This is a genomic window from Acetobacter sp. DmW_043 (genome assembly GCF_002153485.1).
Lineage (GTDB): Bacteria > Pseudomonadota > Alphaproteobacteria > Acetobacterales > Acetobacteraceae > Acetobacter > Acetobacter thailandicus.
The window spans coordinates 57,672-115,342 of sequence record NZ_JOMN01000007.1 but is presented as its reverse complement, the minus strand read 5'-3'; the positions used below and the strand labels follow the sequence as shown (position 1 = coordinate 115,342).

Below are 57,671 nucleotides of genomic sequence, written 5' to 3'. Positions count from 1 at the left end.
GGCACGAAAATGAAACACCGCTGGAAATTGATATGCGCATCCAGCACTGGCAGTGGAAGGTGACCAGTATCAACTTTCCCGCGCCACGGCCACGCACGATGACTGCATCAGCTGCACCGGGCAACGCCTGAGCGCTTAGTGCCTGCCTGAAGACTGGTTATTTTACTGTTTAACCAGCCTTCAGACAGATGCTTTAATCAGCTGGCAGCAGGAAGATCTTCTTCAAGCAGAATCAGATTAACTGCATAAGAAATTTCCCCCTCTTCATCATCACGATGAATAGTGCCTATAACCTCGCCGTGAACAGCCAGCTCAACTGACATACCAGCACGTGGCGGCGGGTTAACTGTCAGACCGGGTGACCCCAGAAGACGGCGCAATGCAACCTGCAGGCGGGTAATTTCGGAAGGAGAAGGACTGTTACTCATGATCATGATCCTCAGAAAAAAGTTACGGGCCAGAGCCAGTCTGCTCACCAGAGCATAATGTGACGTTCAGGCCTGATACCGCAACATAACCCACACGATCAACAGCTCTCCCGCTGCCTCCTCTTTTAACCGTTGCCTTTAAGACACGCCTTTTTCTGCCGCAACCTTACCTTTCTCGTGCCTTTCTGAAGCCATTTTGTAACGGCTTCATAGGCAGCAATAACAAACACTAACAGAAGGACTACGCTGCTTTACATGCTGTTAACCACCTGATCATTCCGCAGATGATGACCTTAACACTCTCAAAAACAAAATTTAAAAAATATACTTCGGAAAAGAGGCGCAGAATGAAACCGGGCCGCACGCTTGCTCTGACACTCCTTATTGGCTGTACCCTTGGGCTTATCGTTTTAACAAGCCGGGAAAAGCCCGCTGATATACCAGCGCCAGCGAAGACGGTAACCTCATCAGAACATCTTATGAATATGATCAAAGAGAGTGGTGTAAGGCAGACAGCCAGAGAACTTGATAAAGCACATGACTGGTCGCAGGTCAGAAAGGTTATCACCACCGGGCAGGATAATACCCGCGAAGTTGTTGCCGCATTGCTACCCCTGGCAGACCAGGCAACAAACCGCTCACTGTTGCAGACAGCCCGCTACAACCTGCCCAGGCACCCCGTACAGATTCTGAGTGCATCAGAATACACCGATGCCACACCAGGCGGCGCGTTCAGATTAGAAGGGCTGTGCAATGCAGCCGGCATGTCTCACGCATGGCAAAGCCGGACCCGCGAAGCATTAAGCAACCTGCATGACGTAAGGCTGGCCTCTCGTGTGAACGACTGTCTTAATGCGCTCAGACAAAGCAACCATAACAGCTTCTGAAAACAAAAAATTCTTAACACACGTAAATGAGATATGACATCAATACATATCTCATATACGTTGAACGCAGAAAAAAAATAATAAGCATAGCCGGATACAATACCTAACTATGCTACCAGGAAGAGTTTGAAATTATGTTCACTGACCAGCACATGCGAACAGTCCGTTTTCTTGCCCGAAGACACTATCAGGTCACCACACAGTAATATACAACCGGCCTTCTACACACTAAAGATTTGTGTAATTATGTGTCGTTACTACCTGAAATAAGAAAATTTTTATTTCCTACCCTCGTGACATATTTCATCCGGGCATATTATGGAAAAAAAACACCTTTCTATGCTTAAAGCAGGTTTCGGGCCCTGTTTACTGCCCTGTTCCTTCATACTGCTGACAACAGTGATAAGCGCTTCTGCTCACGCAAAAGACGCAACCACACCACTGATAAACCCACACTCCTCTGCGTCAACGCTCGTACGCCATCACACTCACGGTCAGATTGCCACAATCAGCAGTGTAACCGCACCACATAATCAAAGCCGATCTCCTGCACAGAAGCCTGCAAAAGAAAGTAGCTTCTGGGATGCTGAAATGCTGCCTCCCCTCAGCAGCCGTTCAGAGGCTTATGGCTACCCGCAAATGCTCGAGCTGAACGCGGTCCCTCCCAGCCTGCTGCACCAGGGGCCATGGGGCGTATTCAATACCAACTCAGGAGCGGCGGCAGGCTGGGGCACTGTGGCTTACTACTCGAATGTACGATGGGCTGAAGACTGGTCTCGTCTGCGCAATGACAAAAACCGGAATAAATCGCTCGAGACTCTGAAATTCATTCCTTTTAATAAGGATGAAACTGTTTACATGACCCTCAGCGCTAATTTTGAAAATCGTAATTTTTATGACCAGAAAGCCGGTCTGGGTACAGTACGAAAATCCCCGGCATATCGTAATACACTGCGCTGGAGCGCAGGTGCAGACTTACATCTTGGGAAGCACGTACGCCTGTATGGAGAGCTTCTTAGTGGTCAGGCCGGGGGCGTTAACTACTACGGATATGCAGGCGGACGCTGGCGCAGTAAAATTGACGCACAACAGGCTTTTATCGAAGTTAAAGGGCATATGCTCGGTGCAACTATGGGCGCCATGGCCGGACGCATGGTCTTTCTTGATGCACCTGCCTACATCACGGCAGGGTCAGTCTACCCGACCGTACCCTATTCATGGAACGGTTTACGCGGGTATGCTTTCTGGAAAAATTTCAGGGTCGATATTTTTGATCTTATGCTGACAGATACCAGTAACCCTGTTGCATTTCGCAATAAAGTCGGATGGAAAACTCGATTATTTGGTGCCTATACATCTTACGCCTTACCAAAATTCCAGTTAATGGGGCAAAAAAGCCAGATTTTTATTGATGCTTTCTACATGGGCTATCTGCTGGCTAACAGCTCCATACCAGGGGCAACCAGCAACATTGCGGGTTCAACCCACCGCGATACACCTGGTGTAAAAATATGGGGCAACGCTGGTCACGTTGAATTTTCAACTGGTGCTATGTGGCAGGGCGGTAATTTTCAGGCAGCAAACAATGGACCAAAACGCTCAGTTTCAGCCTATTTTCTGAATGCGACAGTCGCCTGGCGTTTTAGCAAATGGTGGAGCAGACCAGCAATTGGTATACAGGCGGATGATATCTCAGGCGGCAACATGCACAAAAGTGCCACCAGCAAATGGGGGGGCTTTCTCAGCCCGTTTGTTCCCTCTGCCTTTTATCTTGACCAGAGCGTTGCATTCGGCCTGTCAAACGTCATTGACGTAGGGCCGGTTATCACCCTGGCGCCCACACAGAACACAAGCCTGCTCCTGAAAGTGCCGGTAGTATGGAGACATACTACGAATGATGCTGTGTATAACAACGCCAGCACTGCCTATAATTTTCGCCCTCACGGTGGCTACAGCGCTACCCTGCCGCAAGCTAACTTTACGTGGCGGGCTACCAGAAACCTGACCTACAGCATTGGCGCTGAGTATGTTTTTGCTTCAAAAGCACTGGTACAATCGGGGGCGTCTTCAGGAGCGTTTGTTCTGGGCACTGCTGACGTAACATTCTGATCATGCCGGGCCAGGATTCCCTTTCATTACGACTTCATTTCATTTTCAGGCAGACAGACAGGTGATATCTCTTTAGTAAAGCTCATCCGCCTGCCTGTATAACGAGATCAGAGAAATGTCGTCACCTGCCAGAACCACCAGAGAACTCACACTGCGCGCGCTTATTCTTGGCGCACTTATTACTGTTGTTTTTACAGCATCAAATATTTATCTGGGTTTGCGTATTGGCCTGACCTTTGCCTCTTCTATTCCGGCGGCTGTTATTTCAATGGCTGTTCTGCGTGCTCTGGGGCGCAGCTCTGTTCTTGAAAATAACATTGTTCAAAGTCAGGCCTCAGCTGCCGGCACGCTGTCGTGCGTTTTCGCCACCTTTCCCGGTCTCATCATGACAGGAATATGGAGCCATTTCCCATTCTGGCAGACTGCAGGCATCTCTCTCGCAGGGGGGATTGCAGGGGTTTTATTCACTGTTCCGCTCCGTCGCGCACTGGTGGCAGACAGCGCTTTGCCTTACCCTGAAGGCGTAGCAGCAGCAGAAATTTTGCGTGCCGGCAATTCAGGCGAAAACAAAAAAGGACTTAATGCGCTGATCAAAGGCAGCACAGCCGCTGCCCTGTTTACATTAGGCAGCAATGGCCTGCGCCTGTTGTCAGACAGTGTATCAGTTACAGCCAGCGCAGGCGCTGCCGTGTTTCAGATAACCGGCGGCCTCTCTCTGGCACTACTGGGTGCTGGCTACCTGGTCGGGCTAACCGGTGGACTGGCCATGCTTTTCGGCTGTGTTCTGGCATGGGGCGGTGGCGTGCCATGGCTTACAGCCCATACACCTAACCCTGAACATCTTGTCCCCGCTGCATTCGCACAGTCTGTCTGGTTGCATAAAGTGCGTTTTGTCGGCGCCGGCGCTATCGCTATGGCCTCTGTCTGGACACTGGTTGAGCTGGCAAAGCCAGTAGCCCGCGGGCTGCAAAGTATTGTGCGTACACGCCATCAGACCTCTGCCGGCCCGGAGGAAGATAAAGACCTCTCTTTCCGCAGCCTGCTTGCTCTGCTCGGACTGACGACAGTAATGCTGGGCAGCCTGTTTACTTTTTTTCTTACCCCGTCATCTGACCCGATCTGGCCAGTCGTCATTGCATCTGTTTTATTCTGCATTATCTTCGGTTTTATCATGGCGGCTACATGCGGCTATATGGCAGGAATTGTCGGCTCATCTTCCTCACCAATATCAGGCATTATTATTATCGCAGCGATGCTCTCTGCCCTGATGCTGCTGGCCCTGGAAGCCTTCCGGCTTATGCCTGCCCATATGATGCTCGACCAGCAAAAGCTTGCAACAGGCTTCACCATTCTCATTCTGTCTGCCATTACCGCAACGGCAGCCATTTCAAACGATAACCTGCAAGATCTTAAAACAGGTCAACTTGTTGGTGCCTCCCCCTGGAAACAGCAAATTGCCCTGATTGCCGGCTGCGTTGTTGGTGCGGCAGTTATCCCCCCGGTGCTGAATATTCTCTACCAGGCATATGGTTTTGCAGGTTATATGCCCCGCCCCGGGATGGACCCCTCACACGCGCTCTCTGCCCCGCAGCCCGCATTAATTACACTCATTACAAAAGGCATTTTTACGCATTCGCTTGACTGGTCCATGCTGTCACTGGGCATGGGGCTTGGCTGTATTCTGATTATTATTGACCTGCTGTTACGCAAACGTGCCCTGGCACTGCCCCCGCTGGGGGTTGCGATCGGCATTTATCTGCCTCCCTCTGTCAGCGTTACCCTGGCAGCCGGTGCAGTGCTGGGCTGGGCCATTAAACGTCACCTGCACACAAAAAACAGACAGGATGACAGCACAACACTGCCTCAGAGCGTGCCTGAACACGATGCAGGGACCGGCACCATGCTGGCCTCGGGCTTTATTGTGGGTGAGAGCCTGACCGGCGTTGTGCTGGCTTTTATCTCATGCACGCTTGGCAAAGATGACGCCCTCTCACTCGCCGCATGGGTACCGGCTCCCGTGGCCTCAGCAATGGGATTACTGGTGTTTTGCCTGCTGGCGTTATGGTTTTACCGAACGATCGTAAAAGACGCGCATTAATGCTGTAAAAAAACAGGCAGAACTGAGTTGTGCAGCACATAGCCCGTCGTGCTGCTCACCAGCCGGTTATGCAAAGCCGCATGTTTATACCCCCCCATAACAATCAGGTCAGCCTGCCAGCGGCGGGCTTCGCCTAAAATCGTTGCTCCTGCTGCTGTGGGTGAGCTTAACCGAACGACACGTACATCCGTCACATTAACCTCTGGCATGATGTCATAAGGCCAGGGGTCCTCCCCATTCACCAGAACATGCACAGCAGCACCGGCAAGTAACGGGCGCGAAGCTTCAAAAGCACGGCGGGCACAGTCAGACTGCTTCCATGACAACATAATATTATCGCAGCAGCTCCCTCTCCAGCCATCTGGCACAAGCAAAAGTGGTCTGCCTGTTTCAAAAACAGCACTTCTGAGAATCTGCTTCTGATGTTCTGTATCTCTCTCCTGGGGCAGGTTGAGTATCAGCAGGTCAGCATCTCTTCCAAAAACCGGAATAATCACATCAGCCTTAGCCTCAGGTGCCAGCCAGTTAATTTCAGGAAAAATACCATCTGTAACAGCCTGATACAAATTCTGACGCCACAAATTCACTCTGGCATGCCAGGCCTCAGCCCAGTCTGCCTGGTCCTCTCTGAGTAAAACAGTGCTGCTTTCTGTAAGCAGGCTTAATCCGTCCCCTGGTGGTTCACGCAGTGCCATGAAATCAATACAATCAGGCTGCAGACGTGCGGCTATCCCACTAACGAAATTCAGCATTTCTTCTGCATTTTCAGGCCGGCCCACAATAACCAGACAGCGCCTCATCTTCTTTACTCCATCAAGATGGTAAGGCGCATAGATTTTTTATTTGCCGTCAGACGCCTCTGAGACTGCATTAGAAACAATTCTCTCAAAGACACCAAGAAAAAACTAACAATCAAAGTGTGCTCGCTATGAGGTGATGAGAAAAATTTTATTCAGCTCTCGCCACAAACGCATCTATGGGCCACATTTCGCCTGCTTTACGAGCAGGCCCGACCTGCTCAGTCCTGAAACTGAAAAGGCCCGACCTATCGTGCTTCTCAATGTCATCGAGCGTAACCCCGATACGCTGCCCGCCTCTGACACACCACTTCCGACTATTGTGCTCATACATGGTCTGTTCGGGCAGGCGCGTAATCTTGGTTTTGCGCAGCGTCACCTGGCTGCAACCCACCGCACTCTGGCTATTGATCTGCGCAATCATGGCAAAAGTCCCCATGGCCCCATGACCTACCAGATCATGGCAGAGGATGTGCGCGAAACGATACGACATTTCACGACTGAACCTGTTATCCTGCTCGGCCACTCTATGGGGGGCAAAACCGCCATGACCCTGGCGTTAACACACCCCGAGATGGTTCATAGCCTGATTGTTGGTGATATTGCCCCGGGCGCCGGCGGCTTTGCAAACATGGATCTCTCATCCGGGCTGGAACATGTTAATTTTCCTGCCAGGCTCGACCGCAAAGAAGCAGATGCTCTGCTGCGTCCGCTTATTCCCAATGATTCTGTACGCCAGCTTATGATGCAAAACCTCACGCTGGGTGAAACACCAGGCTGGTCCATCGGTCTGCATGATATATTTCAGAGCCTTCCCGCAGTTATGGGCTGGCCTGACTTCCCTCCTGACACACACTATGAAGGGCCGGCCTTATTCATCAAAGGGGAGCTGTCACCTTATATTCAACCGCACAACTTCCCTGTGATGCGTCAGCTTTTCCCGCACTATACGCTGGAGACAATCGAAAAGGCCGGACACTGGATTCACGCCGATGCCCCGGCCCGCTTTATCGAGCTGGTTGATGCCTTTATAAAAGCTCATTAACCGGGTTGTTCTTATCGCAGGGCGACACCTTCAGCGCGGCGCCCTGTGATAGCCAGTGCTACAGCCTCAGCAATACGGATACCATCAATCCCGGCGGAGAGAATACCACCGGCATACCCGGCCCCCTCACCTGCGGGGAACAGACCCGGCGTGTTGAGAGACTGACAATCCTCCCCGCGCGGAATACGCAAAGGAGACGATGTGCGGGTTTCGACACCGGTCATCACCGCATCCTCCATCGCAAAACCTTTGAGCTTACGATCGAACAGCGGCAGAGCTTCACGCAGGGCCTCAACGGCAAAAGCCGGCAAACATTCTGACAGATCCGTCGGTGTTACACCCGGTTTGTAAGAAGGCACGACAGTTCCCAGGCTGACAGAAGGCCGACCAGCCAGAAAGTCACCCACTCTCTGAGCAGGGGCTTTATAATCTCCGCCACCAGCCAGAAAAGCCTGCCGCTCCCAGTGACGCTGAAAAGCAATGCCAGCCAGCGGGTCATCAGGATAATCCTCCCCAGGGCGTAAATCGACAACCATGCCAGAATTCGCATTACGCTCAGCACGGCTGTACTGGCTCATGCCATTTGTAACCACATGCCCTTCCTCAGAGGCCGCGGCGACAACTGTTCCCCCTGGGCACATACAGAAAGAATAAACACCACGACCATTGCTGGCATGGTGCACCAGCCGATATTCTGCCGCACCCAGCAGCTCATGCCCGGCACTGCTGCCAAACCTGGCAGTATCAATAACCGACTGCGGATGCTCAATGCGTACCCCCATGGAGAACGACTTGGCCTTCATCTCCACACCACTTTCTGCCAGCATAGCAAAAGTATCACGTGCGCTGTGCCCGACAGCCAGCACGACATGATCGGACTCAATAATTTCGCCACTGGCCAGCGTCACGCCACGGATCGCTCTGGTAGCCGGATCAAGATCGAGCGCATCAACAAGGCAGCCAAAACGATACTCCCCTCCGGCTGCCTCTATTTCTGCGCGAATATGCTCAACCATTGACACCAGACGAAAGGTACCAATGTGCGGATGAGCAAGATATAAAATCTCTTCAGGCGCGCCGGCCTTCACAAATTCACGCAAAACCTGACGGCCGAGAAAACGCGGGTCACGCACCTGACTATATAATTTACCGTCAGAAAAAGTGCCTGCACCTCCCTCACCAAACTGCACATTGCTTTCAGGCGTCAGCACTGAACGGCGCCACAGGGCGAAGGTATCAACCGTACGTTCGCGCACAATTTTACCGCGCTCAAGCAATAATGGCCGCAGGCCCATACGGGCCAGCATCAGCGCGGCCATAAAACCACAGGGCCCGGCACCAATCACTATCGGGCGGCGATAACCTGGTTTTGAGGCACAGACCGCACCGTCACTTACCGGCGGGGTCCAGCTCATATCCGGGCTGACTGCGACATGCGTGTCACGCGGGTGGGCTGCTTTATAGCGGGCCAGTACACCGGCTTCATCCTTCACGGTGCAGTCAATGGTGTACACCAGCCGCACAGCATTACGCCTGCGGGCATCATGCCCGCGCCGAAACACACTGAACTCCTCCAGTTCGTCCGAAGAAACTGAAAGTTTCTGACAGATAGCCTCCTCCAGTTCTTCCGGTGAGTGATCAAGCGGAAGCTGCAATTCTGTCAGTCGAAGCATGGCGCGGCCCTTATCAGATGTGGTAAACAAAAAACACCGGCATAACACCGGCTTCCCGTGGCTGATGGCTTACAGATGCAATCAGCGATCGAAAAGCCACTCTGCCAAGGAGAGAAACATTTTATGGTCAAAGTGCCCTCTTCGCATCAGCATACAGATGCCGTTGACAGCCATGAAGCTGATACCCACGCACACTGCACGCACAGCCACAATGATCATGAACACAATCATGATCACCACCACGGCGAGCATCACGACCATGATCATAGTCACGGCTGGTTCAGCGCACACTCACATGCGCCGGCATCATTTGGCATGGCGTTTGCCATCGGTATCCTGGTTAATACCATTTATACCGGAGCAGAGGTAGTCTGGGGCCTGCTTTCACACTCGCTGGCGCTGCTGTCTGATGCCGGGCATAATTTATCAGACATTCTGGCACTGGGAGCCGCCTGGCTGGCAGACACGCTCTCTAAGCGTTCTCCTGATACACAATTTACCTATGGCTTACGCCGCTCATCTGTACTGGCTGCTCTGAGCAATGCCGTGGTGCTGCTGCTTGTTACCGGCGGTGTCGCATGGGAAGCTATTCTTCGCCTTTCTGACCCCACACCTGTAGCTGGCAAAACCGTGATGATTGTCGCCGCCCTTGGTATTCTTATCAACGGAGGCTCAGCCCTGCTTTTTGCAGCAGGGCAAAAACATGACCTCAATATCCGCGCAGCTTTTCTGCACCTGATGTCAGATGCCGTCATTTCTCTGGCTGTGGTGGTTGCCGGCTGGTTTATGCTGCTGACCGGCAAAGCCTGGATTGACCCTGTTGTCAGCATTATCATTTCAGCCCTTATCGCCCTGACCACGTGGAATCTGTTACGTGATGCCATGCGCATGGCTATGGATGCCGTACCGGCCTCGGTTGATTACACCGCAGTAAAAGAGTTTCTGCTCTCCTCCCCCGGTGTTGAGGACCTGCATGACCTGCACATCTGGCCACTCAGCACCACCGAAACAGCCCTGACAGTACACCTGGTGCGCTCCTCCGTTACATCTGATACACCGGCTGAAACGTCAGACAATATGCTCACAGGTATTCATGAAACACTGCTCAGCCGTTTTCGTATCGCACATGCGACGATACAAATAGAAAGTGCCGGGTACGTTCCTTCATGCCGTCTGACAGACCCTGATTCAGTCTGAGACCTGGACTGTCTCTTCCATCTCCCTCTCTGAAAGAAAGCTGTTACCCTTGGGTCTCTCTCTGCCTGAAAGCAACAAAAGCATTGCCATATACAGCCTTCTGGTCAGCCTTGTCGCCCTGAGTCTGAAATATGCTGCATGGGCTGTCAGTGGCAGTATCGCACTGTATTCTGATGCGATTGAAACCATCATCAACGTTGTTTCTGCCGTGGGAGGGCTGTGGGCTCTGAGCATTGCTGCCCGCCCGGCAGACCACAACCACACTTATGGCCATTATAAAGCAGAATATCTCTCAGCCGTGGCTGAAGGTACGCTGGTTCTGCTCACAGCCTTCATCATTGCACGGGAAGCGTGGCTGGGCTGGCAACACCCGCACCCGCCGACTGCCCCTTATGAAGGGATTGCGCTCAATGGTGCGGCAACACTGGTAAACCTTATATGGGGCATGGTGATGCTGCGTGCGGGCAGAAAGCGCCGCTCACCTGCTCTGATTGCCGGTGGGCAGCATGTTCTCTCTGATGTCTGGACAGGTGCAGGTCTGATTGCGGGTATCACACTTATTCCCCTCACAGGCTGGGAGCGGCTCGATTCCATTCTCGCCGGCCTGATTGCCCTTAACGTACTGCGTGTGGGCTGGGGTGTTATGCGCGACTCTATCGCCGGCCTGATGGATCAGGCTCCTGCCCCTGAAACTATTGAGCAGATCTGCGATATTATTGCCTTAAAAGGCAAAGGGGCGATTGAGGCACATGACATCCGCACACGCGTCATCGGAGCCATGACGTTTCTTGACTTTCACCTGATTGTACCGGGCAATATGACCGTGACAGAAGCCCATGATATCTGCGACCTCATTGAGCAGGAACTCAGCAGGCAGATGGGCAACACCCTGGTACATATTCACGTCGAGCCTGACAACATGGCCAAGCATGAAGGTATTGTTTTCTGGCCACGTCCGGCAACAAATTAAACTATTATCGGCTGCCAGGGTGCACTTTCCCTTATAATCAGGCCGGTAAGGCACAGAGATATCTTTCTTTATAAAGGGAACGTGCTAAGAGCACCCGCATCTTTTACTAAGCCTCAGGATTTCCCATGCCGTCCAGCATGACAGCCGCCTCCGCACAGCTCCGTCATATTCGTGAGCAGGCAAAAGCCGGAACAGCAAGCTGGCGCCGTAAGCTGATTTACTGGTCAGGTGCTGTGATGGTGGGGATTGTAGCGGTTGGTTTTGCTGCCATAGCTGATAAAGCGGCGCATCTGCGCAGTCATATCATTGCTATCAGCCCTCTGCTTATGCTGCTGGTCACGCCCTGTGGCATGGCTCTCTCCTCATGGCTGACAGTCAAATGGTTTCGCGGTGCACAGGGCAGTGGTATCCCTCAGGCGATTGCGTGCCTGCATCTGCACGACTTCAAAACCATTGATAAGGTTTTGTCCCTTCGTATTGCTTTTGCCAAAATTCTCCTCACGACACTGGGGCTGCTTTCGGGGGCTTCTATCGGGCGTGAAGGACCGACTGTTCAGGTGGGTGCATCTATCATGCACACTGTCGGCCGGTTTATGAAAATCAATGACCCCATGCGCCAGCATGCTCTGATCAAAGCCGGTGGTGCCGCCGGGGTTGCGGCAGCCTTTAATACACCGCTCGCTGGTATTGTTTTTGGGATTGAAGAGCTTGCTCACTCTTATGAGCAGCGTACCAGTGGCACCATGCTGACCTGCGTCGTGCTGGCCGGGGTGACGGCTATCGCTATGGTCGGCAATTACACATATTTCGGGCATACTGACTCTGTCGTGCCGGTGGGGGCCAGCTGGCTGGCTGTTCTGGTCTGCGGCATTGTCGGCGGGGTTACAGGCGGGCTGTTCTCTGCTCTCCTTGTGCGTATTTCACGGGGCATTCCCGGTTATGCCGGCCGCTTTATCATGCAACACCCGATTATTTTTGCTGCACTATGCGGTTTGGTTCTGGCTGTTATTGGTGTTCTCTCTGGCGGCATGACATACGGCACAGGTTATTTTCAGGCCCGGGAAAGTATTATGGGCACCCAGCACTATCCCATGTCCTATTTTATTCTCAAATATATCGCGACCATTGTTTCCTACTGCTCTGGTGTACCAGGCGGGCTCTTTGCGCCTTCACTCTCTGTCGGTGCGGGCCTTGGCGGATGGATCGCACAGTTTTTGCCACACTCCACTCCGGGCGCTGTCGTGCTGCTGGGCACTGTCGCTTACTTCGCCGGGGTGACGCAGTCCCCCCTGACAGCAACTGTCATTGTTATGGAAATGTGTGACAACCAGCAGGTTACACTCGCTCTGCTGGCCAGCGCATTCCTGGCTTTTGGCGTTTCACGCGCTATCTGCAGCCATGCTCTTTACGGTGCTCTGGCCGTCAAATTCCTGCGCTCTGCCACACCACGTCGTGCACAACATACACAGCCCGCCAAAGTGATGCGCGACCATGCTTCCTCCTGAGGCATAACTGAGCCTGCCAGAGAACTCTGCTCTTCTTCTCTGGTATCAGGTCAGAATGCACCCTATATGAGAACGACTTCATGCCGTTAACGGAGACCCTGTTTGATGTCTGACTCTCCCACTTCTGATGCTCTGGTGCCCGTCACAGTCCTCACGGGCTTTCTTGGTGCCGGAAAAACAACAATGCTCAACCATATTCTGACGGCTCAGCACGGCCGTAAATATGCGGTTGTCGTCAATGAATACGGCGAGCTTGGTATTGATAACGATCTGGTTGTCGATACGGATGAAGAAGTGTTTGAAATGAACAACGGCTGCATCTGCTGCACAGTCCGTGGTGATCTTATCCGTATTCTGACCAGCCTGATGAAACGCCGTGGCAAATTTGACGGCATTATTATTGAAACAACCGGCCTGGCTGACCCTGCCCCTGTTGCTCAGACTTTCTTTGCTGACGAAGATGTCAGAAGCAAAACCCGCCTTGATGCCGTCGTTACCGTCATTGATGCTATGAACATTGAGCAAACCCTTAAAGAAAGCCCTGAAGCGCACCAGCAGGTAGCTTTTGCTGATGTTCTGATTCTCAACAAAACCGACCTGGCAGACGAAGCACAGCTCGAAGCTGTGGAGAAAACTCTTAAATCAATTAACAGCATTGCTCCCGTTCACCGGACAAAAAAGGGCAACGTCAAACTGACTGATGTGCTCGACCAGGGTGGTTTTGACCTTGAGCGTGTTCTTAAAAATATGCCTGAGTTTCTCGAACACCCTGAGCATAAACATGAAGCTGATATCAGCAGCGTCTCTCTCAGCCTTAAAACTCCGCTGGATGCCAATAAATTCCAGCTCTGGATCAGCGCCCTGCTCCAGGAAAAAGGAGCTGACATGCTGCGCACCAAAGGTATTCTGAATTTTGAAGGGCAGCCTGACCGCTTTGCTTTTCAGGCCGTGCACATGATGGCTGATGGTGATTCTATTGGCCCATGGAAAGAGAATGAACCGCGCGAATCACGCCTGGTCTTTATTGGTCGTAACCTTAACCGTCCTCAGCTGCGGCGTGGATTTGAAAGCTGCGCAATCGCATGAGCACTCCCATCATCCACGGGCTGATTGATAAACGCGGTGCTTCACGCGTTGTAAACGGCCATATTATTGCCTGCACAGCATCACGCGATAGCCAGCGTTTTGCTTTCACCACCGGTGAAGGCGATGTCATAGTTATTCATCGTGCTGACCTGACAGAAACCTCTGCCTGGGTCACCCACGCTGTGCATGACGGCTCGGCATTGTGCATTGCCCCCGACACGGACCCACACAGTTTTCTGACTGGCGGAGACGATGGCCGTCTGTGCCGCATTGATATGCATGGCGAGATTGAAGAGCTGAGTAAAAGCCGCCGCTGGGTTGACCATGTTGCCACCCATGTCGATGCCAAAACCGGCTGCATTGCTCTTGCCACAGGTAAACAGGTTGAGCTGCGCGATGCAACAGGCCGCAAACTTGTCAAAACACTCGAGCACCCCTCAGCTGTGTCAGGGATTGTTTTTGATGCCAAAGGCAAGCGTATAGCGGCCTCTCACTATAACGGAGCATCAGTCTGGTTCACTCAGCCTAAAAGCGAATCTGCCCGCGTTCTGGAATGGAAAGGCAGCCATATCGGCATTGCCATACATCCTAAAGGGGATGCTCTGATTACCGCTATGCAGGATAACGACCTGCATGGCTGGCGTCTGTCTGACGGTCATAATATTCGTATGAGCGGTTATCCTTCCAAAGTGCGCTCACTCTCCTTTTCCTCAAACGGAAAATGGCTGGCCACCAGTGGAGCAGACTGCGTTATTATGTGGCCATTTTTTGGTGGTGGCCCAATGGGTAAAGCCCCCAAAGAACTTCCCGGTGCCGGTGGTGCCCTGTGCACCTGTGTTGCATTCCACCCTCAGCAGGATGTCGTTGCCGCTGGTTTTTCTGACGGCACAGTGCTGCTGATTGAGACTGAAAGCCAGCGCGTTCTGCCCGTTACCACAACGGGCAAACATGGTGCTGTCACTACCCTGGCATATAGCGCTGATGGCTGCCTGCTGGGCTTTGGTACAGAAGGCGGACAGATTGGTATTGTAAACCTTTCTGCTTCCTGAGTGCGTATTTCAGAGTGTCGGGCTCAAAGCCCGGCCTCTGCTTCAGCCCGCATTAAAAAAGAACGTATCAGCGCATTTACCTCTGCTGCCTTTTCAAGCTGCGGCATATGCCCTGCCCCCTCCAGAAAATGCACTGTGACACGTGATGGCAGACCCTGCCCATGAGATGCAGGTAAAATAGCATCCTCAACACCCCAGATCACCTGAGCGGGGATATCAGTCGTCGTAAAAACGGAGCGTAGAATCTGACGCTGCCTGCTTCCGTCAAAACAGGCATTCACAATATGATGCAGGGCCTCTCTGACACCCGCGACGTTATGATTACTCAAAACATCTTCGACCGCTTTACGGCCAATAAGAATTTTTGCAGCGACCAGCTTTTCCAGCACCAGACGCATAGCAGCCGGATCATCTGCTTCAATAAAATTGTAAAGAAACTCAGCATTCACTTCAGCCCCAAGGGCTGCTGGTGCAATCAGGCTGAGAGACGCTGCCTGGTCAGGCCTGAGCTGCGCGAGGCTAAGAGCTATCCCTCCTCCAAGCGAGTGCCCCATAAGATGCACCCGTGGCAGCTCCATCTCTGTCAGCATATGCGAAACAATACTGGCAAATGCCCGTAATGTACCCTCCCCTACATGCAGGCACGAAGAGCCGTGACCAGGAAGGTCAAAAGCAATGACACGCCGGCCAGCGGCAAGGGCATTCTGCGTCAGAAACCAGCTGTTAATGCTGCCCCCAAAGCCGTGAATCAGAACCAGAGGAAGCCCTTCGCCCGCACCTGCATCGCGGATAGCCAGGTCATAGTCACCAACCTGCCTGAAATATATTTCAGGGTGTCCCGCTACGTCAGGCATGACCCTCTGGTCCGCCTTTACTCCCGATTACCACGAGTTATCCTTCATCAGGCAAAAAATCGAGAACAATCCCGTTAATGCAGTAACGGTCTCCGGTAGGAGGCGGACCATCAGGAAAAACATGGCCAAGGTGCCCCTTACATACTGAACAAACAACCTCGGTACGCACCAGACCATTACTAATATCAACCATACTTTCTACCGCACCAGAAACCGGGGCGTAAAAAGATGGCCAGCCACTACCGCTTTCATATTTTGTCCCGGACACAAATAAAGTACTGCCGCAGCCAATGCATGAATATGTACCGCTACGCTTTTCAGAATTAAGTTTGCTTGAATTTGGTGGTTCTGTACCGCGCTCACGCAGAACAGATTCCTGCTGTGATGTCAGCCTATGCACACCACAGGCCTCATTAACAGCCTTATAAGTCATAGAGTTACTTTCTATATTTTTTTGCATTTAAATACTACTCGCACTACTTTGTTATCGCAGCGATAAAAGACATAAAGATTCATAGGATATTTTTGGTTACTATACATAACTTCATATATAATTAAAATTGTATTAATTATATTTTAATAAAATAAATAAAAAGTGACCACACTGGCAGGTATTGTCAGCATGTCATCTTTCGTCAAAATAGTATTTATGAACATTGTATCATCCCCCTCACAACCGGCTCTTGTCCTGCTTCGGGACGATTTTCGTATTACTGACAACCCGGCCCTTCATGCCGCAATCAATAGCGGAAAACCGCTTATCTGCCTGTATGTTCACGACGCTGCCACAACAACGCAGGGAGTCGTCAAATGGTGGCTTAGCAAGGCACGTGCGACATTTGCCGCAACTCTACAGCAGATGGGCGGTGATCTGGCTGAAATAAGTGGACCGGCAACGCAGATTATCCCGGAACTTGCAGAGAAATTACATATTGATTCTGTCTTCTGGAATCGCCGCTATGATTTGTCAGGACGTGAGCAGGATACGCACCTCAAAAGCACCCTGCAGGACGCCAGATGCACTGTACATTCGCTGCCCGGGCGCCTGTTACATGAACCATGGGTTTTACGCACTGGCAGCGATCAGCCTTATAAAGTGTTTACTCCCTGGTGGCGTGCACTGCAAAAACTAGGGGCACCAGGCCGCAGCCTGCCAGCACCAGAGAAGGTTACCTTCTTCCCCTGGCCAGATGATCTGAAAAATCTCATCTCTAAAGAATCAGAAATCAGCCTGCCGGAAGGCGCATGTGATGCAGAAAAAGAATGGCTCTGCTCAGAGGAAACCGCGCATGAGTTGCTGGAAACATTTCTCGAAACAGGGCTGACACACTACAGCACGGACAGAGACCGGCCTGATAAAGACGGCACGTCGTCTCTCTCCCCTTATCTTCGGGCCGGCCTCCTGTCAGCCCGACAGGTGTGGCACGCAACCGAAGCTGTTATGCGGCAGAAACCACACCTGGCAGATCAGGGATGGACATTTTTGTCAGAGCTGGGATGGCGCGATTTCGCCTGGACGCAGTATTTCTATTATCCTGATATGGCGACAAAGAATCTTCGCTCTGAATTTGATCATATGCCATGGGGCGATGATGAAACCCTGTTTAATGCATGGAAAATGGGCCGCACAGGTTATCCGCTGGTTGATGCCGGCATGCGCCAGCTTTATGCAACCGGGTGGATGCATAACCGGGTCAGAATGGTAACAGCCTCTTTTCTGACAAAACATCTGCTCACAGACTGGCGTAAAGGCGAAAAATGGTTTCGGGAAAGACTGGCTGATGCTGACCCGGCTCAAAACGCAATGAACTGGCAATGGTGCGCCGGCACGGGCATTGATGCCTCCCCCTGGTTTCGCATTTTCAACCCGGTTGGCCAGTCCGAAAAATTTGATCCATCAGGCGAATATATTCGTCAGTGGGTGCCTGAGTTGCGCGCTCTGCCTGATAAATTAATACATACACCATGGAAAGCAGGCGGAGATTTGCTCAGGCATACAGCTGTAACATCAGGCAAGCGCTATCCCGCCCCGATTGTAGACCTGAAAACAGCCCGGACACACGCCCTCGAGCTTTATAAAAACCTGCCTCAGAACTGATCTGAGGCAGGCTGCTGCATCCGCTTAGCCTGCTAATATATAACGAAAAACCTCTATCAGACCAGGTTGCACGGCATAGCGGATCAGAAGAAGTACAACCATAGGACTAAAATCAACACCGCCAAGATCGGGCAAAATTCTCCTGACAGGAGCCAGAACAGGCTCTGTTACGGCCTCAAGGAAATATCCTGCTCTCTGAACGAAGCTTTTACGGGCATCAAGCACCCCAAAAATACACAAATTGATAAAAATACATGAAGCAAGCAGAACCCAGCAATAAATGTTCAAAAGACGCATGAGTAAAATGAATATCATGAACAACAAGTAATTATTCCTTACTTAATTCTAATACAGACCCCAAACGAAGGCACAGGCCCCTCTCCGCGAGTATGCTAACAAACAGGATTATAACCATTTTGGGGGATAAAAACTAACCTGTAAACGATCAGAAACTGGTTTGTAAATTACATTACAACACTCTGATCATACTGATTTATAATGAACTATAAAAAAACCGGGCGCATCTCATAACCCGCTTTTATTTTCTGCCAGCAGAATACTCAGCTTTACAAAATGCAAGAAAATACAACTGCACCAGAAACGCAGGGATCATAATACAGGACAGGGATATACCAGATAAAAAACAGGATACCAGCAAAAATGCCGGTGCCAGACAAAGTAAAAATACAGAAAACCTGTCACCGATATTATCAAGCGTCAACGCTGAACAGCTTCCTGATAAAATAAGAAATATAACTGAACATAATCTGGGAAACAGATTATATCTGCCTCCCTTTATCAGCCCGTGAGAAAGCTGATCGAGAGAAGAAACTCGTGCCGACCAGCCCATAATTTTAAATAAAAATGAAAACGGCAAAATTAAAATATCAAAAACATTTTTAAAAAGAGAAAGAAAACCTTCAATAAAAATCGGCACAGACAAAAATACGACACCGCACGCTATATTTACAAATACAACAACGAGCAGTGACTTAGACGAAAATAATTTCATCTGCTCCCTTTATCTGTACACAGAATTTTAGTCTTTCCACCATTTTACAGGCTGTGGCTCACTATCTATGACATCAGCATTGCTTTCACTCTCAAAGTCTTTTTCCGCAACCGGAGCCGCAGATACCTCTTTACGAGGGCGACCACGTGGCTTCGCGTCGAGACGTTTGCGCAGGCCATGCATTTCTTCCTCGCAACGCTCAAGGTCCCACTGAAGGCCTCTGATAATGCGGGTCTGAGCTACAACTTTAGTTTCAGCTTCTTCAAGCTTCACTTTCAGCTCTGTCACCTCAAGGTCAGCATGAACCTGACGTGTAGTCAGCGCTTTATTTGTATGCTGCATATCCTCGATCAAACGTGAGGCTTCTTCTGCGCGCTTTTTCTCGGTCGCCAGCAAACGCCGCAAATGCACCAGCTCGCTGTCGCCTGTACTACCTGATGAGAAATGAACTGTACGCGCTGTACCACTTGCCTGCACTGAAGCGAGTGCTCTTGGCTTAATACCGGCCAGAGAGTGCTTTTCAACCTGCACATCACCGTCTTTTACAAAACGACGACGTCTGAGCTGATTGCCGTCACCCTGCGCGCGCTGAACAGCCTGTGCACGGCTCTGATGAGAAGAACCCATGCGCTCAAGGGCACTACGAAGTGATTCTTCCTCGCTTGCCTCTTCCTGGCTTTTCTCAGGTTTTGAAAAAAATGAAGATGATGCCGCTGCTTTTATAATACTTACCATTATTATACTTTTTACTTTCTTGATACATCAGAAGAAATTCTAAAATCTTCTCTTTTCAGAAATCAGAGAAATAACTCTTCACTTCCTTCTGATGCATTACATACGCCATGTTTATGGCACGCCGTTAAATGATTAAAATACTGTAGAAATTAATCTCTTTTTCTTAACATATAAGAGAAAATAATTTCTTTAACTGACAGATAACATACTCAGATTTTTTTTCCAATCAAAAATACTTTCACTGCCCACAAAACATCCCTCAAAAACAATCAAAAATAATATATAATATGAATTTTATTTTAAAAAAATATAATTAACTTTAAATAAATAGCCATTTTTTATTTAAATAAGAATAAAAAACACTCAATAAATACAAAAAAAAATTAAAAAAATATATAAATTTATAGTTTTTTTTAAATTAAAGTTAATAAAAAATACTATTTAATTTTCCACAAAATATCTTTTTTACCATCATCGTTAAAATGTCTGGCGAGAACGAAAAAATAATCCGACAATCTGTTAAGTATTTTTAATATCTTTTTATTCACCTCTTCTTCCTGCATTAAAGTAACGAAATCCCGTTCTGTACGACGCACCTGAGTTCGCACCATATGAGCCCACGCCGCTGCAATACTGCCACCGGGCAATACAAAGCTGGTCAACGGCGCCAGTCTCTCCTGCAACGCAAACGTTTCCTGCTCAACCCACAGCAGAAGCTCTTCTGTAATACGTGCCGCCCGCTCTGCTTTTTTTGTTGCCTCAGGACAGCAGATATCAGCGCCCATATCAAACAACAAATGCTGTATCTGCATCAAAGTTTGACTGACAGGAGACTCATCGGGAACATGTGCCCTTAACAAACCCACCGCAGCATTCAGCTCATCCAGGCTACCAATTACTCCTACCCTGGCTGTATGTTTAGATACACGGCTTCCGTCACCCAGTGAGGTTTGTCCGCTATCTCCCCCTCGTGTCACAACACGATCTATGCGAATGCTCATAACCTTATCCTTTTAAACCGAATATTAAGGGAAGCCTTTATGCCTGCTTTTTCAGTTATTACACGTATATGGTGTGTTTGTGGCGCTCTGCTTGCTGCCTCTGCTGTCATAATGAGCGCTCTGGCCGCGCATCTGCCGGATGAACAACTGGCACAGGGCGGGCGGGCTATGCTGCATAACGCGACAGATGTGCAAATGTGGCATGCCCTTGCACTTATTTCTATCGGTCTCAGACTTCCCCGACACGCGCCTCGCCTTACCCTTATTGCAGGCTTCGGTTTACTGACAGGCACGCTCATGTTTGTATCTGGCGTCTGTTATACGGCCTTTAGTGGTCATCGTGCTTTTCATATCGCCCCCACCGGCGGCAGCCTTCTGATCATCTCATGGTGTATTCTCGCTTACTCATGGGCTTTCTGTAAGAGCAGAAGCGAGAACTCCGGGCCTCATCCATAAAAACAGATTTTTATGTTTTAATTCTTTTCAGAATAATTTGCCCCACCCACAGCAAAAACAAAGCAAGCAGAAAGCACACCAGAAGCAAACAACCCGTTACTATTTTCTGACGTGTGAGACTACCATCTCCCGTCAGAATCCTCAGAATATCTGCACCAGCATGCCCACCAGTGGCAGCATCTACACGCGGCAATGCGGTGAGAAAAAACCGCATCCCCATAACCAGCACCACCGTCAGACCAACTGTGAGCAATGTTTTGATAAGAGTGAGACGAACGCTACCGGGAGCAGAAGAAGACATAAATTACAACTCGTTTTCAGCCATCATTTCAGACTGCTGTATTATTAGCCACGCAAACCTGTATGAACTTCATGTGGTTTTTTGGGGGCAGGCTTCGTTACTGACGGACCATCAGTTAAAGTCAGCGTGTCATGATAGGCGCCGTTTCTCCAGACCCAGCGGTCTGTACCATCAACGACTATATCATACATACCATCATGCCTGCGCGGAAGGACCGTCACCGGACCACTGACAGAATCCAGAATTTTAACCCAGTCGTCACCTTTTTTAAGATAAACATCCGTTGAACATCCGGCAGAGCCACACAGACTTGCAGACTGCACCTGAACAAATAAGGCCGTATCCCGCCCGTCAGGAGAAAGAGCTGCTGAACCTACAAGCACCAGAGGTATTTCTTTATGACGGGCGGCTGTTGCCAGATCATCGGCATTTAACTTACGTGCTATGGTATCAAGCTCACCCCCTGGCTGACGTGTCAGCACAACCTGATGCCCTGCCAGAGATGCGACATTGTTACTGTGCCTGGCCTGCCTGGCGAAGGAGGGTCCGCCGGCTGATAAAAGACCAGTGATGACAGCACACATAATGACTTGTTTTTTCAACACTGCACTCTTCTGACCTGTTATGGTACATATTCTGGCCATGAAAACTTACCCTCACAAGATGTCCGAAACCACGCCCCCGGAACATCCATGCCCCGGCTTATACAGGCACTATAAAGGTGGTCTTTATACACTGATCTGCGTGGGACGTCATAGCGAAACCGAAGAATGGCTTGTTACTTACCGCAGTGAGGAACACGGCACTTACTGGGTTCGTCCCTTAAAAATGTGGAACGAATCAATTAACGGTACACCGCGCTTTGCTTTAATGCATTCTCTAAGCGCCGAAAATCTCTTCTCAGACCGGCCATATCGGCCTGCAGGAAAACCAGAAAAAAGCTGATATTTTCTGTTTTCTTTCACCGCAATAAACCCGGAATTTTTATTTTTCTATACGATATTCAATTCCAGAGAAGGCTGACCAGTATGACCAGCCTTCTTCAGACTATTTTTACAGCGCAGCTTTCGCACGTGCCAGCACAGCTTTACAGGCTTTTTCACGAACAGGAACTACAGACATTGGCAACGAATAAGTTTTGCCGTTAACCAGCATCTGACCGGCTGTACCGCGGGCATAGTTCATGTTGCCCTCCTGCCCCTCAGGCACAGCATTTGTCTTTTTATTATAAGACTGAAGCACCTGGAAACCATCGTCGTAAGAAACATAGTTGGTTTCAGTGCAGTAGTTAAGCAAGCCAGCAACCTCAACAGGGTCAGCGCTGGCAACAAAGCCTGACAAATCGACATCACTCAGCGCAGGCGTACCAACATCACCAGGCGCCTGATCAGCATAAGCAGAAACAGAAGAACAGGTCATTGCAACAACAAGTGACAACGCTGATAACTTACAGACAGAAGACAGCTTCATTTGAGTTTTTCCTTCCCCCAAAAATCATGCCCAAACTTCCTGTAAAACAAAAAAAAATCAAGTGATCTGCAACGCAGGAGAGCTATCTCACAGCCAGTACAGCCAGATTAAAAAATCAGGAATATCTATAAAAAAGAAAAATTTTAATTATTTTAATGAAATAACTATTTAATTCAAAATTAAAACCCCATTATTGAAAAAAAATAAAAATACACCAAAAATCATAATAAAATAATTATTTTAATTTATACAAAAAATCTCCTGATATTATTGGAAAAAATTTCGTGATATTGATTATATTCACTTCAACAATTACAATGCCGGAGAGATTATTTTAACAGCAGCTTCAGAACACATCTCAGGCTCACGAAAAACTGTTTTCTCCACACATTACATGAGTGTAATATTTTAATTGCATAACGCTTTTGGAATGTGCAACCATTCATTACGATATCAGAGTGAGGGACCCCTGCATATCATGCCTGACAACAATAAAAATGCAGTAACTACCAATACTGATGGGCTACAAAGCCGCCATATTGCAATGATCGCCCTGGGGGGTGTCATTGGTGCAGGCCTTTTTGTTGGTAGTAGTGCCGCTATTTCTGTGACTGGCCCGGCTGTTCTTGTAACTTTTCTGGCAGTAGGCATCCTTGTCGTTCTGATTATGCGTATGCTCGGCGAAATGGTTGCGGCTCACCCGGGCAAAGGCTCTTTTGTTGCGTATATCCGCGCTTCTTTCGGCCCACGCCTTGGTTTTACAGCTGGCTGGCTTTACTGGTTTTTCTGGATTGTTGTACTGGGAAGTGAGGCCATTGCCGGCGCCCTGATCGTGCAGGACTGGCTTCAGCTTCCCATATGGGTGCTGGCTATCGGCCTGATTATCATCCTGAAACTTATTAATTTTGCAGCCCCGCGTGTTTTTGGCGAATGTGAATTCTGGCTTTCTCTCATTAAGGTAATGAGCATTCTTCTTTTCATTGGCATTGCCGCTCTGTTTGTCGGGCATGTCTTTGGCCCGGGGGTGCCGGCTGCCAGCAATTTTCTGGGGCATGGTGGCTTTTTTCCCTTTGGACCTGCCAGTGTACTCGCCATCGTGCCAACCATTCTGTTCACTATGATGGGGTCAGAAATTGCAACAGTGGCCGCAGCAGAATCGCACGAACCCGGCCAGAATGTTGCGCGGGTAACGCGCAGCATCGGGGCGAGGGTCACACTCTTTTACCTCGCTTCAGTCGCTATGGTTTTACTGGTCGTGCCATGGCAGAATATCGAACCAGGTAAATCGCCCTTTGTCACCGCAATGGATGTCATGGGCATACCCGGTGCCGGCGTGATAATGCGTATCATCGTACTGAGTGCCATTCTCTCCTGCATGAATTCCAGCATGTACGTCACATCCCGCATTCTGACCGAACTGGCCGCCAGTGGTGATGCACCTGCACGACTGGCGCGCACCGGCAAGACCGAAACACCCCGCCTCGCCGTTGTTATCAGCAGTATTGCCGGCACTCTGGTCGCATTCTCATCCATCCTTGCACCTGACACGATCTTCGCGTTTCTGCTGAGCTGTAGCGGGGGTGTCATCCTGGTTGTCTACTCTATGATCGTCGCAGCCTATATCTGCACACGAGGCAGAGCAGAAAAAACCGGCGACACCGCAAATTATACTCTGCTGCTCTTTCCTTATATAAATTATGGTACTCTGATCGCTGTAACACTTGTCTTCATTGCGATGCTGTGGGGGCACAATGAACGTATGACAGCTATCGCAAGCCTGAGCACGTCACTGGCCTGTTATGCCCTGGCATGCCTGATCACACGCCGGACGGCACAGGAGCAGACAGTACTATCCGACAAAAAGACAGCCTGAACACGGATAAGCAAAAAATACCGGCTCTCAGTAATGAAAGCCGGTATTTTTCGTAAAAACAAACGGTCCGTTTAGCTCAGCGTCATGAGGCTGGCATTACCACCTGCGGCTGAAATATTAATACTGCGTGACTGCTCCTCAATAACGCACTCCACATGAGGAAGTTCCTCTCCGGTAATCCATGCCGGAACAACCGGGCCATCCCCTTCAGCCAGTGCTGCACGTGCATAGGCAAACGCATCATCATCACGCTCACCCAGCAGCACAGCGCAGGGCTTTTCTGTAGCGCTGGCAACAAACGTAACTGCATTCTGAACAAGCAAAGGAAGAGTTGCGATCCAGCCCTCAATTGAGGCATCAGCCAGGAGCAGAACCGTATTCCCTCCTGAGAACGCCAGAGAGAGCTGGTTGTACAGCCCTTCTTTCGTGGCAGGAATACACAATACAGCGCCTCTGGGTGCCAGACGGTAGAGATTTTTTTCACCCACCGGCCCTGGGAGCATACATTCACCATCGACTACACTGCCTCGCCCAAGAACCAGAGCCTGCCCGGCAAGTTTTGTCTCTTTTTCAGCGATAAGCCAGTCTGTCCATGCCTGCATCACCACAGGTTTCTCACCAGAGAATGTCCATACCATCTCTGGCGACTGAGCAAGCAGACGGCGCAAAATCAATGGTCCACCAGCCTTCGGCCCGGTACCTGACAGGCCCTGCCCACCAAATGGCTGCACACCAACAACAGCACCAATCGTGTTACGGTTAACATACAGATTACCCGCATGGATACGCGACAGCACGTGCTGCACTGTTGCTTCAATACGCGTATGTAAGCCAAAAGTGAGGCCATAACCGGTGGCGTTAATTTCGTTTAAAAGCTGATCAAGTGTATTTTGTTTATAACGCAGCACATGAAGCACAGGACCGAACACTTCGCCCCCCATCTCCTTCACAGCTTTTATTTCTACCAGGGTGGGTGGTACGAAATACCCTTCAGAGCAATGCTCAGGCACCGACACAGAAAAAACCGATGCTCCCCTGGTACGAAATGCCTCAATATGGCGCGTAATATTCTCAGCAGCTTCTGCTGTAATCACGGGGCCAATATCGGTTGACAGATCTGCCGGATTACCAGGCCGGAGTTCATTCATTGCGCCACGTAACATGCCCAGAACATGGTCGGCACATTCCTCCTGCACACACAGCAGACGCAGTGCCGAGCAACGCTGCCCTGCACTGTCAAAAGCTGAAGCAATCACATCAGCCACAACCTGTTCAGCCAAAGCTGAACTATCGACAATCATGGCATTCTGCCCACCTGTCTCTGCAACAAACGGAACAGGCTGACCAGTATGTGTTCGTCTTTTTTCAAGCTGACGGTTAATCAGCTGTGCAACCGCAGTCGAACCGGTAAACATCACACCACTGACACGCTCATCAGCGACAAGTGCTGCGCCTGCATCCCCCTCCCCTGTCAGCAGTTGCAAGGCGGCCTGAGGCACACCGGCTTTATGCAAAATACTAACAGCAACAGCAGCAATCAAAGGAGTTTCTTCGGCTGGCTTGGCAAGAACAACATTACCAGCGGCAAGAGCCGCTGCAATCTGTCCGATAAAAATGGCCAGCGGGAAATTCCAGGGACTGATACAAACCACCACACCAAGTGGCTTATGTGTCGTATTGTCAAACTCGCGGCGAATAGTCGCACCGTAATAGCGCAGAAAATCAACAGCCTCACGCACTTCAGCCACGCCATTGGGAAGAGACTTTCCTGCCTCACGCGAAAGCAGAGAAAGCAGCTCATATCGCTGTGCCTCAAGCTGATCTGCGGCCTTATCAAAAATATCCGCCCGATATGACGGCGCCGTTGCAGCCCACTCAGCCTGTGCTGCCTGTGCTGCATCAACTGCTTTTGTCACCATAGCTGGCGTAGCTGACGCAACGACACCGACTTTATCACTGTGGCAGGCAGGATTAATGACAGGGCGCTCTTTACTTCTGACACGCTGCCTGAACACAACAGGAGCCGCTTTCCAGGTTTTTGGCGCCCCTTTTAAACCCGCAGCCAGACCAGATAAGACCCGGTCATCTGCCAGATCAAGCCCTGACGAGTTACGACGCTGAGGCGCAAACAGATCTGCCGGTTTAGAAATCTCCGGGTGTGGTGCGCCGTAAGGCTCAAAGCGCTGTGCCGTAACAATCGGGTCTTCAATCAAAGTGGCGACAGAAAGTGTGTCATCCCCCACCTGATTGACGAATGATGAGTTTGCACCGTTTTCAAGCAAACGTCGTACCAGGTAAGCCAGCAATGTCTCATGCGTACCAACCGGCGCATAAATACGTACCGGACGCCTGAGCTCAGCTGAGCCGGTAATCTGCTTATAAAGAGGCTCTCCCATACCGTGCAAACACTGAAACTCGTATGAGCCGGCTTCAAATTTTTTACCTGCCAGCGCATAAAGGCTACCAACAGTACGGGCATTATGTGTGGCAAATTGCGGAAAAACAGCATCTCGCGCATCAAGCAATTTACGCGCACAGGCGAGATAGCTGATATCTGTATGGCACTTACGCGTGTAAACAGGAAAATCAGACTGACCATCGATCTGTGCTTTTTTAATTTCACTGTCCCAGTAAGCACCTTTAACAAGCCTGATCATCAGCCTGTGTTCTGACCGCCGTGCAAGGTCAATCATAAAGTCAAGCACAAACGGACAGCGCTTGCCATAAGCCTGCACGACAAACCCGATACCATGCCAGCCTTTAAGCTCTGGCACATGACATAGCGCCTCAAGCAGATCGAGTGAAAGGTCAAGCCGCTCACTCTCTTCTGCATCAATGCTCACGCCAATATCATAGCCGCGGGCAAGCAGCACAAGCTCTTTCACAACCAGAAAAAGCTCAGCCATAACACGCTCATATTGCGCGCGAACATAACGCGGATGCAAAGCAGAAAGCTTAATAGAAATACCTGGCCGCTCATACACACCGCTGCCTTTTGCGCTGCGACCTATGGCGTGAATGGCATTAATATAATCCCTGCGATAGCGCTCTGCATCTTTTGCCGTAAAGGCTGCCTCACCAAGCATATCATAAGAATAAGCAAAGCCATTTTCTTCAAGCTCTGTGCTGTTTTCACGTGCCTGCTCAATGGTCTCGCCCAGCACAAACTGCTCACCCATAAGGCGCATAGCAGTATCGACAGCGCGACGAATAAGGGGCTTGCTGCTGCGCGACACCAGGTCAAGCAACGTATTTTTCAGATTTTTCTCATCACGCTTACCAACCAGCTCACCCGTAACAGCCAGCCCCCAGGCTGCTGCATTGGTAAATAGCGGGCGGTCACGCGAAATATGCGCCAGCCAGTCACCATTACCTATTTTATCTTCAATCAGGGCATCACGCGTAGCGGTATCGGGAATGCGCAACAGAGCCTCAGCCATACACATGAGGGCAATTCCCTCAGAAGAGGACAGGGAGAACTCCTGCACAAGCATTTCAACCAGCCCCGGGCGACGCTCTGCCCTGAGCGCCGTTGTAAGGCGGGTCGCCAGCTCAGCTGCGGTTTTTTGTTCTGCATCATTCAGGGTTGCCGCGGGTGTCAGGATTTTGACACACTCAGCTTCGGGCTTACGAAAAGACTGAATAATCGCTTTACGCAATGATGAACGAGAGGAAAATGCAGGCGCAGCTGTAACATGGTGAGGCATAAATTTTTTATTCCGTCATAAAATGCATTCAGACAGCCTGAAACTTCTCGTTATTTTTTTCAAGAGGCTCTTTTATTTTGTTTTGCAAGCAAAGCTTCTGTTAAGTTTAGTAAATCCTTAAACTATGCCTCTATATAGTTAATGATTTTTCTGAACAAAAAATTTTTTATTAAAATACAGATGAAAGGCATAACATCAGATAGGTTTTTTGTAATATCTGGAAAAGTCAGAACAATTATATTTTTCTTACCATATGCATAAATTTAGACAGCGTTATGCCTTTCTGCCTTTAAGTTTTATGTAACGCCCGCCTGCTATCAGTGAGGAACAGTGCTCTCTGATTATTCCGTGCGTACGATGGCTAATAATTGCCATCTCAGCGACTTCTTCAGGCTCAGGAGCATTTTTTGAAATAAAAGATGAAGCTTTCAGCATGGCTGCAGACTGATACTGCAGGCTATGACAGACAGTGCTACGAAGTCACATAACTATGCTGATAACCCGATAGAGTCTGGCACAATGTATGGTGGTAATACCGCGCTATCAGACGCGGTATTACTACTCACTTAATGCGACAGCGCTTTATTTAAAATAGCGGCCAGTCGAACTCCGGCCTGTTGCAGGCGAAGCTCCATAATCGGCCATGTCAATTCGGTATAAGTCTTGCCAACATCAGCTCCCTTACTGGCAGGCAGCGCAGCATAAGCCACAGTACGGGCCAGGGAATGACTCTCGTTAGCCCAGCTAACGCTGGCATCATGAATATCTCCGCTATCCAGATCCTGCACCCAGTATTTCGTCTCATCAGGTGTGATCTGAGCGCCAAGACGATCCGCCTCCTGCTTCGCGCGAACGGGGTCGATGCTGTAGAACGGGCCAACATGCAGGTTCGCCTGATGATCTATCACCCCCTCATCCCACAGAGAGTGGAGGTTCATGTGACCATTGGCATTGTTTCCGAAATAAGTAAGGTGGATTGCATTGCCACCCATGTCCTTATTGCGCTCAGCAGCATGCAGCGGCTGATGGATATCCCCCGCAAGGTGAACTATCCACTTCAATGCAACCAGACGCTCCTGAGGTGACGCATGCGTATCGGCAAGGATTCTGACCTCCTCGGGGAGTTTTTCCACGACGCAGGCATGGTCCGGGCAGTCACGGGCCTGATCATAGACTGAGTGGGACACGTCTATATCGACATAATGCCATTTCAGCGTTTTGGGTGCTCCTCCTTTGTTCTCCGGAATATGACCAATCGTGTCGGGCCAGGAGGCAACCTGATCGAGTGTCTGATGATCTTCAAGAGCGAGTAACGCAGTTACGGTCTTTTCAGCTTGAGGTGTCAGATGCTCCTGTGCGATATCCGCTACGATCGCATGCCCATACGGCCCCCAGGCGAATGCGCTGGAAGAAAAGGCAAGTGTGCCTGCACCGATCAGAGATGCACAAAAAAAACGAAATTTCATTGGAATCCTGACTGCCTGATTCTGGCAATAATACAGATATGTAATGTTAAGTTTACAAAGCTGAGAAAGTTACTGAGACCCGACATAGTTAACCTGAGATTACCCCCATAGCCGGATCTGTAATGCTTATGCGTCCTGTCTCAACATGGCCGGCCAGACGAATTTCATTACGGTCCTCACCCTCCGTTATTACCGTCAGATCATACCAGTGATGACTATTCGCGAGGTTAACAGGCAAGCTGGAAGAGCTCTGACCCGGAACATCAAAGCTGCGGTCTGCTGCACCATAAGCATTATCCCGGAGTAAAAGACGCTTAGAAACTGCTCCGCTATTAACAGCTTTAAGAATGAGGCTACCGGTAGCGGCATCATGACAGGCCGTAAGGCTCATGGTCGTCGCGTCAGGAACGTAAAAATACCGTGCAAAACCATTAGGACCCAGAACGGTAATCTTGTGACTATCACCCTGCTGCACAGACCATACGTCCTGCAAAGCTTTGCCTGGCCCGATTGTATAGCGGCGAGGCGTCTCATGCGTAGTATCACGATAAACATAAAGACACACAGCCTGCTTACCGTCATTACGCATATTCAGGGTCAGAACACCCGGAGCAGAAGGAACGAGATCAGCAGTCAGGTCATAAGGTAATGGTCTGGCCAGACGCACACCTGTTTCCTGACGTCCCATATCCTCAATACGGCTTTGATGAGGGACAATAACGGCGGGAAGTTTGCAGGATGCATCAGCTATTTTTCGATAAGCGGTGGTATCGGGCAGTGGTGGCAGCACAGTACGTTTGCGTGTAAAATCAAACGCGCCTGTCAGATCACCGCAAATGGCACGACGCCAGGGGGTAATATTAGGTTCTTTTACGCCAAAGCGTGCCTCAATGAAGCGAATAACTGACGTATGATCAAAAACTTCTGAGCTGACAAAACCACCTGTGCTCCAGGGAGAAATGATAAAGGCCGGCACGCGCGGACCCAGACCGAAAGGCAGCATATCTGCGGTCTGGCTTTCCGGGCGAAAAGCCGCGACACGGTCATGAATTTCCCCTGCTGTATCAACCGTGCTTTTTCCTGGCAGCACAGGTGTTGGCGGCTGAGGCGGCGGCATATGATCAAAATAACCATCATTCTCGTCATACATAACCAGAAAAACAGTTCTGGCCCATACTTCAGGATTAGCCGTTAACGCATCTAACGTACGAGAAATGAAGGTTGCACCGTAACCTGGTGTCCAGCGAGGATGTTCGGAATAAGCTGCCGGCGGCAAAACCCACGAGACCTGAGGCAAGCGATCAGCCAGCACATCCTGCCGCAGATTATCGAGTGTCCGGGCAGTCATAGCCCGCTCATACAAAGGGGAACCCTTTGGCGCATCAACAAAATTACGAAAATTCATCAGTACGTTTGTACCGAAATTACCATTTTCAATATCAGAGACTGACATGCTTTGCTGATAGATACGCCAGTCAATACCTGCGTCCTGCAGGCGCTCAGGGTAAGTCGTCCATGAGAAAGGTGCTGCGACATTCGGATAAAAAGGACGGTCGACCCAGTCTCTGTTATCAAGCACCGGCCCTCCGCCTGTTCCCGCCGGGTCAACCATACCCGTCATCAGGTAGTAGCGATTAGGATGTGTCTGAGTAGGAGTAGAGCAAAACCAGTGATCACAGACTGTAAACGCATCAGCCAGTGCATAATGAAAAGGGATATCATCGCGGGTGTAATAACCCATCGTCATATCTGTCTTATAACGTGGCCACTGGTTATTCCAGCCCTTGTTAATTGCTGCGTGTGTTGGCGTCCAGCTGTGATCAAGATCCATGACACATTGCGCGCTGGTTGTTTGTGTCGGCAGGTGAAAAGGCGTAATCCAGCCATCTGCTGATTTATGACGCTGCTGCCACCAGACCGGAAAACCTTCCGGACCATGCACAACATGTCGGTCGCCATACCCACGTACCCCTGATAAATGACCAAGGTAGTGGTCAAACGACCGGTTCTCCTGCATCAGAATAACAATATGCCGAACGTCGCTGATTGTTCCGCTTTCACGTCGTGCCGGGATTGCACGTGCACGCTGAATTGACGGAAGCAAACCAGACAGTGAAAGACCCGCACCAGCGGTCAGCAGGCTTCTGCGATAAATGTCAGAGGACAATGATGACGTTTCCTCATACTGCGCATCGAATTGACAATAGTCAGGGAGATAATGAAAGAAAATCCGCCTCATGCAGCAGGCGGATATCTCACTGAAGAATTTTAAAAATCTGCGCTGAACGTCCCGAGAACGGAGAACGGGCTGGCGATCAGATAACTTGTGCTCTGGCCTGCAATTTTAGAACCAAAGACACCGGTTGTGGCTTTCGCGTTCGTAGCAGCACCATTAACAAAACCCAGATAATGGTTGTTCGCGATATTCATCAGGTTCAGCTTAAGTGTCGGATGTTTGAGAAAACCAAAGTTTTTAAAGCGATAACCAGCAGATATATTCATACGAACATAACCTGGAATCTTCAGGTCATTTGTAAACGTAGCATACTGCGAACCAGTATATTTCAGACTAAACCCTGAAAAGAAATTACCGTCATCATAATCGAGGTTAAAACCAACCTGATATTTAGCCGTCTGAGGGGCAAATTTACCCTTAGAATGAACATAGTCACTGGTACTGCCACTGCTGGCAGCCAGGTTATTATCAGTGCGGGCGTCAACATACTCAAAAGACGCATACGGGCGGAAATTATGAAACGGACGTGTTCCAATTTCAGCATCCACACCCGAAGCATGCATACCACCACCATTAATACTGGTTGTATAATAGCTGCCGTTCGGCTGAGTAATAACCTGTGTATAAAGACGGTTTGTAAAGTTATAATGGAAAAACGTAATGGAGCTCATTATAGTTGCTCCCTGATAACGCCATCCTGCTTCTTCAGAAATCGAATATTCCGTTTTCTGGTTTGGGTTCGCTTTGGTAGAATAGCCAGAACCTGGATAATATGACCCGGAATCATATAGGGAACTGTTCATAGGAATACGGAAGTTTGTTGTTACAGAAGCAAAAAACTGATTTTCACTATTCACTTTATAACGAACAGAAAAAGCCGGGAGAGGTTGCTGCCAGGAACCATTGATATGAGATCCTGTCGATGTGTCTGGCAGACCATTATATCCCTGACGTTTAACAAAGGTATATTTAAGGCCCGCTTCAATGTTTAATTTATTATTAAGCAGTGAAAGACTGTCAGCTAAAAAAAGTGTATGAATACGTGTTTGTGTTAACGTATCACGATATTCAGCCGTCACACCGTTTGATAATACGAGGTTAGGTCCCCCTCCCCATAAATCAAGCGCCCGCCCCGTCTCCGAGTTAATAAGGCTATAAGGGCCTGTCTGACGCTGTTTTGAATATTCAAACCAGTAGCCGGCTTCAAGACGGTTTATTCCGGTGTGCAAAGTCAGTTTGGTGACAGAGCCTGGACGGTAGGTTTGCGTGTTTGAAGGATTATACAAAAGCATCGACTTGGTATTAGATGCATTGTAATTTCCAAGAGACGCTGACATTTTTTCAGCGCCATACTGATAATTCTGAAAACTGGTGCTATAGGCCCCACCACCATTTCCGTTCCCGTACCAGAAATACGGTGTTTCTGTCAGAGTGATTTTATCAGACAACCTGAAAGTCGAAGGAGCCGATGCGTAAATGTTGGTAAACGGATTTCTGTGTAGCTGGTAATAATTTCCACTCGGACTGTCGGGGTTCCATTTCGACTCATAGACGTTATTCTTGATCATGCTGTTGACCAGAGAGTTGTAACCCTTACCGGTGTTCATGGCGTTCATATCAGCCGCGGTGGTTACTCTCGTAGATGGAAAAAGCACCCCTGAAGAATGATTACCAATAATACTCAGTGAAACGACGTTGCCATTACCCCATTTGTTGACCCATTTGGTTTCTCCATGCATTTTATTGGAACTACCCGGGCCTCTCCACATATCCTCTGCAGCCTGAGAGAAAGATACAAAACCTCGCAGATTTGTGTGACCAACATAGCCTGTATCCACACGACCAAAAATACGACGCATATTATATGAGCCATACGACCCGACGAGCTTACCACCAAAATGGTTCGCCGGATCGCGGAGATACATATCTACAGCACCCCCGGTTGCAGAAATATGCGGGCTATCGAGATCTGCAGAACCCTGTTCTACGTTGATACTACGCAAGTTTTCTGCATCCACAATTTCCTGCGGGTACACAGCATAACTGCCAATATCGTTAATGGGAAAACCCTCAAGCGTGAAACCTATCTGCTGAGATGTCAGGCCACGCATTGTCATATTGCCACCGGTCATGCCCAGAGGGTCCTGGTCTGACGTATTAACACCGGGGAGTAATGCAATGAGCTGCATTGGGTTTGACCCGTTTGCCTGCTTCTCAATGAATTCCTGCGTGACGGTAGAGCGGGATTTAGGAGCATCTTCTTTAATCATCAGGCCAGCAGCAACCTGACGATGATGTGCTCCAAAAACAGAAATTTGCTCTTCCGATACGTCTGTCGGTGACGTTGCCCCCATCATACTCGGAGCATTCTCTTTTGGCTTATGATGTAAGCCTTTAGATGAGTGTGTTGTAGTTTTTGCTAAAGGTTTACTCCAGGCATGTACTGGCGCGTAGTACATGAACGATATAGTTGATGTGGACAGAAGCAGACATCTGAGCTTTTTCATAGTTCTTATAGGTTTCACGTTTAACCTTTATCCGCACATCTGTTTTAGAGAATTTCAGAGGGTTTTACCCGCAGACTTTAAAATTGTGTGTTAAGGTTGTGAGACAATTTGAAGACAATACTTATGCTGTCACACCAGCTCAGTTGTGATAGCTGCTGAGGGATCAAAGCCTGTGCAGTAAGTTACTGACTCTCTGAAAAGATGCAGTATTAGTGTAGCATTATTATGTCGTATGAAACGATACGCCGGTGGAGCCATAGGCCAGGCTCTGCTTATGCTGCTCTTGCGAAAGCGAAAATAAGTGATGCTGACACTTCGCACTCATGACAGGTGTCAGCTTTTTATCTCAGTGTTCTTTAAAGTTCGCCATCTCTTTATCCGGTCTACCAGGATATCGTATAAAAATTCACAAAAATACTTTATTTTATAAAAAGATTTACAAATAATTTTATAAACATAAAAACCTGATCGGGCACTTCATCTGAACGCTTAAAACAATTTAAACGTATCGAGATGACCGACAAAACAGACAAAAACTTCAGCGCCATGATCTATCTCGCAGCAGCCGTGATTAACGCACGGTAAATCGCTGAAAGTCTGTCCCGGCAGTATTATCGCTCCCTGGACATAAAACTATTTCTCAATTTTTCTTTAATCAGCGCTTCTGCGCAGCAGGTTATAACGCACTGTGCCGGTACCCTGATACTCCCAATAGCAGGGGAGCACTGTCGGTTATATATTTTTTAAGGAGGGAGATAATTGAGTCTGGAGCGGATGAGGGGAATCGAACCCCCGTATGCAGCTTGGGAAGCTGCCGTTCTACCATTGAACTACATCCGCATCTGACTATGGCCTCTATACGCTTAGAGCGTTTTTCTGGCAACCATCCAATATATTTTTTCTAAACTCCTTTACTCTTCAGGTATACCGCCGGTCAGGTCCGATAAATGGCCAATTTCACGCAGGGTCAAACCTTCAGGCGGCTTGCTGCGGGCACTCCCTCTGGCAACACGCCGGGGCAGTGCTGCCTGGTCAAAACCAAGCTTTACGGCTTCTTTTAAACGGGCGTCAGCCTGTGACACCTGGCGCACTTCGCCTGACAACCCGACTTCACCAAAATAAACATCGCCTGAACTGGTCGGCACCCCGCTCGCAGCAGAAACTAGTGCCGCTGCCACGGCAAGGTCAGCTGCAGGCTCTGTCACTCTCAGACCACCTGCCACATTAAGGTAAACATCCATACCCGCCAGCTTCAGCCCGCAACGCGTCTCAAGCACGGCGAGCAACATAGAAAGCCGGCCACTATCCCACCCCACAACAGCCCGGCGTGGTGCACCATCGCCCGACTTAGGAGAAAGCAGAGCCTGCACCTCAAGCAAAACCGGGCGCGAACCCTCAAGCCCTGCAAAAATAGCTGACCCTGCAATATTGCCGCGACGTTCAGCCAGGAACAAAGCCGAAGGGTTACTGACCTCCTCCAGTCCACGATCAGTCATCGCAAAAACGCCAATTTCATCTGTTGCACCAAAGCGATTTTTGGCCGCACGTAAAATACGAAACTGGTGCCCGCGATCTCCTTCAAAATAAAGCACCGCGTCAACCATGTGCTCCAGCACACGCGGGCCTGCAAGAGCGCCCTCTTTCGTCACATGCCCGACCAGAATAAGGCTGAAACCCCGCCGCTTCGCCAGGCGGATCAGCTCAAACGCACAGGCCCGCACCTGAGAGACTGTGCCTGGTGCACTATCAACCGTTTCAAGCCACATCGTCTGAATTGAATCGATCACCACGACTTTAACATCTGGCTCAGCTTCAAGCGTGGCCACAATGTCTGTCACGTTAATTGATGCTGCAAGGTCAAGAGACGCTGACCCCACCCCCAGCCTGAGCGCACGCAGGCGAATCTGATCTGCCGCCTCCTCACCCGAGATATACAATACCCGTGACCCGCTTTCTGCCAGGCGACAGGCAGCCTGCAACAACAGGGTTGATTTACCTATGCCCGGGTCGCCCCCTACCAGCACAGCAGAGGCCGGCACCAGCCCGCCCCCCAGAACGCGGTCAAGCTCTTCGATACTGGTTTTAATGCGTGGCGGCGGCTGAGCGATACCACTTAACCCTTCAAGCTTAATGCGGCGCCCCCGCGTTGACGGCCGTGCAGAAGAAGCTGCCAGAGGTTCAATCTGCTCCTCTTCAAGCGTATTCCACTCCTCACAGCCTTCGCACTGCCCGATCCATTTCGGGTGCACAACGCCACAGCTGCGACACACAAAACGACGTGAAGGTTTTTTTGCCACAGCCGACTCTCCTTACCGCATCATACGCTCACAGGCGCCCAACAGAATCATAACGAAGCCCGACAGTTCGTATGGCAGCGGGGTCGAAAATATTGCGTAAATCAATAACGACGCCGTTCTTCATCCGCTGTGCCAGTTCGGCTGGCACAAGTGCGCGAAACTCATTCCATTCTGTGAGCACCACCAGTGCATCAGCATTTTCAGCTGTGCTGAGTGCATCCTCACAATATATCACCCCTGCAGGCAAAAGCGGGCGAGCCACATTCATAGCAACCGGGTCATAGGCACGAATAACTGCGCCAGCTTCTGCCAGTCGGTGCAATACAGGCAGTGAGGGAGATTCACGCATATCATCTGTCTCAGGCTTAAAAGTCAGCCCGAGAACAGCAATCGTTTTACCTGACACTGAACCACCACACAAAGCGGCAATGCGCCCGGCTATGCCAGCCTTACGGGCTTCGTTAACCAGCACTGTGGTTTCAACCAGGCGACAGGCACTCTGCGCCTCCTGCGCGATGCGTGACAACGCCAGAGTATCTTTAGGAAAACATGAACCGCCATAACCAGGGCCTGGGTTTAAAAACTCACGGCCAATACGCCTGTCCAGCCCCATGCCATCGGCAAGGTCCTCTACACTGGCGCCTAATTTTTCACACAGATCTGCCATTTCGTTAATAAACGAAATCTTCATCGCGAGGAAAGAATTCGAGGCATATTTGGTCAGCTCAGCGGTTTCAATACCGGTGAATAAAAGTGTCGCACCAGTGTGAGAGATTTTGTTGTATACATTGCGCAGCACCGCCTCAGCACGGCCATCGGTACGCGTTTTTTCCTGATCAAGGCCGATAATCACACGATCAGGGCGCATAAAGTCCCCGATTGCATTACCTTCACGCAAAAATTCAGGGTTGGAAGCCACATCAAAATCAGCATCAGGGCGGGTTTCACGGATAATAGCCGCAATACGCCGGCTTGTGCCCACCGGTACGGTCGATTTTGTCACGACAACCGTATAGCCTGTCAGCGCATGAGCAATCTGACGGGCTGCGGCATGAACATACTGCAGGTCGGCTGCGCCGTCGCCATTTCTGGGTGGTGTACCAACAGCGATAAATACCGCATCAGCGCCTGTTACGGCGTGAGCAATATCATCACCGAATGTCAGGCGGCCAGCCTGCGTGTTTGATGCCACAAGCGCATCAAGACCCGGCTCATAAATAGGAATTTCTCCGTTACGCAGGGCATGCAGACGCTGAGGGTTTGTTTCAACAATAGCAACATGCACGCCAAATTCGGCAAAACATGCACCTGATACCAGTCCGACATACCCGCCGCCTATCATAGCTATGCGCACTCAAACTCTCCTGCTGTATAGTCCTGTGCTGAAATCCTGCCTTCACCTGCCGGGGCAAAAGAAAAAAACAGAATAGCAGACATTATTACCACTACAGATGCCCTTCATCATCACGCTCTGCAATGGGGGGTGAACGGATGATGCGTCTGAGCTGACATTTTATCGGGCAACCCGGCGGCTACTCAGCGATCTCATCATAAAAAAATATTTCAGACTTTGACGCCTCGCCCGTATCAGGCTACGGCTTAACATCACGATTTATAAAAGCACTTAACCAGGATGATAAACCGGGCAGATGGATAGCTTGCTCTCTCTTGTAGCCAGACTGGGCCGGACAACCCTTGATCTGATTCGCGCAGCCGGGTCTCTGGCTTTGTTCGCTCTTGAAGGGTTGTCGCACATCTTTCGCCCACCCTTTTACGGGCGTGTGTTTTTCAGCACCTTTCAGGAGACCGGGTTCTTCTCCCTGCCTGTTGTCGCCCTGACCGCGCTTTTTTCAGGTGGGGTTATTGCTTTGCAGTCCTACACAGGATTTGCGCAATACCATGCACAAAATGCTATTGCCGGCATTGTCGTGCTGGCCGTGACCCGCGAGCTGGGACCTGTGCTGGCCGGCCTGATGGTAGCCGGGCGCGTGGGGGCAGCCATTGCCGCACAGCTGGGCACCATGCGTGTCACTGACCAGATTGATGCACTGAGCACACTCTCAACCCATCCGATGAAATATCTGGTGGCACCACGCCTTCTCGCAGGGCTGGTGGCTCTGCCTCTGCTGGTGTTTATTGCCGATATTCTGGGTGTAGCCGGCGGCTTTACTGTCTGTGTTATGAAGCTGGGCTTTTCACCTCATGCCTATATCACGGCAACGCTCAACTCGCTCAAAATAGCAGATGTCACCGTAGGGCTGGTCAAAGCAGCACTGTTTGGTTTTCTGATCTCACTGATGGGCTGCTATTACGGTTATAACAGCAAAGGCGGCGCTGAAGGCGTTGGTTCAGCCACAACAGCAGCTGTTGTTACCGCTTCGATTCTGCTCCTGGCCTTTGATTATCTTCTGACGGATCTGTTCTTCTCACAATGACCAGCACCACTCCCAGAATCCGCATTCGCGACCTGCACAAATCCTTCGGTTCCAGAACCGTTCTGGATGGCATTACTTTTGATGTTCCTGCCGGAATGTCTCTTGTCATTATTGGCGGTTCGGGCAGTGGCAAGTCAGTGCTGCTGCGCTGTATTCTCGGGCTTATCACCCCGGATTCCGGCAGCATTGAAATCAACGGGGAAGATATTGTCGCAGCCTCTGAGCAACGCCGTGAAAAACTACGCGGCGAAATTGGCATGCTGTTTCAGAATGCTGCTCTGTTTGACAGTCTGCCCGTCTGGGAAAACGTGACCTTTGGCCTGCTGGCACAAAAGCGCATTAAACGTGCTGACGCCCGCCAGAAAGCAGCCTCAGTTCTGGCTCAGGTGGGGCTTGATGAGTCGGTTTGTGACCTCTACCCCTCTGAACTGTCAGGCGGCATGCAAAAGCGCGTTGGCCTTGCACGGGCTATCGCGGCACAACCTGAAATTCTGTTCTTTGATGAGCCTACAACAGGCCTTGACCCTATTATGGGCGCTATTATCGACGGGCTTATTGTCGATTGCGTAAAAACACTCGGTTCAACCGCTATCGCCATTACCCACGACATGGCTTCGGCCCAGCGCATTGGTGATCAGGCCGCTATGCTTTATAAAGGCAGGATGGTCTGGCAGGGTGCAGCCACATCTCTCATGAACAGCGGCAATCCGCTTGTTGACCAGTTTACCCATGGCCGGCGCGAAGGCCCGATTTCTATGGAACTCCGTAAATAACCCCTCTGAACAGAGACCCCGGACTATGAGACATGTTATCTTACTACTGATCTGTGCTGTAACGCTCTCAGCCTGTTCAGAAGAACCCAAAAAACTGACCACACCCGCTCAGTGGCAGAAGTACGGCTACCACGACCATCTGATGCAAAATAACAAATAACCGCATCCCCCGGCTTACAAAACCGGGGGGGGTGATTTGTCGGTCACCCTTTTTTCATGGCCCATGCCGGTGCAGTTTTACCGACTGCAGCGCGACGACCTGCCCACTCCTGCAGGTCAGACCACTGGCGCACGCGCACCGTACCAGGCCACAACAACCCACCCTCTGACGAGAAGACTATAGCCTGACGCAGGCGTGCATCAGAATATTTCTGCAAAGCAACACCAAGGCCACGCGCCATAACAGGCAACTGTTCTGCCGGGAAAATCAGAAAACGCCTGTTATCACCAATAACTGCGACCTGATCGCCCTCAGCCGGGTTACACAGCAAAGCACGCTCACCTGGTTTTAGGTTGAGCACCTGGCGGCCTGAGCGCTTCTCAGCCACCATACTCTCCTCCTCAACCAGCATACCGCGCCCGACATCTGAGGCAACAAGGCGTTTACCGCCTGCTTTCACAGCAAAAACAGCAATCAGCTCTTCATCATTTGGCAGGTCAAACAATAATCTGAGAGGCTGACCATCGCCACGACCCCGTGGCAGATCAGCCGCTTTCACGGTGAAAGCTTTTCCGTCCGTTGCAAAGAAGCAGATTTTATCAGTCGTGTAACAGGGGATTGTCAGCCTGAGGGCATCGCCCTCTTTAAACTTCTGATTTTCAGCATCAATATTATGACCTTTAACCGTACGCACCCAGCCCTGCTGCGACAGTATCAGCGTAACAGCCTCACGTTCAACCGCATCAACGACAGAAATATCAACCGGCTCAGGCGCTGAAAGAAGAGTACTGCGACGCTCGCCCAGGCGACCTTTACCAAACTGTACACTCATCTCACGCAGTTCACGCTCAATACGCTTCCAGCGCAGGCCAGCATCAGCCAGCAACTCTTCAAGAGCTGCACGCTCTGCAGAGAGTTTATCATGCTCTTTGCGAATCTCGACCTCTTCAAGCCGTCGGAGACTGCGCAGACGCATGTTTAAAACAGCTTCAACCTGAATATCAGTCAGAGAGAAAGTGCGAATAAGGCAGTCACGTGCATCATCTTCTTCACGGATGATACGAATGACTTCATCAAGGTTAAGGTAAACTGCGAGAAAACCAGAAAGAATTTCAAGACGGCGTGCAACCGCATCAAGACGATGCTGACTGCGACGCTCCATCACCTCATGACGGTGGTCAAGCCAGGCCTGCAAAACCTCCTTCAGCCCCAGAACCCCCGGAGTACGGTTAGCGCCAAGTACATTCATGTTCAGGCCAAAACGGCTTTCAAGCTGCGTGGCACGAAACAATGTTTCCATCAGCACTTCAGGCTCAATACCGCGTGTTTTTGGCTCAAGTACCAGACGGATCACGTCGGTACTTTCATCACGGATATCACCCAGAAGCGGGAGTTTTTTCTGCTCGAGCAAATCAGCCATCTGTTCGATAAGCCGGGATTTCTGCACCTGATAAGGAATTTCAGTGACGATAATCTGCCATGTGCCAAAACGCCCCTGCTCCACCTCCCAGCGGGCACGCATACGAAAACTGCCACGGCCTGTTTCATAGGCTTTCAGAATAGCCGCTTCATCTTCCACAATCAGGCCACCGGTCGGAAAGTCCGGCCCGGGCAGATACGCCATCAGCTCCTGCGTGGTACAGCCTGGTTTTTTGACCAGAAAAGCTGCTGCTTTACAGACCTCAGCAGCGTTATGTGGCGGAATACTGGTTGCCATACCCACAGCAATACCAGAAGCACCATTGGCTAAGAGATTAGGAAAAGCACCGGGGAGGACAACGGGCTCCTGCTCCTCACCATCATAGGTCGGGCGGAAATCAACAGCATTTTCTTCAACCCCCTCAAGCAATGCACTTGCAACTTCGGTCAGGCGGGCCTCGGTGTATCGCATTGCCGCAGCGTTATCACCATCAACCGAGCCAAAATTACCCTGCCCTTCTACCAGGGGGTAACGGGCTGCAAAATCCTGCGCCAGACGTACGAGAGCCTCGTAAACTGAAGCATCACCATGAGGGTGGTATTTACCGATAACGTCACCCACAACACGGGCGCATTTTTTAAAGCCCGCAGAGGGATCAAGCTTAAGCTGATACATGGCATATACCAGGCGGCGGTGAACCGGCTTAAGGCCATCGCGCACATCGGGCAGCGAACGCGACATAATAGTAGAGAGCGCATAAGACAGATACCGCTTGCTCAGGGCATCGGTCAGTCTGGTCTCTTCTACGCAGCCTTCAACAGTTTCGCTCATCTTACACTCCCTGACACAATGCCACCTTTAACCCATGATCAGACATAGCGGCTGAACCTCTTTTGTTCTACCCCCGCACTGGGCAGCAACAGCAAATTACTCTGCTCTTTCTATTTCTGGCGTGACTGATACACATATAGGTCTGTTCTGCGTTTCAGATACAAGGCTTTTGCTATGACCTCTATAACGCGTCGTAAAATTCTGAGCACCACAGCCTCAGCTGCTCTGGCCTATGCCCTTCTGTTACCACATGCGAAAGCTGCCCCGATGCTGAACGACAGCACAACTTTTCCGTTATGGCCCGAACGTCCCCCCGGTGGTCAGGGTCCGGATTCATCCGGCCCTTTTATTTCTTCACGCGGGGCATACTCGAAAATATCTGTACCAACACTCACCGTCTATCAGCCTGAGCACCCCAACGGCACGGCGATAATTATCGCCGCAGGCGGAGGATACCACTACGTTGCCACAGGTAAAGAGGCTATACCTGCGGCCCGCTGGCTGAACTCTCTGGGCATTACGGCTTTTATTCTGACCTATCGCCTGCCTGAAGAAGGGTGGAATGAAGGCGGCCTCCCCCCTTTTCAGGATGCACAACGCGCTATCAGGCTGGTTAAATATAAGGCCGCCACATGGCATATCGACCCTGATAAAGTTGGCCTTATGGGTTTTTCGGCGGGCGGGCACCTTATGGGCATGTGCGCCAGCCGACCTGACTGGCAAACCTATCAGCCTGTGGACCAGGCTGATTCTCTCCCGCTTAACGTGCAGTTTGCCATGCTGGCCTATCCGGTTGTGACTCTGAAGCCTCCCTATAATAAAACACGCACCCACCGCTCTCTGGCTGGCAGGGACCCAACACCAGAGAAAGAAAAAGCATGGTCCGTCGAGACATACATAACCGATAAAGCCCCACCTTTTTTTCTGATACAGGCGGCTGATGACCGCATTGCAAACCCTGTCAACACCGCAATATTACAGCAGGCCTGCCTGGCGCATCATGTGCCCGTAACCCGTTATTTATTTGAAAAAGGGGGCCATGGTTTTGGTATGAACGTACCACAGGGCGGCACACCCTGGCCGGAGCTTGCTCAGAAATGGTTAGAAGAGAATCATTTCCTCGATAAAAAATAATTCTTAATGAGTGCTATCAATATTTGTATTATGTTCACTCTCTTTTTTTAACCTGGCACTCAGTCGTTCACGTACTGCAGGCATAAACACATGACGCTGGCCATAAACGTGGCGAGCCAGAAAATACCCGGTCAGACGCAGCCCGTCATACCATTCTGCATGAGAGCCGGTCTCCTCCTCATGCAATAAAAAAGAAGGTAAAGGCAGCAGCTTATTTTTCCACTCGCCTGCGCCTTCCTCTGTCACAGCACACCCTGTACGTGGTGAGACACAGGATAAACCCGTCACGGCACCTGTTACAGCACAACGTGACAAGTCCAGACCGAAACCAAGCTCTGTCAGCACCACAAGCTCCCAGCGCACATAATGCGCCAGAGCTGTTTGCTCAGCCTGCACAGGGTCACTTCCCAAAGCCGTCAGTATTTCAAGAGTTTTAATGAAAAGCAGCGAAGACGGTTCATATTCCGGCAAGGCGGTGTCAAGAATAGCACATACTGCCTGCATAACCGACAAAGCCAGTGGCTGCTCAAGCAGACGAAAGGCGCAGCTATAAAGGAGCTCACCCGACACGCGGGGCATAGAAGCCGGACCAGAAACCTGAAAGCGGGCTTTAATAATTGTACCAGGCTGCCACACAGCCCGACCAGCACGCGAGCGTGCCCCAAACACCATGCCATGGACCAGACCGTGCTCTTCGGTCATCACATGAACACGCGCTCCGGTCTCCCCCACAGGGGTAACAAAAAGCACAAGGGCGGGAATCTCCTCCTCTCCGAAGGAAATCCCGCCCCTGTTCATCATCTCAGCAATAGCTCAGACGCCAGATACTTTTGCAACTTCAGCCGCAAAATCATCTTCTTCTTTGTCAATGCCTTCACCGAGGTGGAAGCGATCGAAACCAGCAAGTTTAACACCGGCTTTTTCGACAACGGCCTTAACGCGGCTTTCACCGTCATGCACCCATACCTGCTCAAGAAGAACAACTTCTTCATAGAACTTACGGATACGACCTTCGATCATTTTCTCAATAATCGCTTCAGGCTTACCTGAATCTCTGGCCTGCTCAACCAGAACAGCGCGCTCACGCTCAACTTCTTCAGGGTTCAGGCTTGAAACATCCAGAGAAGATGGACGGGTTGCAGCAACGTGCATACCAATCTGACGACCCAGCTGCAGCACAGCTTCATCAGCAGATGGTGCTTCGAGAGCAGCCAGAACACCAATTTTACCAAGGCCAGGGCGCAGCGCACCATGAACATAAGTAGCAACAACGCCTGAAGGCACAGTGAAAACACGTGCACGACGCAGAGACATATTCTCGCCGATGGTAGCGATCAGATGTGTCAGTTCGTCAGCAACTGTGCGCCCGGTGTCGAGAACAGCAGCCTTAATCGCTTCAAGGTCTTCACCAACTTTAAGCGCAACTTTAGCTACGCTTTCAACAAAGTTCTGGAAAGCTTCGTTACGGGCTACAAAATCGGTTTCAGCATTCACTTCAACCATAGCGGCTTTTTTGTCTTCTGACGCAACGCCAACCAGACCTTCAGCAGCTGTACGGCCAGATTTTTTAGCAGCAGCAGCAAGCCCCTTGGTGCGCAGCCAGTCGATTGCGGCTTCAACTTCACCGTTTGATTCGTTGAGGGCTTTTTTGCAGTCCATCATGCCTGCGCCAGTTTTTTCGCGCAGTTCTTTGACCAGTGCAGCGGTAATAGCCGCCATATCAGAATCTCCTTAAAAACCGGCAACGCGCCCTGCATGGGGCGCGTACCGCATCATCTGCCTGCAGGTACAGGCACACATTCACCCTGAGGCAGGCGAGGCAAAATGCCCCGCGCTGCGCTCTATCAGGCTTCAGCTGGCGGCTGGAGTTGCTTCAGCAACCAGAGCAGCTTCAACTGGCAGTTCTTCAGCAGCACCGAGGTCCTGACCAGAAGCACCCAGCTCTGCAGAAATACCATCGAGAACAGCAGAAGAAACTAGGTCGCAATACAGAGAAATTGCGCGAATGGCGTCATCGTTACCCGGAACAGGGAACGTAACACCTTTCGGGTCAGAGTTACTGTCGAGAACAGCAACAACCGGGATACCCAGTTTGTTTGCTTCTTCAACAGCCAGCTTCTCTTTGTTGGTGTCGATGATGAACAGGATGTCAGGCAGACCGCCCATTTCCTTAATACCGCCCAGTGAACGCTCGAGCTTATCACGATCGCGGGTCAGCTCAAGAATTTCTTTTTTGGTCAGACCAGCTGTGCCGGTTTCGAGCATTTCCTCGATCTGACGCAGGCGCTTAATAGAACCTGTGATGGTCTTCCAGTTGGTGAGCATACCGCCGAGCCAGCGGTGGTTCACATAATACTGACCGCAACGTTTTGCTGCTTCAGCAACAGGCTGAGCTGCTGCACGCTTGGTGCCAACGAACAGAACGCGGCCACCGCCAGCAACTGTGTTACGAACAGCCTGGAGAGCACGGTCAAGCAGACCAACAGTCTGCTGCAGGTCGATGATGTGAACCTGGTTACGTACCCCAAACAGGTACGGCGCCATACGTGGGTTCCAGCGACGTGTGTGGTGACCGAAGTGAACGCCAGCTTCAAGGAGCTGACGGAGTGTGAAATCAGGCATCGCCATGGGGCGTCAATCCTACCATTCTGGTTAATCCTCCGCGAAGCTTGCCCCGCCATTCTGGCAGGACACCAGAGGTGCAAGGCCTCGCGTGTGTCGTCCTGGCACCGGCCAGGCTGTGCCGATATGACAAGATTCTGGCGGTCATGCAAGGTAAAAAGCCAGAGTCTCAGCCTTTTTGTACAGGTTTAGCCATCTTATTAGGCACACCACACCGGGCAAGCAGACCACGCAGCGCCTTAACTGTGGGGAAAACTTCAATGTTGCGGTCCCCCCCCAGCTCACGCCAGGCTTTCTGCTCAAGCTCTACAATTTCACGGTCTTCTTCAAAAATACGGTGCGTGAAAAGCCCCAGAACGGGCCAGGCCAGATCAAGCAAAAACCCCCATTTCGGTTTTTTTACTGACAACAAACCAAAAGCCTGCGTGCCCTGCTGGTCAGCACCCAGCGGCACATAACAGGCCCACAGATCCATAATCAGATCACCATCTTTATCGTGGATCTGAAGTGTCTGATACGGATAGGTTGTACGTATCGACACAACCTCCTCAACAGGCTGCTCGCGCCCCTGAAGATCTTTATGGCGGCCAAAAATCAACGCCTCAGCCAGTGGCTGCTCACCACCTTTCCGGGCAAAACTGTACCGGGCCTCCTGAAAATTCTCCCCTTTATCCTGCCCGAGAAAACGCGCTGTAATAGAGCCCATCTGCCGCCGGTGCAAAAACTGATGATTCATATCCATCAGATTTTCATGCATAAAGGTATAATGACATTTCAGGCGCGGGCTGAACTGGCGGGTTTTATAATCAGGATTACCCACCTGTGCCACGCCAGGCAGCGGCACACTGTCTGCCAGCGCAGGGTCACCCGGGAAAATGAAAATCAGGCCGCCTTTTTCACGGCAGGGGAAAGAGCGAACCGGTCGTCCAACGCCTTCACGGTTAAGATAAGGCACCGTTACGCACTGACCGTCACTATCAAATGACCAGCCATGATAGCAGCATTTGATACAGTTTTTTTCGACAACACCTTTGCTCAGGGGCACCTGTCGATGAGCACAACGATCTTCCAGTGCATAAACCGGCCCGCTTTCAGGGCGGATAAGCGCAACAGGATAACCAGCATATCGTGCAGCAAATGCCTTGCCACGTCTGACCTTGTGCGACCAGGCTACAGGGTACCAGAAGTCAGGGTCACAATCGATCTGGCGCAGATCGTATTCTGGTTTTCTGTCCTGATCGTCTTTCTGGCTTTTCGAAGCTTCCATCAACATGGCCCACGAATCCTTTCACATAACGGGGAGCAGGCTACACCCGCTATACAGCCTGATACAAATTTTCCGTCAGGCTGAAATGCATAAAAATTACCGAAAAAAACAGGACAAATTTTGTCATGTTATTAACGATAGTTCCTTACATACTCTATAAAATCCGTTTCTGTCCTGCCTGAGAGGCATACCATCCAGGCTTGTCACACAACGCAGGCTCAGCGCGTTGACCAGATAAACAGCATCAGCCTGGATCAGATCCTCTCTCGTCAGAACGACATCATCCAGTAAACCCTTCTGACGCAGCACAGCACAGGCCACCCCTGGCAAAGCGCCTTCTTTCTGTGATGGTGTCAGAAACCGCCCGGCTTTTTGTACCAGCACAGAGCTGACTGTTGTTTCAGCAACACGGCCTTTTGTGTTCAAAATCAGGGCATCCCCCGCCCCGGCCTTTATCGCCTCCTGCCGTGCCAGAATGGAAGGCAGGTAATTCAGTGTCTTAAACTGACACAACACGGAAAGTTCATCCTGGCGTACCAGCTGGCTGGTTATCAGTGTCACATCAGCAGGAACAGAAGCGCCCTCTGAGGCGGTCATAAAGACTGTCGGCTGTGACTGTGCAGGCGGCGCAATTCCCCTTGGGCCGGCACCCCGTGTAACCGTCAGACGCGCTGACCCCTGCTCAATATTCAGCGCACCAAGTAATGATGCCGCTGCCTGTTCAACGACATCCTGCTCTGGCACTGGCAGAGCAAGCACCATACTGCCTGCCTGAAGGCGCGCCATGTGCAGCCCGATATGTAAGAGTTTCCCCTTATCTACCCTGAATGTTTCAAAAAGTCCGTCACCGAGGGTCAGACCACGGTCTGCCACTGATACATAAGCCTTATCAGCCGGGCACAAAGCGCCATTCAGCCAGACAACACCCTTCACGGTTCAGCCCCAAACAACGCGAGTAACGGCCTGAGCTTAAGGCGCATTTCTTCATATTCCGTCTCAGGGTCAGACAAAATGGTAATACCACCACCGGCTGAAACATGCAGGCGGTTACGGTGCCTGACCAGAGTGCGGATAATAACAGAACTATCAAGACGACCATCTACCCCGATCTGCAAAACAGCGCCGCAATAAGCACCTCGTGCACCGGCTTCAATCTCATCGATAATCTGCATAGCCCGATGTTTAGGTGCACCGGTAACCGAACCAGGCGGTAATGTTGCCTGCAACAGATCAAACACATCCTGATCAGGGTTAAGCTGAGCCCGCACTTCAGAAACCAGGTGATGCACATGCTCAAACCGCTCTACCTGCATCAGATCCGGCACATGCACACTTCCTGTCTGTGCAACACGCCCGATATCATTGCGCATCAGGTCAACGATCATCAGGTTTTCAGCACGTTCTTTTTCATTTTCTGAAAGAGCGTTAGCCAGCGCGATATCCTGCTGAGCATCCCGCCCGCGCGGTGCTGTCCCTTTAATCGGGCGGGTACTGACCTCACCCTGCGTGCTAACCTGCAAAAAACGCTCAGGCGATGTTGAATGCAGCGCATAATTGTGGCCACACCGTAAATAAGCACCAAAAGGCGCCGGGGCCTGACGGCGCAGGGCGCTGTATAAAGCGACATCAGAAAAATTTTCAGGCAAAGAGGCACTATAACGCCCGGTTACATTAACCTGAAAAATATCACCCGCGGCAATATAGTTACGCGCCTGCATGACAGCCATACAATAGCCACTGCGCGGCCTGTCTGCTTCAAAAGCAAGACGAGGCAGAGCCGGCACAACAGGCACCTCTGAAGAAAGCTCTGCCCAGGCCGTATGAAAACGTGCCTGAAGGCCAGCCTGCTGCCAGCCTGACATATCATCGCGACAAAACCCGGCAACATAAGCGCGCTTTTCCTGCCGATCCCAGAGAACTGCGTGATTATAAAGCGCAAAAGCCGCCTGTGGTTCAGCATCATCAATATGACGTGTCGCTATTTTTTCCTGCTGCATGCCACAGCCATACCCGGCAAAACCTATAAAGCCACCGTAAAATGGCAGATTTAAAGGCTTTTTACACCCCTTTGCCAGTACAGGCATAAAGTGACGCAGGCGTTTAAATACACTGGCAGAACCAGCTTCATCGCCAGCAGGAACGATAAAAGCATGTTCGGGATCAATGCATAAAATCTGCCAGCGGCTGCGCTCTCCCTCCGGGCCACCACTATCAAGGAAAGCACACCAGGGCCTCTCCCCCCAGGCAGCGAAAACAACTTCCGGGTCTTTCCATGGCAGAAGCTGCGCCCATAACTGCACCATGCTGAGCCTTAAACCTGCTCAACACGGGAAATACCCGTGAATGTTTTAAGGCGCTGACTAAGCTGAGGCGTTACCCTGTAAAGCCCTTTAAGGCGAAGCTCCACATCACGTTCACCACTGACATCAGGCAACAACACAACACGCCCCATGCCGCCACGCTGCTGCTCAAGCGTCTCACGCAACTGAGGCAAGGCCTCCTCCCCACCAACCCAGACACGCAAAATGCTTTTACTCTGTGCTGCTGCATCCTCCAGCTCCGTCACATCGCTGGCCGTAATACGCATCGCTTCACCATCGAGTTTTAATTCAGCTTTGACCATAACGGCTGCCCCGGTGACCAGTTTTTCACGCACACGCCCCAGCACTTCAGAAAACAGAGTGACCTCACAGCTGCCACCGGCATCTGACAACCGCACCCAGGCCATTTTATTACCTGTGCGGGTCGGGCGTTCTTTTTTATCAACGACACAGCCGGCAATGCTGACGCGGGTCACGCCCGCCTCTGCCGCAGCCTGCAACGCTGAGGACTTAGTCACCCCCATGCGCCGCAGCACGGGACCATAGGCATCAAGCGGATGAGCCGTCATGTGAAAACCGATAGCATCAGCCTCCATCGTCAGCCGTTCAAACTCAGGCCAGTCAGGCCCCTCAGCCAGCCGTAACGGTTCAACATGGCCTGTACCACCAAACAGGCCAATCTGCCCTGATGCGGCCTCCTGCGCCTGGCTTTGCGCCCGCCTGAGCAAGGTATCTGCCGAACGACACACACGGGCACGGTTTTGATCCAGGCATTCAAAAGCTCCCGCCTTTGCCAGGTTTTCAACCTGCATGCGGTTAATATGCTTAGGATCAACCCGTGTTGTAAAATCAGCCAGGTCCTTAAATGGTTTATCTCCGCGCGAAGCTGTCAGAGCCTCCATCGCACCGGCACCAACACGCTTCACCGCAGCCAGTGCGTAACGAATGGCGTGTGTGCCATCAGGCAGCGTCTCAACACAAAAATCAGCTTCTGACTTATTAATATCAGGTGGCAGAACCTTAATACCCATACGCTCCGCTTCCTGGCGCAGAGTGGCAAGTTTTTCTGTGCGCTCACGCGCAAGCGACATACAGCCGGCAAGAAAGGCAACCGGATGGTTCGCCTTCATCCAGGCGGTCTGATACGACACAAGAGCATATGCGGCAGCATGCGATTTGTTAAAGCCGTAGTCAGCAAATTTTGCCATGAGGTCAAACACCTCGATAGCTTTGTCATGGTCAATACCGCGTGCTGTAGCTCCTTCTGTAAAAATTTCACGCTGCTTATCCATTTCAGCACGAATTTTTTTACCCATGGCTCGCCGCAGCAAATCAGCACCACCCAGACTATAACCAGCCATTTTCTGGGCAATCTGCATCACCTGTTCCTGATAGACCATAATGCCATAGGTCTCTTCAAGAATCTCACGAATCTCCTCGTGTGGTGGCTCCCAGGCCTCACCATGCTTACGCCGACAGTAATCAGGAATATTTGCCATCGGACCAGGACGGTAAAGCGCCACGGCTGCAATCAGATCTTCAAGGCGGGTCGGGCGCATCTGACGCAAAACGTCGCGCATACCTGCACCTTCAAACTGAAACACCCCGGCGGTATCACCCCGGCTGAGCATCTCGTACGTAATCGGGTCATCGAGCGGAATAAGGCCCAGATCAACCTCAACACCCATTTTATTGAGGAAGTTGATACCGCGCTGCAAAATGGTAAGCGTCGTCAGACCAAGAAAGTCAAACTTCACCAGGCCAGCCTGCTCAACAAACTTCATATTAAACTGGGTAACCAGCATATCGCTTTTCGGGTCGCGATAGAGCGGAACCAGCTCAACCAGTGGGCGGTCGCCAATCACGACACCGGCAGCATGTGTACTGGCATGACGATAAAGCCCTTCGAGCTGCTGCGCTATTTCAAGCAGCCGGCGCAGTGCTTCATCCTCATCGCGCATTTCCTGCAGTTTGGGCTCACCCTCAACAGCCTGCTTCAGCGTGACCGGCTGAGCGGGATTATTAGGAATAAGCTCAGCTACACGATTGACCATGCCATAAGGCAAACCAAGCACACGCCCGACATCGCGCACTGCTGCACGGGCCTGCAACTTACCAAAGGTAATAATCTGCGCCACGCGGTCAGCACCATATTCGCGCCGCACATAAGCAATAACCTCGTCACGCCGGTCCTGACAGAAATCAATATCAAAGTCAGGCATAGACACACGTTCGGGGTTAAGAAACCGCTCGAACAGAAGGTTAAACGGAATGGGGTCAATATCTGTAATCGTCAGTGCCCAGGCGGCCAGAGACCCTGCACCAGAACCTCGCCCCGGCCCGACCGGGATGTTATGCGCCTTTCCCCACTGGATGAAGTCAGCCACGATCATAAAATAACCGGGGAACCCCATTTTTGAGATCACATCAAGCTCAAACGCCAGACGGTTTTTATATATCTCACGCGTGGCGTCATCAGGCTTAAGCTTAATAAAACGCTCCTCCAGCCCTTCCCAGGCCATGGCACGCAGCGTTTCATCCTCCGTTGATCCCTCCCTCACCTTGGGGCACACTGGCAAAAGAGGTTTACAGGTCTCAACCTTAATCGCGCAGCGACGGGCAATCTCGAGTGTATTGTCACAGGCATCAGGCAGGTCAGCAAATAAAGCGCGCATCACCTCAGGTGGTTTAAACCAGTGCTCAGGTGTAACACGCCAGCGGTCACGCTCTGCCATTGTACGCCCCTGAGCAATACAGATCAGGGCATCATGGGCCTCATACATATCGCGACGGGCAAAAAAACACTCATTCGTTGCCACCAGTGGCAGGCCAAAACTGTCAGCCAGAGCCAGAACCCCCGGTTCAACGGCTTTTTCGACCGGCAGATTATGTCTGTGCAGCTCAACAATCAGCCGGTCGTCAAATGTCTCGTGCAGCTGTGCAAGCCAGCGTTCCGCTTCATCCTTCTGCCCCTCAGCCAGCATCTGAAACAATGGCCCGCGCGTCCCCCCGGTCAGCAAAATAAGACCCTCGGAATGCTCACAGAGTGTCTGCATCTGCACAACCGGAGCGGCGGGGTCAGACTCCTGAAACCCGAGAGAGGAAAGAATACGCAGGTTAGACAAGCCTGCCGGATTTTGTGCCAGCAGCACAACCGGCTCGAGCGGAGCCCCCGGCTTAGGATTACGTGCCGGCAGATTGATCTGACACCCTGTAATGGGCTGCACCCCGGCCTTGCTGGCATATTGCGAGAACTCAAGCGAACCAAACAGGTTGCCCGAGTCTGTCATGCCCACGGCTGGCATCTGCATCTCCTGCGCCAGGCTGACAAGCTCAGGAACACGAATAGCGCCCTGGCTCAGAGAATAAGCAGAATGTACACGGAGATGGATAAAATCAGCATAGGACATGCCTGTTTCTATCATAAAAAACAGCTCTCTCACCACGGACAAAATGCAGTATGATGAAAGCATCTTCACATCTGTACGGAGATAACTCTTTTCCCTGACAATTCAGCTTTGTAAAAGAATGGTTATGACAGACACAGCACCACCGCTCCGCCGGGGATGGACCACCGGAAGCTGCGCTACAGCCGCAACCCGGGCCGCCTGGATGCTGCTGCTGGGCTATGATCCGCCAGCGACTGTGCCGATCACCTTACCCAACGGGTCATCGTGTGTTTTTTCCATCTGCCGTTATGGCACAGACAACGGAAACCCTTATGCTGAGGTGATAAAAGATGCAGGAGATGACCCTGATATTACCCACGGAGCCTGTATTCGCGCCACAGTCCGCCACCTGCCACAGGGCAGTGGCGTCGTTTTTCGTGCAGGCTCGGGCGTTGGCATCATAACGCGACCGGGTCTGCCGCTCCCCCCGGGTGAAGCCGCCATTAACCCCGTGCCCCGCGCTATGATGTGCAGGACACTGAGTGAAGTTAACGGCTCTCTGCCCGATGCAGAAATCATCATTTCAGTGCAGGACGGTGCACGCCTGGCACAACGCACTCTGAACGGGCGCCTTGGTATTGTCGGTGGTCTTTCTATTCTGGGCACAACAGGCATTGTCGTCCCCTTTTCATGTTCTGCGTGGATTCACAGCATCCAGCGCGGCATTGATGTTGCCAGAGCAGAAGGCCTGCACCACCTAGCCGGCGCCACCGGCAATGTTTCCGAAAACACTGTACAAAAACTCTATAACCTGCCTGAGACCGCTCTGATCGAAATGGGCGATTTTGCCGGAGGGATGCTCAAATATCTGCGCCAGCACCCTGTGCCACGCCTGACCATTGCCGGTGGCATTGCAAAAATGACCAAACTGGGCCAGGGGCGGCTAGACCTGCATTCAAAACGCGGCCAGGCTGACATGCGTGCTCTGGCAGAACTCGCTGCCACAGGAGGTGCCTCTCCCCCCCTCATCAGCGCCATTGCTGCCTGCCCGACGGTAGCCGAGGCATTTTTACTGACACAGGAGGAAAACATTCCTCTTGGAACCCTGATCGCACAAACTGCGCTCAAAACCGTGCAACAGGCACTGGCACCAGCCAGTATCAAAGCTGATGTTGTTGTCTGCAACCGTGCCGGCCAGTGCGTAGGCCGCACGGAAGAACACTGACGACCTCAGCTTCTGAAACGACGGCGGTAATCAGGATCGTATAACGCACTCTCACGGAACTCTTTATGCCCCAGAGCAGGCCCGACCAGCACAAGGGCCGTACGCTCAACAGGTGACTGCTCAAACACATTTTGTATGGTACCCAGCGTGCCACGCAGCACAACCTCATCAGGCCATGTGGCACGGGCAACAATCGCTACAGGGCAGTCAGCACCATAAAAGGGTGTCAGTTCCTCAACAATTTTATCAAGCACATGAATTGCCAGGTGAACTGCCAGAGTTGCTCCTGTTGCCGCAAAAGCCGCCAGCTTTTCTTTCTCAGGCATTGCTGAGGCTCGACCTGTCATACGGGTAAGTACCAGGCTTTGCGCAACACCGGGTACAGTCAGCTCCTGCCCCAGAAGAGAAGCGGCTGCGGCAAAAGCAGGTACACCCGGCACCATACGCCAGGGAATATTCAGCCGGTCAAGACGGCGGGTCTGCTCAGCAACCGCACTATATATCGACAAATCACCCGAATGCAGGCGAGCCACATCTTCACCCGCCTCATGCGCTTTCACATATTCCGCCTCAATCTGATCAAGCGTCAGAGGAGCCGTATCAATAAGACGCGCACCCGGCGGACAAAATTTAAGCATATCAGGTGGCACAACTGAACCTGCATAAAGACACACCGGACATGAAGCCAGAATATCGCGCCCCCGCACAGTCAGCAGATCAGCAGCCCCCGGGCCTGCCCCTATAAAATGAACGGTCACGCTTTCTTTCCTCCTGCCAGGGCACAGACAATGCCCCCGTGTTTCTGCCCGGGACCATATAGCTGAGCCTCTGCTCCGGCTGCAACCAGGGCACACCCCTCAGCAACCGACGCAAAGCCGGTGAGACGGCGCGCTACATCAGAATATGTCAGGCACAAAGGCTGTATATCAGCAAGCTCTGCATCATTAACCCAGCACAAAGGCACATCCAGTCTGGCGGCTACATCGCCGGCCAGCTGCCGGCTGGTTTTAAAGGCAGGCACAGCCAGACAGGTAAGGTTTACCACGCCATAATGACACATCATCTCCTGCACAATATGAACTGCCTGTTCGGCTGTGGCATGACTGTTCCAGCCCAGACCTGCTATAGTGCGGTAAAATTTCACTCCACCGGCTTCCAGGCTACCCACTGCGTAACCGTCATAGCCGGTTTAAAACCATGCAATGAGCCAACAGCAGTCAGACGTGCAGCACTCAGGCGGCTCACCTCACCACCCCATTTCTGCCAGGCCTCTAACACCCGTATTTCTGTTTCTGCAACAACGGCATTAACAACAATACGTCCACCGGGTTTCAGTCTGCTCCACGCTATCTCAAGCATATCGGGGGCGGTTGCCCCGCCACCAATAAAAATGGCAGATGGCTGAGGTAAATTATATAAAGCCTCAGGGGCTTCACCCTGCACAATATGCAGATCAGGCACACCTAACATCTGAGCATTGCGGGCAATACGCGCTGCGCGTTCAGGCACACGCTCAACCGCAACAGCCCGACAGGTCGGGTCAGTCAGCATCCATTCAATACTCACAGACCCACACCCGCCACCGATATCCCACAACAGCTCTCCGGCTCTTGGTGCCAGAGAGGATAATGTCACTGCACGCACCTCACGTTTTGTAAGCTGGCCATCATGCTCAAAGCAGGCATCAGGCAGACCTGCCGCCCGCGAGAGAGCAGACTGTGTTGTGCTTTGAGGTATCTCAAGAGCGACCATACAGAGCCTGTTAACAGGCTCTGTAATCCCCTCATACGCAAGGCAGGAGGCACACTTCTCCTGCTGCCCCCCGAGCGCTTCGAGAATATGACACTGAGCCTGACCAAAACCCAGCTCGGTCAGCCAGGAGAGTAAAAGCCCCGGAGTTGTCTCATCAGCACATAACACCAGAAGGCGCGCTCCAGGCTGCAAAAAAGGCCGCAGCACCTCCATCGGGCGCCCGCAGACAGACAGAACCTGACAACCCTGACGCGCCCAGCCCAGCCGGGCACAGGCCAGTGAAACAGATGACGGAGCAGGCAGGCAGACCATATCCTCAGAACTCAGGTGAGCCGCCAGCGTAACCCCTACCCCGTAAAAAAATGGATCACCTGAGGCCAGAACCAGTGTCGGGTGCCCCCTGCGCGCCAGAACCTGTTCGATGCCCATTGAAAAAGGCTGCCCCCACGAATGGGCCTCACCCTTTATGAGCGAGCGACATAAGGTGAGATGCCGCTCCCCTCCAATAATCCACGGTGCATTTTCAATAAGCGCGCGTGCTGTGGCAGAAAGGCCTTCAGCCCCTTCTTCCCCCACGCCTATGACCGTCAGCCAGGGCATATTTCTGCTGGGTACGATCATGCCTTATGCCCTCTCCGAATCCTGGTGCTATAACGTGTCACACTGATATAACCTACCGTATGACGCAAAATAGCGTGTTGTAGCAAAGACTTCTGATCATGCCTCTTCTGCACTCACCGCCTGTACCTGTTCTCATTCTCGGGGGCACAACCGAAGCCAGCACCCTGTGTACTCTTCTGGAATACCAGAATAACTTTGCACCAACACTCTCTCTTGCCGGTGTAACGCGCAACCCACATCTGCCAGCCCTGTCAGTGCGCACCGGTGGCTTTGGCGGGGTTGATGGACTTTGCGACTGGCTGCGCCACAATAAAATTCAGGCTGTTGTGAATGCAGTACACCCTTTTGCAGCTGTCATGAGCCAGCATGTCAGCATAGCATGTGAGAGGCTCTCACTCCCCCTGCTGCGTCTCAAACGCCCGGGCTGGAAGGCTACACCAGCAAACACCTGGCACCACGCACCGGACCTGAATAAGGCAGCCATGGTTCTGGCAGAGATCACCCAGCCTTTACAGATTTTTTTAACCACCGGCCGCAAAGAAACCAGGCCTTTTAAAAATGCACCACAGCACCATTATATTCTGCGCTCAATCGAAGCACCCCTGCCGGCTGACCTGCCACCCCACACAACACTCATCACTGCCCGCGGCCCTTTTGACCTGGCTGGCGAATATGACATGCTTCGCCGGCACCAGATTAACTGGCTTGTCACAAAAAATTCAGGTGGAAAAGCAACATTTGCAAAAATAGAAGCCGCAGGGCAGCTGAATATTCCGGTCTTAATAATCGATCGGCCAGCGCAGCCAGCCGGCCCCTGCGTACATACAGCGCAGGAGGCTCTCAGCTGGTTACAAAACTACTCCG

49 protein-coding genes and 1 tRNA gene (3 of these 50 running past the window's edge) are annotated in these 57,671 nt (G+C 51.1%); 20 read left to right on the top strand and 30 right to left on the bottom strand.

The window, feature by feature from the left end:
• Positions 1-131, top strand: the final stretch of a protein-coding gene (locus HK11_RS02150; RefSeq protein ID WP_086553692.1) for a DUF2939 domain-containing protein. It extends 487 nt beyond the left edge of the window; only the last 131 of its 618 coding nucleotides appear in the window; its start codon lies off the left edge, out of view; its stop codon occupies positions 129-131.
• Between the two features lie 66 nt (positions 132-197).
• Here HK11_RS02150 and HK11_RS02145 read toward each other — a convergent pair whose 3' ends face one another.
• Positions 198-428, bottom strand: a complete 231-nt coding sequence (locus HK11_RS02145; RefSeq protein ID WP_086553720.1) for a DUF3126 family protein — start codon at positions 426-428, stop codon at positions 198-200.
• Between the two features lie 347 nt (positions 429-775).
• On the opposite strand from HK11_RS02145, the gene HK11_RS02140 reads away from it, so the two are divergent.
• The 3 genes from HK11_RS02140 to HK11_RS02130 all read left to right on the top strand — a co-directional run bounded on the left by HK11_RS02140 (position 776) and on the right by HK11_RS02130 (position 5,522).
• Positions 776-1,315 (top strand): hypothetical protein, encoded by a 540-nt coding sequence (locus HK11_RS02140; protein WP_143216343.1) that lies wholly within the window; start codon positions 776-778, stop codon positions 1,313-1,315.
• A gap of 318 nt (positions 1,316-1,633) precedes the next feature.
• Complete coding sequence (locus HK11_RS02135) at positions 1,634-3,424, top strand: alginate export family protein (protein WP_086553690.1); 1,791 nt, start codon at positions 1,634-1,636, stop codon at positions 3,422-3,424.
• A gap of 115 nt (positions 3,425-3,539) precedes the next feature.
• Positions 3,540-5,522, top strand: a complete 1,983-nt coding sequence (locus tag HK11_RS02130) for an OPT family oligopeptide transporter (RefSeq protein WP_086553689.1) — start codon at positions 3,540-3,542, stop codon at positions 5,520-5,522.
• Here HK11_RS02130 and HK11_RS02125 read toward each other — a convergent pair.
• A complete protein-coding gene (locus tag HK11_RS02125) occupies positions 5,519-6,322 on the bottom strand; it encodes a universal stress protein (RefSeq protein WP_086553688.1) in 804 nt (267 codons plus the stop codon). The genes HK11_RS02130 and HK11_RS02125 overlap by 4 nt on opposite strands.
• Before the next feature lie 250 nt (positions 6,323-6,572).
• Here HK11_RS02125 and HK11_RS02120 point away from each other — a divergent pair, with 250 nt between their 5' ends.
• Complete coding sequence (locus tag HK11_RS02120; protein WP_086553719.1) at positions 6,573-7,364, top strand: alpha/beta fold hydrolase; 792 nt, start codon at positions 6,573-6,575, stop codon at positions 7,362-7,364.
• 11 nt (positions 7,365-7,375) lie between these two features.
• Here HK11_RS02120 and HK11_RS02115 read toward each other — a convergent pair whose 3' ends face one another.
• A complete protein-coding gene (locus tag HK11_RS02115) occupies positions 7,376-9,037 on the bottom strand; it encodes an NAD(P)/FAD-dependent oxidoreductase (protein ID WP_086553687.1) in 1,662 nt (553 codons plus the stop codon).
• A gap of 123 nt (positions 9,038-9,160) precedes the next feature.
• On the opposite strand from HK11_RS02115, the gene HK11_RS02110 reads away from it, so the two are divergent.
• The 5 genes from HK11_RS02110 (at position 9,161) to HK11_RS02090 (ending at position 14,844) form a co-directional block, all read left to right on the top strand.
• Entirely contained in the window at positions 9,161-10,234 is a 1,074-nt protein-coding gene (locus HK11_RS02110; RefSeq protein WP_233133266.1) for a cation diffusion facilitator family transporter, read from the top strand.
• 49 nt (positions 10,235-10,283) lie between these two features.
• Positions 10,284-11,204, top strand: coding sequence for a cation diffusion facilitator family transporter (locus HK11_RS02105; protein WP_369822903.1), 921 nt, complete (start codon positions 10,284-10,286; stop codon positions 11,202-11,204).
• A 125-nt stretch (positions 11,205-11,329) separates the two neighbouring features.
• Positions 11,330-12,709, top strand: a complete 1,380-nt coding sequence (locus tag HK11_RS02100; protein ID WP_173559773.1) for a chloride channel protein — start codon at positions 11,330-11,332, stop codon at positions 12,707-12,709.
• A 105-nt stretch (positions 12,710-12,814) separates the two neighbouring features.
• A complete protein-coding gene (locus tag HK11_RS02095; protein WP_086553685.1) occupies positions 12,815-13,795 on the top strand; it encodes a GTP-binding protein in 981 nt (326 codons plus the stop codon).
• Positions 13,792-14,844 carry a WD40 repeat domain-containing protein gene (locus tag HK11_RS02090; protein WP_086553684.1) on the top strand — a complete coding sequence of 351 codons (1,053 nt, stop codon included), beginning with the start codon at positions 13,792-13,794 and terminating at the stop codon, positions 14,842-14,844. Before HK11_RS02095 ends, HK11_RS02090 begins: the two co-directional genes overlap by 4 nt.
• 23 nt (positions 14,845-14,867) lie before the next feature.
• Here HK11_RS02090 and HK11_RS02085 read toward each other — a convergent pair whose 3' ends face one another.
• Entirely contained in the window at positions 14,868-15,698 is an 831-nt protein-coding gene (locus tag HK11_RS02085) for an alpha/beta fold hydrolase (protein ID WP_086553683.1), read from the bottom strand.
• Between the two features lie 37 nt (positions 15,699-15,735).
• The gene (gene msrB, locus HK11_RS02080) at positions 15,736-16,131 is read right to left on the bottom strand and encodes a peptide-methionine (R)-S-oxide reductase MsrB (protein ID WP_086553716.1); all 396 of its coding nucleotides are present in this window, start codon (positions 16,129-16,131) and stop codon (positions 15,736-15,738) included.
• 189 nt (positions 16,132-16,320) lie between these two features.
• Between msrB and HK11_RS02075 the strand changes: the two genes are divergently transcribed.
• Positions 16,321-17,796 (top strand): deoxyribodipyrimidine photo-lyase, encoded by a 1,476-nt coding sequence (locus HK11_RS02075; RefSeq protein ID WP_233133265.1) that lies wholly within the window; start codon positions 16,321-16,323, stop codon positions 17,794-17,796.
• Between the two features lie 24 nt (positions 17,797-17,820).
• Here HK11_RS02075 and HK11_RS02070 read toward each other — a convergent pair whose 3' ends face one another.
• The 3 genes from HK11_RS02070 to HK11_RS02055 form a co-directional block, all read right to left on the bottom strand.
• Positions 17,821-18,093 (bottom strand): YggT family protein, encoded by a 273-nt coding sequence (locus tag HK11_RS02070; RefSeq protein WP_233133264.1) that lies wholly within the window; start codon positions 18,091-18,093, stop codon positions 17,821-17,823.
• A 742-nt stretch (positions 18,094-18,835) separates the two neighbouring features.
• Positions 18,836-19,543 carry a hypothetical protein gene (locus HK11_RS02060; RefSeq protein ID WP_086553680.1) on the bottom strand — a complete coding sequence of 236 codons (708 nt, stop codon included), beginning with the start codon at positions 19,541-19,543 and terminating at the stop codon, positions 18,836-18,838.
• Positions 19,544-19,980: 437 nt separating this feature from the next.
• Positions 19,981-20,544, bottom strand: a complete 564-nt coding sequence (locus HK11_RS02055) for a cob(I)yrinic acid a,c-diamide adenosyltransferase (RefSeq protein WP_086553679.1) — start codon at positions 20,542-20,544, stop codon at positions 19,981-19,983.
• A gap of 39 nt (positions 20,545-20,583) precedes the next feature.
• Between HK11_RS02055 and HK11_RS02050 the strand changes: the two genes are divergently transcribed.
• Positions 20,584-21,000 carry a DUF423 domain-containing protein gene (locus HK11_RS02050; protein WP_086553678.1) on the top strand — a complete coding sequence of 139 codons (417 nt, stop codon included), beginning with the start codon at positions 20,584-20,586 and terminating at the stop codon, positions 20,998-21,000.
• A 10-nt stretch (positions 21,001-21,010) separates the two neighbouring features.
• Here HK11_RS02050 and HK11_RS02045 read toward each other — a convergent pair whose 3' ends face one another.
• Positions 21,011-21,301 carry a hypothetical protein gene (locus tag HK11_RS02045; protein WP_086553677.1) on the bottom strand — a complete coding sequence of 97 codons (291 nt, stop codon included), beginning with the start codon at positions 21,299-21,301 and terminating at the stop codon, positions 21,011-21,013.
• Between the two features lie 44 nt (positions 21,302-21,345).
• On the bottom strand, positions 21,346-21,903 hold the full coding sequence (locus HK11_RS02040) for a hypothetical protein (RefSeq protein ID WP_233133263.1): 558 nt from the start codon (positions 21,901-21,903) through the stop codon (positions 21,346-21,348).
• A gap of 22 nt (positions 21,904-21,925) precedes the next feature.
• On the opposite strand from HK11_RS02040, the gene HK11_RS02035 reads away from it, so the two are divergent.
• On the top strand, positions 21,926-22,246 hold the full coding sequence (locus HK11_RS02035) for a DUF1653 domain-containing protein (protein ID WP_369822902.1): 321 nt from the start codon (positions 21,926-21,928) through the stop codon (positions 22,244-22,246).
• A 108-nt stretch (positions 22,247-22,354) separates the two neighbouring features.
• Here the strand turns inward: HK11_RS02035 and HK11_RS02030 are convergent, their stop codons facing one another.
• Positions 22,355-22,771 (bottom strand): DUF2501 domain-containing protein, encoded by a 417-nt coding sequence (locus HK11_RS02030; RefSeq protein ID WP_086553676.1) that lies wholly within the window; start codon positions 22,769-22,771, stop codon positions 22,355-22,357.
• A 478-nt stretch (positions 22,772-23,249) separates the two neighbouring features.
• On the opposite strand from HK11_RS02030, the gene HK11_RS02025 reads away from it, so the two are divergent.
• Positions 23,250-24,644 (top strand): amino acid permease, encoded by a 1,395-nt coding sequence (locus tag HK11_RS02025; protein WP_086553675.1) that lies wholly within the window; start codon positions 23,250-23,252, stop codon positions 24,642-24,644.
• A gap of 71 nt (positions 24,645-24,715) precedes the next feature.
• Here HK11_RS02025 and putA read toward each other — a convergent pair whose 3' ends face one another.
• The 7 genes from putA to HK11_RS01990 all read right to left on the bottom strand — a co-directional run bounded on the left by putA (position 24,716) and on the right by HK11_RS01990 (position 38,199).
• On the bottom strand, positions 24,716-28,351 hold the full coding sequence (gene putA / locus HK11_RS02020) for a bifunctional proline dehydrogenase/L-glutamate gamma-semialdehyde dehydrogenase PutA (RefSeq protein ID WP_086553674.1): 3,636 nt from the start codon (positions 28,349-28,351) through the stop codon (positions 24,716-24,718).
• Positions 28,352-28,917: 566 nt separating this feature from the next.
• Positions 28,918-29,817 carry a S1/P1 nuclease gene (locus HK11_RS02015; protein WP_086553673.1) on the bottom strand — a complete coding sequence of 300 codons (900 nt, stop codon included), beginning with the start codon at positions 29,815-29,817 and terminating at the stop codon, positions 28,918-28,920.
• A gap of 88 nt (positions 29,818-29,905) precedes the next feature.
• Positions 29,906-31,984, bottom strand: a complete 2,079-nt coding sequence (locus tag HK11_RS02010) for a phosphocholine-specific phospholipase C (protein ID WP_086553672.1) — start codon at positions 31,982-31,984, stop codon at positions 29,906-29,908.
• A 101-nt stretch (positions 31,985-32,085) separates the two neighbouring features.
• The gene (locus HK11_RS02005) at positions 32,086-34,560 is read right to left on the bottom strand and encodes a TonB-dependent receptor (protein ID WP_086553671.1); all 2,475 of its coding nucleotides are present in this window, start codon (positions 34,558-34,560) and stop codon (positions 32,086-32,088) included.
• A 766-nt stretch (positions 34,561-35,326) separates the two neighbouring features.
• Positions 35,327-35,400 (bottom strand) — tRNA-Gly (locus HK11_RS02000).
• 71 nt (positions 35,401-35,471) lie between these two features.
• On the bottom strand, positions 35,472-36,857 hold the full coding sequence (gene radA, locus HK11_RS01995; RefSeq protein ID WP_086553670.1) for a DNA repair protein RadA: 1,386 nt from the start codon (positions 36,855-36,857) through the stop codon (positions 35,472-35,474).
• A 28-nt stretch (positions 36,858-36,885) separates the two neighbouring features.
• Complete coding sequence (locus HK11_RS01990; protein WP_086553669.1) at positions 36,886-38,199, bottom strand: UDP-glucose/GDP-mannose dehydrogenase family protein; 1,314 nt, start codon at positions 38,197-38,199, stop codon at positions 36,886-36,888.
• 307 nt (positions 38,200-38,506) lie between these two features.
• Here HK11_RS01990 and HK11_RS01985 point away from each other — a divergent pair, with 307 nt between their 5' ends.
• From HK11_RS01985 to HK11_RS12680, 3 genes are read left to right on the top strand one after another with little or no spacing between them, the layout of a single operon-like run.
• Positions 38,507-39,292 (top strand): ABC transporter permease, encoded by a 786-nt coding sequence (locus tag HK11_RS01985; protein WP_086553668.1) that lies wholly within the window; start codon positions 38,507-38,509, stop codon positions 39,290-39,292.
• Positions 39,289-40,065: an ABC transporter ATP-binding protein gene (locus HK11_RS01980; protein WP_086553667.1), complete on the top strand. Its 777-nt coding sequence runs from the start codon at positions 39,289-39,291 to the stop codon at positions 40,063-40,065. The genes HK11_RS01985 and HK11_RS01980 overlap by 4 nt, the downstream gene beginning before the upstream one ends.
• 25 nt (positions 40,066-40,090) lie before the next feature.
• Positions 40,091-40,225, top strand: a complete 135-nt coding sequence (locus tag HK11_RS12680; protein WP_255375955.1) for a hypothetical protein — start codon at positions 40,091-40,093, stop codon at positions 40,223-40,225.
• Between the two features lie 43 nt (positions 40,226-40,268).
• On the opposite strand, the gene parC is transcribed toward HK11_RS12680, so the two are convergent.
• Positions 40,269-42,476: a DNA topoisomerase IV subunit A gene (gene parC, locus HK11_RS01975; protein ID WP_086553666.1), complete on the bottom strand. Its 2,208-nt coding sequence runs from the start codon at positions 42,474-42,476 to the stop codon at positions 40,269-40,271.
• 174 nt (positions 42,477-42,650) lie between these two features.
• Here parC and HK11_RS01970 point away from each other — a divergent pair, with 174 nt between their 5' ends.
• Positions 42,651-43,610 carry an alpha/beta hydrolase gene (locus tag HK11_RS01970; protein WP_086553665.1) on the top strand — a complete coding sequence of 320 codons (960 nt, stop codon included), beginning with the start codon at positions 42,651-42,653 and terminating at the stop codon, positions 43,608-43,610.
• 3 nt (positions 43,611-43,613) lie between these two features.
• Here the strand turns inward: HK11_RS01970 and recO are convergent, their stop codons facing one another.
• The 7 genes from recO to dnaE all read right to left on the bottom strand — a co-directional run bounded on the left by recO (position 43,614) and on the right by dnaE (position 53,230).
• Positions 43,614-44,360, bottom strand: a complete 747-nt coding sequence (gene recO, locus HK11_RS01965; RefSeq protein ID WP_233133259.1) for a DNA repair protein RecO — start codon at positions 44,358-44,360, stop codon at positions 43,614-43,616.
• A gap of 63 nt (positions 44,361-44,423) precedes the next feature.
• On the bottom strand, positions 44,424-45,329 hold the full coding sequence (tsf, locus tag HK11_RS01960) for a translation elongation factor Ts (RefSeq protein ID WP_086553663.1): 906 nt from the start codon (positions 45,327-45,329) through the stop codon (positions 44,424-44,426).
• 132 nt (positions 45,330-45,461) lie between these two features.
• Positions 45,462-46,238, bottom strand: coding sequence for a 30S ribosomal protein S2 (gene rpsB, locus HK11_RS01955; protein ID WP_086553662.1), 777 nt, complete (start codon positions 46,236-46,238; stop codon positions 45,462-45,464).
• 163 nt (positions 46,239-46,401) lie between these two features.
• Complete coding sequence (locus HK11_RS01950) at positions 46,402-47,505, bottom strand: aromatic ring-hydroxylating dioxygenase subunit alpha (RefSeq protein ID WP_086553661.1); 1,104 nt, start codon at positions 47,503-47,505, stop codon at positions 46,402-46,404.
• Positions 47,506-47,622: 117 nt separating this feature from the next.
• The gene (locus tag HK11_RS01945; protein WP_086553660.1) at positions 47,623-48,432 is read right to left on the bottom strand and encodes an aminotransferase class IV; all 810 of its coding nucleotides are present in this window, start codon (positions 48,430-48,432) and stop codon (positions 47,623-47,625) included.
• Positions 48,429-49,802 carry an aminodeoxychorismate synthase component I gene (gene pabB / locus HK11_RS01940; RefSeq protein WP_086553659.1) on the bottom strand — a complete coding sequence of 458 codons (1,374 nt, stop codon included), beginning with the start codon at positions 49,800-49,802 and terminating at the stop codon, positions 48,429-48,431. The genes HK11_RS01945 and pabB overlap by 4 nt, the downstream gene beginning before the upstream one ends.
• An 8-nt stretch (positions 49,803-49,810) precedes the next feature.
• Complete coding sequence (gene dnaE, locus HK11_RS01935) at positions 49,811-53,230, bottom strand: DNA polymerase III subunit alpha (RefSeq protein WP_086553713.1); 3,420 nt, start codon at positions 53,228-53,230, stop codon at positions 49,811-49,813.
• A gap of 124 nt (positions 53,231-53,354) precedes the next feature.
• Here dnaE and HK11_RS01930 point away from each other — a divergent pair, with 124 nt between their 5' ends.
• Positions 53,355-54,434 (top strand): cobalt-precorrin-5B (C(1))-methyltransferase, encoded by a 1,080-nt coding sequence (locus HK11_RS01930; protein ID WP_086553712.1) that lies wholly within the window; start codon positions 53,355-53,357, stop codon positions 54,432-54,434.
• A 5-nt stretch (positions 54,435-54,439) separates the two neighbouring features.
• On the opposite strand, the gene cobM is transcribed toward HK11_RS01930, so the two are convergent.
• The 3 genes from cobM to cbiE are packed head-to-tail and all read right to left on the bottom strand — an operon-like array spanning position 54,440 to position 56,807.
• Entirely contained in the window at positions 54,440-55,192 is a 753-nt protein-coding gene (gene cobM / locus HK11_RS01925) for a precorrin-4 C(11)-methyltransferase (RefSeq protein WP_086553658.1), read from the bottom strand.
• Positions 55,189-55,578 carry a cobalamin biosynthesis protein gene (locus tag HK11_RS01920; RefSeq protein ID WP_233133257.1) on the bottom strand — a complete coding sequence of 130 codons (390 nt, stop codon included), beginning with the start codon at positions 55,576-55,578 and terminating at the stop codon, positions 55,189-55,191. The genes cobM and HK11_RS01920 overlap by 4 nt, the downstream gene beginning before the upstream one ends.
• On the bottom strand, positions 55,575-56,807 hold the full coding sequence (cbiE, locus tag HK11_RS01915) for a precorrin-6y C5,15-methyltransferase (decarboxylating) subunit CbiE (protein WP_086553657.1): 1,233 nt from the start codon (positions 56,805-56,807) through the stop codon (positions 55,575-55,577). Before cbiE ends, HK11_RS01920 begins: the two co-directional genes overlap by 4 nt.
• Positions 56,808-56,905: 98 nt before the next feature.
• Here cbiE and HK11_RS01910 point away from each other — a divergent pair, with 98 nt between their 5' ends.
• Positions 56,906-57,671, top strand: the 5' portion of a protein-coding gene (locus HK11_RS01910) for a cobalt-precorrin-6A reductase (RefSeq protein WP_086553656.1). The gene runs 23 nt beyond the window's last position; the window shows 766 of its 789 coding nt (coding positions 1-766); it begins with the start codon at positions 56,906-56,908; its stop codon lies off the right edge, out of view.
• A protein-coding gene (gene cobJ, locus HK11_RS01905; RefSeq protein WP_086553655.1) for a precorrin-3B C(17)-methyltransferase crosses the window boundary here: on the bottom strand, positions 57,664-57,671 show its end. The gene runs 754 nt beyond the window's last position; 8 of the gene's 762 nt are visible here — the last part of the coding sequence; its start codon lies beyond the right edge, outside the window; the stop codon is at positions 57,664-57,666. The two genes, HK11_RS01910 and cobJ, sit on opposite strands and share 31 nt — an antisense overlap.

Bases quoted from the DNA above. Each gene is read 5' to 3' on its own strand.
- tsf (WP_086553663.1), bottom strand. From the start codon at position 45,329: ATGGCGGCTATTACCGCTGCACTGGTCAAAGAACTGCGCGAAAAAACT.
- HK11_RS02145 (WP_086553720.1), bottom strand. From the start codon at position 428: ATGAGTAACAGTCCTTCTCCTTCCGAAATTACCCGCCTGCAGGTTGCA.
- HK11_RS02035 (WP_369822902.1), top strand. From the start codon at position 21,926: ATGGTACATATTCTGGCCATGAAAACTTACCCTCACAAGATGTCCGAA.
- HK11_RS02095 (WP_086553685.1), top strand. From the start codon at position 12,815: ATGTCTGACTCTCCCACTTCTGATGCTCTGGTGCCCGTCACAGTCCTC.
- HK11_RS02085 (WP_086553683.1), bottom strand. From the start codon at position 15,698: ATGCCTGACGTAGCGGGACACCCTGAAATATATTTCAGGCAGGTTGGT.
- HK11_RS01985 (WP_086553668.1), top strand. From the start codon at position 38,507: ATGGATAGCTTGCTCTCTCTTGTAGCCAGACTGGGCCGGACAACCCTT.
- HK11_RS01970 (WP_086553665.1), top strand. From the start codon at position 42,651: ATGACCTCTATAACGCGTCGTAAAATTCTGAGCACCACAGCCTCAGCT.
- cbiE (WP_086553657.1), bottom strand. From the start codon at position 56,807: ATGATCGTACCCAGCAGAAATATGCCCTGGCTGACGGTCATAGGCGTG.
- HK11_RS02075 (WP_233133265.1), top strand. From the start codon at position 16,321: ATGTCATCTTTCGTCAAAATAGTATTTATGAACATTGTATCATCCCCC.
- HK11_RS02025 (WP_086553675.1), top strand. From the start codon at position 23,250: ATGCCTGACAACAATAAAAATGCAGTAACTACCAATACTGATGGGCTA.
- HK11_RS02050 (WP_086553678.1), top strand. From the start codon at position 20,584: ATGCCTGCTTTTTCAGTTATTACACGTATATGGTGTGTTTGTGGCGCT.
- HK11_RS02055 (WP_086553679.1), bottom strand. From the start codon at position 20,544: ATGAGCATTCGCATAGATCGTGTTGTGACACGAGGGGGAGATAGCGGA.
- HK11_RS01930 (WP_086553712.1), top strand. From the start codon at position 53,355: ATGACAGACACAGCACCACCGCTCCGCCGGGGATGGACCACCGGAAGC.
- HK11_RS01980 (WP_086553667.1), top strand. From the start codon at position 39,289: ATGACCAGCACCACTCCCAGAATCCGCATTCGCGACCTGCACAAATCC.
- parC (WP_086553666.1), bottom strand. From the start codon at position 42,476: ATGAGCGAAACTGTTGAAGGCTGCGTAGAAGAGACCAGACTGACCGAT.
- HK11_RS02140 (WP_143216343.1), top strand. From the start codon at position 776: ATGAAACCGGGCCGCACGCTTGCTCTGACACTCCTTATTGGCTGTACC.
- HK11_RS02030 (WP_086553676.1), bottom strand. From the start codon at position 22,771: ATGAAGCTGTCTTCTGTCTGTAAGTTATCAGCGTTGTCACTTGTTGTT.
- HK11_RS02090 (WP_086553684.1), top strand. From the start codon at position 13,792: ATGAGCACTCCCATCATCCACGGGCTGATTGATAAACGCGGTGCTTCA.
- HK11_RS02135 (WP_086553690.1), top strand. From the start codon at position 1,634: ATGGAAAAAAAACACCTTTCTATGCTTAAAGCAGGTTTCGGGCCCTGT.
- HK11_RS02045 (WP_086553677.1), bottom strand. From the start codon at position 21,301: ATGTCTTCTTCTGCTCCCGGTAGCGTTCGTCTCACTCTTATCAAAACA.
- HK11_RS02060 (WP_086553680.1), bottom strand. From the start codon at position 19,543: ATGGTAAGTATTATAAAAGCAGCGGCATCATCTTCATTTTTTTCAAAA.
- HK11_RS02005 (WP_086553671.1), bottom strand. From the start codon at position 34,560: ATGAAAAAGCTCAGATGTCTGCTTCTGTCCACATCAACTATATCGTTC.
- HK11_RS01950 (WP_086553661.1), bottom strand. From the start codon at position 47,505: ATGTTGATGGAAGCTTCGAAAAGCCAGAAAGACGATCAGGACAGAAAA.
- HK11_RS02115 (WP_086553687.1), bottom strand. From the start codon at position 9,037: ATGCTTCGACTGACAGAATTGCAGCTTCCGCTTGATCACTCACCGGAA.
- HK11_RS02125 (WP_086553688.1), bottom strand. From the start codon at position 6,322: ATGAGGCGCTGTCTGGTTATTGTGGGCCGGCCTGAAAATGCAGAAGAA.
- HK11_RS02100 (WP_173559773.1), top strand. From the start codon at position 11,330: ATGCCGTCCAGCATGACAGCCGCCTCCGCACAGCTCCGTCATATTCGT.
- HK11_RS02070 (WP_233133264.1), bottom strand. From the start codon at position 18,093: ATGCGTCTTTTGAACATTTATTGCTGGGTTCTGCTTGCTTCATGTATT.
- HK11_RS02015 (WP_086553673.1), bottom strand. From the start codon at position 29,817: ATGAAATTTCGTTTTTTTTGTGCATCTCTGATCGGTGCAGGCACACTT.
- HK11_RS01990 (WP_086553669.1), bottom strand. From the start codon at position 38,199: ATGATAGGCGGCGGGTATGTCGGACTGGTATCAGGTGCATGTTTTGCC.
- msrB (WP_086553716.1), bottom strand. From the start codon at position 16,131: ATGACTTATAAGGCTGTTAATGAGGCCTGTGGTGTGCATAGGCTGACA.
- pabB (WP_086553659.1), bottom strand. From the start codon at position 49,802: ATGGTGCAGTTATGGGCGCAGCTTCTGCCATGGAAAGACCCGGAAGTT.
- HK11_RS02130 (WP_086553689.1), top strand. From the start codon at position 3,540: ATGTCGTCACCTGCCAGAACCACCAGAGAACTCACACTGCGCGCGCTT.
- HK11_RS02110 (WP_233133266.1), top strand. From the start codon at position 9,161: ATGGTCAAAGTGCCCTCTTCGCATCAGCATACAGATGCCGTTGACAGC.
- dnaE (WP_086553713.1), bottom strand. From the start codon at position 53,230: ATGTCCTATGCTGATTTTATCCATCTCCGTGTACATTCTGCTTATTCT.
- HK11_RS12680 (WP_255375955.1), top strand. From the start codon at position 40,091: ATGAGACATGTTATCTTACTACTGATCTGTGCTGTAACGCTCTCAGCC.
- putA (WP_086553674.1), bottom strand. From the start codon at position 28,351: ATGCCTCACCATGTTACAGCTGCGCCTGCATTTTCCTCTCGTTCATCA.
- rpsB (WP_086553662.1), bottom strand. From the start codon at position 46,238: ATGGCGATGCCTGATTTCACACTCCGTCAGCTCCTTGAAGCTGGCGTT.